This window comes from Bradyrhizobium sp. Tv2a-2 (assembly GCF_000472425.1).
Lineage (GTDB): Bacteria > Pseudomonadota > Alphaproteobacteria > Rhizobiales > Xanthobacteraceae > Bradyrhizobium.
Window position 1 is genome coordinate 1 of sequence record NZ_AXAI01000020.1, and the last position, 54,963, is coordinate 54,963.

Below are 54,963 nucleotides of genomic sequence, written 5' to 3' on the forward strand. Positions count from 1 at the left end.
TCGGCAAGGAGCGCATTGCCGCGCATGAGCATGCTCTGGTCGAATATGCGCAGGAGCGGCTGCGGGAGATCAATTCGCTGCGCCTGATCGGTACGGCGAAGGGCAAGGGACCNGTNATTTCCTTTGAGCTGAAGGGCGCCCATCCCCACGATGTCGCGACTGTCATCGACCGGCAGGGCATTGCGGTGCGCGCCGGCACCCATTGCGTGATGCCGCTTTTAGAGCGGTTCAACGTGACGGCGACCTGCCGCGCCTCCTTTGGCATGTATAATACGCGTGAAGAAGTCGACCAGCTGGCGCAGGCGCTGAACAAGGCGCGGGAATTGTTCGCATGACCGATATGACCGACACGGCCGAAGTCAGAGCCAACCCCATGGAGACGCTTTCGGCGCTGCCGCCGGAGGAGACCGAGCGGCTGACCACAGACATCGTCGCCGCGCTGAAGACGGTGTTCGACCCGGAAATCCCGGCCGATATTTACGAGCTTGGGCTGATCTACAAGGTCGAGATCAAGGACGACCGCGCGGTGGACGTGATGATGACCTTGACCACGCCGAACTGCCCGGCGGCCGGTGAGTTGCCGACCATGGTCGAAAACGCCGTCGCCAGCGTTCCCGGCGTCGGTGTGGTGAGCGTCAACGTGGTGTGGGAGCCGGTCTGGTCGCCGGAGCGCATGAGCGACGAGGCGCGGCTCGTGCTGAATATGTGGTGATTCGCAGTAACACTAATGAGCCGGCATTGATTAGCCGACGGGACTGACCACATGAATGACATGACACAGGCACCATCTCCCGCACCCAAGCCGAAGGCACGTCCGCGACCGCAGGTCATGCGACTGACCGAAGCGGCGGCGCAGCGCGTGCTGGAACTGACCCAGCGTGCCGATTCCGAGATTGTGGGCTTACGTGTCGGCGTGAAAAACGGCGGCTGCGCTGGCCAGTCCTACACGGTCGAATACGCCCACGAGATCCGCCCGACCGACGAAGTGGTCGAGGACAAGGGCGTGAAGGTCCTGGTCGATCCCAAGGCCGTCTTGTTCCTGCTCGGCACCGAGATGGACTACAAGGCCGACAAGATGCAGGCCCAGTTCGTATTCAACAACCCGAACCAGATTTCCGCCTGCGGCTGCGGCGAGTCGGTGCAGCTGAAGCCGGCTGAGGTTTGACGCAGATCGTGGCGCTTGTTCTGACCTCATCCTTGTAACTCAGGAGCCGCGCTCTGCACTCCTCGCCATGAGGGACGAGGGACACATGGACCGCGAGTTCCTGACCGACCTGTTCGCGCAATTCGGCCCCGTTACCATCCGCCGGATGTTTTCGGGCTTCGGCATTTCGGCCGATGGCACCAATTTCGCGCTCGCACTGCGTAGCGGCCTTTATTTTCGTGCCGATCAGGAGACCATCCCCACCTTCGAGGCGGAGGGCTCAAGGCCATTCCAGTATCAGACGCGCGCCAAGACTGTGACGGTGGCCTCCTACTGGGAGCTGCCGGCACGGCTGTTCGACGATTCCGAGGAACTGGCGGTGTGGGCGAAGGACGCGCTTGCCGCGGCTCAGCGCGCAGCGTCGAAGAAGCGCGCGAAGGTGCGGAAGGCAGTAAAGGAGCCGGTCAAAAAGCGCGCCGCCGGGAAGACGGCGAGTAGGGTCGGTAAGGCAAAGCGTGCTCACCGTTCGAGATGATAATTGGTCGGAGAGATGCTGGGCGCACGGCGCTCGCCCGCCTTTGGCCACCCTACGGTAGCTTCAAGCCACGTGGCTCCGGATCTCGGCCGAAAATTCCGGGTCGACCTCGCAAATCACGCGATTGCGGCCGGCGCGCTTAGCGGCGTAGAGGCAGGCATCGGCGCGCTCGATCAGCGAATCGGTGTCGTCGCCGGCTTTCAGCATGGAGACGCCGACCGAGATGGTTACGCGGCCGAGAATTTCGCCAGTCGACTTCTTCTTCAACTCCTTGGCCATGACCGCGCGGCGGATGTGGTCGGCGACCGTCAGCGCCTGGCGCAGCGCGGTATTGGGCAGCACCACGGCAAACTCCTCGCCGCCGTAGCGCGCGGTGATGTCCTGGCCCTTGATGGTCTGCTTCAGTGACAAGCCGACCAGCCGCAGCACCTGATCGCCGGTCAGGTGGCCGTAAGAGTCGTTGAACGACTTGAAGTGGTCGATGTCGAACATCAGGAGCGAAAGCGGCTGATTGTTCGCCAGTGCGTTCTTGACCTCGATCTCGATCATGCGATCGAAATATTTGCGGTTGCCGAGTCCGGTGAGCGGATCGGTCAGGCTCTCGGCGCGGATCGCCTCGAGGCTCTGCTGCAGGTTGCTGATCTCGGTCTTTGACAGCGCAAGCCGTGTTTCGAGCGCCTTGTTGGTGCCACGCATCTCGCGCGTCGACCTGACAAGCGTCTCAACGATCTCCCTGACCTGCGTGGCGGTGTGAGCCGTGGCGAGCCTCTGCGAGGCGCCGTTCAGGCTTGCATCATAGGTTTGTGCCGCCCCGAGCGCCTCGGAGATCAGCGTCATCACATCGTCGATCTCGCCGATCACGCGCGAACCGACCTTGTCGATACGGTCGGTGGTTTTGATATGGGAGAGGTAGGTGTCGTAGATCTGCTCGAGATCGGCCTCGGTCAGCTTGCCGTTGCGGGCCAGCGTCTCGTTGATGATCTTGTTGAGCGGGGCATTATAGCCGGTCGCGTAGACGTACCAGATTTCATAGTTGCGGGGGATGGCGGTCTGGCGAAGGGATCTGATCTGCCCAAGAGCGACTTCGGCAAACGCCATCGTGCGTTCGTGTTCGTCAAGCACCTTGACCACGATACTATCCCCATAGCGGGGCAGCGCCCGCTCGCGCGGCAATCAATCAAATTATTGCAGCCACGTTAGTGGACGATTGTGAATGACCCGTAAACATACGCTCCACTTCTGATCAGGATTGGCGAGCTGCGGTCTTTTTTCGCGGAATGCGCGAGAACACGCTGAGGAAGAGTCCCCCCAGTCAACCATCCGTTCGTGATTACTGCGCGACCTAAAGCGCGATGAGATTTGGTTGAATCGTCATCGCGCTTTAGGTCTTTGATTGAGCATGATCTTTCCGGAAAACCGCTACACACTTTTCCGGATCATGCTCTAGACCCGGGCGCGCACCGGCCGCAGCAGGAATGCCGGAAGGTGGGAATGATCCGCGGGCTCCGCGTCGGCCTCGCGTTGCGGCCGCCGCGTTTCGCTGTGCTGCACCTGAGGTGGGCGCTGCGATTGCGAAGGCGTCGCGTGGTGGCGTCCACTGCCTTGGCGCGGTTCGCGCTCGCGGCTTGCCTTGCGTCCGCGGCGGGAAGATTCGCGCGACCTCGGCTCGTGCGCCTCCGCGCTCTCGCCGGTGGCTTCGCTCGTGAAATTGCCTTCGGCGCGCGGAATGCTCTGGCCGATCAGCTTTTCGATTGCGGCAATCGACTTCTGGTCCATCGGCGTGACGATGGAAATCGCCGTTCCGCTGCGTCCGGCGCGGCCGGTGCGGCCGATGCGATGAACGTAATCGTCGGGGTGATGAGGCACATCGAAGTTGAAGACATGGCTGACCTCGGGAATGTCGAGGCCGCGCGCGGCGACGTCGGAGGCGACGAGCAGCGGCAGCTCGCCCTTGCGGAATTGGTCCAGCGCCGCCATGCGCGCCGGCTGGTCCATGTCGCCGTGCAGCGCGCCGACGCTGAAGCCGTGTTTCTGCAGCGATTTGTAGAGGACCGCGACCTCGCGCTTGCGGTTGCAGAAGATGATCGCGTTCTTCAGGTCCTTGGCGTCGCGGAGCAGGCGGCGCAGCATCTCGCGCTTCTCATGCGGCTCGCTGCGGGAGCTCACCTGCGCCTGCGTCACTGTGGAGGCGGTTGTTGCCGGCCGGGAAACCTCGACCTTGACCGGGTTGTGCAGGAAAGCCTCGGTGATCCGGCGGATTTCCGGCGGCATCGTCGCCGTGAAGAACAGCGTCTGCCGCGTGAACGGCACCAGCTTGCAGATGCGCTCGATGTCGGGAATGAAACCCATGTCGAGCATGCGGTCGGCTTCGTCGATCACGAGCAGCTCGACACCGGTGAGCAAGAGACCGCCGCGTTCAGTGTGATCGAGCAGGCGGCCGGGGGTTGCGATCAGGACGTCGACTCCGCGGGTCAGTTTGGAGTCCTGGTCGCCGAACGAGACGCCGCCGATCAGGAGCGCCACATTGAGCTTCTGTCCGGCGCCGTAGCGATCGAAGTTTTCCTTCACTTGTGCTGCGAGCTCGCGGGTCGGCTCCAGGATCAGGGTGCGCGGCATCCGTGCCCGGGCGCGGCCCTTTTCGAGGATGGTGAGCATCGGGAGCACGAAGGCAGCGGTCTTGCCGGTGCCGGTCTGGGCGATGCCGAGCACGTCGCGTCGGGTGAGGACGTGAGGGATCGCCTGTTCCTGAATGGGGGTGGGGCTGGTGTAGCCGGTGGCCGCGACGGCGGCTAAAACCTTGTCGGACAAACCGAGATGGGAAAAGGACATTGAGCCTCTAGTCGAAACCGCCGTTTGGAATCGAGGGGTAAAAAGGCTGTCGCGTGCTGCCCCGAAACGGCGTGCTTTCAAGAGCTGGGGGCGCTGGTTTACGCTGACCGGCGGCTGTCTAACGGAATCGCTTTTCTTGCGCACGTTGCCGCTTCGAGCCGGAACATAGGGTGAAATGGCCCAAAGTCAATGGAGCAGGTGCGGGAAGCACTGAAAAACCCTAATGTTTTCGCTTAAATCCCGGTCAATTCGATGGTTGCCATGTTTTCAAGGCCGGTCTGGACACCCCCAGTGACGGTGACTCTGCCGTTATCATGACCCCGCTCGTCCTGGACGTGCGACTCTCGGTCGTTTCCATCCTTACGTCCGCAGCGGCATGCTGAGGCTGTGGCCGAAATTTCTACCCCTACGTCCTGAGCTTCGGGTTCTCTGGCGGGAATGAATTCCTGCCTGCGCACAGCTTTATATGAAGCTATATGAAGCTCCCGCCGACCACCCAGTTCATGTCGGTGGAGCTGACTTATCGCGATGGCAGCGTCTCCGAGGTCAAAGGTTTTCGGACAACGAATCGCAGCAACAACTGATCGTCTCGACACCGCAGTGTTCGACCGCCATTTCAGCCCGCGATCGAGTAGCCGCCGTCGACGGGAATGGCTGTGCCTGTGACGAAATCAGACGCAGGCGAGGCCAGAAACACCGCAATTCCTGCGAAGTCGGAGATATCACCCCAGCGTGCCGCGGGCGTGCGCGCCAGCACTCGTTCGTGCAGGCCGTTGACCTCGACCCGGGCACGCCTGGTGAGATCGGTATCGATCCAGCCCGGCAGGATCGCATTGACCTGGATGTTGTCGGCGGCCCAGGCGCAGGCGCACGCGCGGGTGAACTGAACGATGCCGCCCTTGCTCGCCGCATAGGCCGGAGCGAAGCTCGCTCCGAAGATCGACATCATCGAGCCGATATTGATGACCTTGCCGCCGCCGGCGTCCTTCATGGCGGAATGAACCGCCTTGCTGCACAGGAAGGCGCTGGTGAGGTTGGTGTCGATCACGCGTTCCCATTCGTCGAGCTCGAGCACATGTGGCGGCTTACGGATGCTCATGCCGGCATTGTTGACGAGAATATCGATGCGGCCGAGCTCGCTCCTGGCCCGCGCCACCATCGCGCCGATCGCGTCCTTGTCGGTCACATCGGCGCTGACCGAGATCGCCTTGACGCCGCGGGACTTGAGATCGGCAATCGCCTGTTCGGACTTCGCCGCATTGCGCCCGACGATGGCAACTGCGGCTCCTGCCTCGCCCAGGCCTTGCGCCATGCCAAGCCCGATGCCGCCATTGCCGCCGGTTACGATGGCGACCTTGCCGCCGAGATCGAATGGTCTTGCTGTCATTGTTGTGTCCACTCCAAAAGAATCGTCAGCGCTTGGCCTGCCAGATGAAGATCAGGCCGAGCGCCGCCATGCACGCGCCATAGCCGACCCACTGGATCTGGTTGATCATGAAGCTCGTCTGCGGCCATTTGATCGTGCCGGTGCCCTGGCCGATCCAGAGCAGGCCTACCGCAAGCGAGAGTAGCCCGACAATGAGAAGCGCCGTGCGCATATATTTGTTTCCCCCGAAGCCGTCGTTTTCATTTTTACGGCCATCCGAGGGGTGATGGCGAGCACACAGCCTCGACGCGCCTTGCTTGAGGCAACCGTAGCTTTGGTTTGAGGATCTTGCAAAGCCTGACGGCGAACCGTCGCACCCTAAACGTCCAGCAAATCTTCATCGGCGAATTCGGCCTTTTCGGAGATGAAGGCGAATCGCGCTTCGGCCTTGGTGCCCATCAATCGCTCGACGGAATCGGCGGTGCCGTCGCGGTCGTCGGCCAGCAGCACCACCCGCAGCAGCGTGCGCTTCTTCGGATCCATGGTGGTTTCCTTGAGCTGCGCCGGCATCATCTCGCCGAGGCCTTTGAATCGGCCAATCTCGACCTTGGCGTTGGCGTTGAAATCGCTCTTGAGCAGCCTCTCCTTGTCGGCATCGTCTCGCGCATAGACCGTCTTGCTGCCATGGGTCAGTTTGTAGAGCGGGGGCACCGCGAGATAGAGATGGCCCTCGTCGATCAGCCGCGGCATCTGCCGGTAGAAGAAGGTAATCAGGAGCGAGGCGATATGCGCGCCGTCGACGTCGGCGTCGGTCATGACGATGATGCGTGAATAGCGCAGATCCTCCTCGCGATAATGCGCGCCGGTGCCACAGCCGAGCGCCTGCACGAGATCGGACAGCTGGGCGTTGGCCATCAGCTTGTCCTTGCCGGCGGAGGCGACGTTGAGGATCTTGCCACGCAATGGAAGGATGGCCTGGGTCTTGCGATCGCGCGCAACCTTGGCGGTGCCACCCGCCGAGTCGCCCTCGACGATGAAGATTTCCGAGCCGTCCTGAGCGGAGTCGGTGCAGTCGGCGAGCTTGCCGGGCAGGCGCAGCTTCTTGACCGCAGTCTTGCGCGCGATTTCCTTTTCCTGGCGGCGGCGGATGCGCTCTTCCGCGCGCTCGACCACGAAATCGAACAGTCTGTTGGCCTGCACCGGATTGGCCGACAGCCAGTGATCGAAGGGGTCTTTCACCGCCTGTTCGACGATGCGCTGCGCTTCGGAGGTCGCCAGCCGGTCCTTGGTCTGGCCCTGGAATTCGGGCTCGCGCACGAACACCGAGAGCATCACGGCTGCGCCCGCCATTACGTCTTCCGAGGTGACGTTGGCCGCGCGCTTGCCCTGGCCGACGCGCTCGGCATGATCCTTCAGGCCGCGCAACAGCGCGCTGCGGATGCCCGATTCGTGGGTGCCGCCATCCTGGGTCGGAATGGTGTTGCAGTAGGAGGACATGAAACCGTCGGCATCGGCAGTCCACGCCACCGCCCATTCGCAGCCGCCATGACCGCCGACGCGGCCCGACTTGCCAGAGAAAATGTCCGGATGCACCAGTGCGTCGGCGTGGATTGCGGCTGCGAGATAGTCCTTCAGGCCGCCGGGGAAGTGGAAGGTCGCCTCTGGCGGCACGTCCTCGACGCCCTTGAGCAGCTCAGGCGGGCAGCGCCAGCGAATCTCGACGCCGCCAAACAGATAGGCTTTCGAGCGCGCCATCTTGAACAGGCGCTGCGGCTTGAAGACGGCCTTGGCGCCAAAGATGTCGGTGTCCGGCTTGAAGCGGACTGTGGTGCCACGGCGGTTGTTGACCTTGCCGAGCTCCTCGAGCTTGCCCTTGGGATGGCCCCGCTCGAACGCCATGCGGTAAAGTTGTTGGCCCCGCGCGACCTCGACCTCCAGCCGTGACGACAGCGCGTTCACCACGGAGACGCCGACGCCGTGTAGGCCGCCAGAGGTCTCATAGACCTTGGAGTCGAACTTGCCACCGGCGTGCAGCGTGCAGAGAATCACCTCGAGCGCCGACTTCTTGGGAAATTTCGGATGCGGATCGACCGGAATGCCGCGACCGTTGTCGGTAACGGTCAGGAAACCGTCCGTGCCCAGCTCCACCTCGATGAAAGTGGCATGCCCTGCCAGCGCCTCGTCCATCGAGTTGTCGATGACTTCGGCGAACAGGTGGTGCAGCGCCTTTTCATCGGTGCCGCCGATATACATGCCCGGACGCCGGCGCACCGGTTCCAGGCCCTCGAGGACCTCGATGTCGCGCGCGGTGTACTCACCTTCGGCGCCGGAGGCGCGCGCTGCGGCCCTGGAGGCAGACTTTTTCTGCGCTTCGCCGGCTGCAAAAAGATCCGAGGAGGATTTCGACTTCGCAAGTGATTTCAGTGGCTTGGCCATTTGTCTTCATATAGTTCGCGCAATTTCGCGCGGGATCGAATCGGTTTGGGCTGACTATGCCATGGCTGGGCTTAAAAAGTGACGGCACGGCCCGCAAGGGGTTTGATCCCTGGTGAACAAAACTGCCTCCTTTGTAACTTGAAGTGCAGATAGTCGCTGGCTTACGTGTTTTTTAGGCGTCGGGGCGCTAAGTTCCATCTAAACGGGGCGGGAAGGGCGTTTTTGCGACATGGAAGGGTTTGCGCACGCTCTAGCCGATTTCGTGCGCGACCGTCAGGCTTGGGCGGCTCCCATCGTCCTTCTGCTGGCGTTTGGCGAATCGCTTGCCTTTATCTCACTTTTGATCCCGGCCTGGGGCGCGCTAGTGGCAATCGGCGCGCTGATCGGGGTCAGCGGTATCAACTTCTTCCCAATCTGGATCGCGGGCTCGATCGGGGCCGCGCTCGGCGACTGGCTCTCCTACTGGTTCGGCTATCGCTACAAGGAGCAGGTCGCGCAGATCTGGCCGTTGTCGCGCTATCCGGAGATCTTGCCGCGAGGAGAGGCCTTTGTGCGGCGCTGGGGCGTGCCGAGCATCTTCATCGGCCGCTTCTTCGGTCCCTTGCGTGCCTCGGTGCCGCTGGCGGCGGGGATTTTCGAGATGCCGTACTGGCAGTTTCAAATTGCCAATTTCATCTCTGCCCTGGTCTGGGCGGCGGCGCTGCTCCTGTTTGGCGATGTGATGGCGAAAATCATGGAGTGGTTGTGGCGCTTCCTTTAGCCGAAAACGGAATAGACTGAGGCCGGCAGGGGTTAGGCCAGCGGAACGAACCGCTCAAACCCGTCCTGTCGCTGGGAAGGATCAAACGCCATGTCATTCACACGTCGCCAAGCACTGACCTCGGCCGCAGCCATAGCCGCCGCGCCGCTGCTGTCGCCCGCACCCGTCCTCGCCGCCGCGCCACCTGCGGAAAAGCAGGCGCCGAGCTTCTATCGCTACAAGGTCGGCGATGTGCTCGTCACTGTCGTGTCCGACGGCAAGAACGTCTTCAAGCTGGAGGATGCCTTCATCCCCAACGCCAAGAAGGAGGATGTCAGCGCGGCGCTCGAGAAGGCCTATATGCCGCCCGGCATGATGACGATCTATTTCGCGCCGCTGGTGCTCAATATTGGCGGCAAGGTCGTGGTGATCGACACCGGCAACGGCGCATTGGCCAAACAAAACACCAAGGGCTCAAACGGCCTGTTTGCCGACAACATGGTGGCCGCAGGCTTCGACCCCAAGGCAGTCGACATGGTGGTGATCTCGCATTTCCACACCGATCACGTGAACGGGCTTCTCGCGGCCGACGGCACTCCGGCGTTTCCGAACGCTGAGGTGCTGGTGCCAGCCGTCGAGTGGAAGTTCTGGATGGACGATGGCGAGATGAGCCGCGCGCCTGCTGGCCGCATGCAGGGCCTGTTCAAGAACAACCGCAACATTTTCGACGCAGGATTGAAGCGCAAAGTCACACCCTACGAATGGGGCAAGGACATCGCGCCTGGTCTGACTGCGGTCGAGACGATCGGTCATACGCCCGGCCACACCTCTTATGTGCTGTCGTCGGGCGCGGACAAGGTCTTCATCCAATCCGACGTAACCAACAACCCCAACCCGTTCGCGACCCATCCCGAGTGGCACGCCTTTTTCGACCAGGATGGCGAGCAAGCGGAAAAGACCCGCCGGCGGGTCTACGACATGGTATCGGCGGACAAGCTCCTGCTACAGGGCTTCCACTACCCGTTTCCCGGGCTCGCGCATCTGGAGAAGGACGGCAACGGCTATCGGGTGATTCCGATGCCGTGGAATCCGTCGATCTAAGAGTTCGCGGTCTCGGCGACCGCGTCTCCTATTGAGCGCTTCGGCTGTAACACGCGCTCCCGGATCTGGCTGCGCCCGCACCGTCGTGAGGAGGTGGGCGAAGCGTTTGGGACGCGCGCACCCTGTGCGTGAAGTTAAAGTTTTTTCTATCTGGGAGAAGCGTTAGTAATGCTCTGGTGCTAGCTGAGCGACCGATGTGGCGGTCACCCTCGGAATCTCAGCCCCATGATGGCACGCGTCTATTCAGCACTGCTGTTGCTGTTGATCTCCTCGAACTTTGTCGTGGCCGATACGGTAGATGGGACTGGCGCGGATCAGCGGCCTGTCTGGATTGATCCCGGCTGGCGGCGAACGGTCAGCCGTTACGCCGTCAGTTTCGACGAGCAGGGCTTGAGCACGACCGTGTTCGATTTTGAAATTCAGGCGCTCGATGAAAAAGGCGCCCAGGCGATTTCACAGCAGACCTTCGCATACAACAGCTATTTCAATGACTTAGTGTCGAGCGACCTTGCGACCGTAAAGGCGGACGGCAGCGTGATCGCGGTCGATGATCGCGCTATCCACGACCAGCCCGCATTCGCGGATTCGTCCTCGCCTTATTTCGACGAACAGCGACAGCGGATCATCGCCTATTCGAACGTTGCTCCGGGCGACAAGGTCAGAGGGCGCCTGATCTATCGAGCCAACAAGCCCGTGTTTGCCGGCGAGTTTGCGCATTATTGGAGCCAACCCGCGGACCAACCTCCCGAGGTGATCGAGCTGATCCTCGACGGACCGGCGTCCAAGCCGCTCCATGTCGCGCTTCGAGGTGTTGAGCACACCGAGGAAAGGCTGGGCGAGCGGATCATCCATCATGTGCGCTTCCGACAGGAGGCGCCGAAGCCGCGCCAAATCGATGCCGACTTCTTCGACGACGCCAGGCGTTTCGAAGTCAGTACCTTCACCGACTACGCGGCTTTCGCGGCCATGCTGAACGCCCGTAACTCCGCTATGGCCGTGCCCGACGCGACATTGCGAAAACTCTCGGCCGAGATTGTCGGCGATGCCGCGGACACCCGCACCAAGGTCGAGCGAGTGTACAATTGGGTGGCACGCAACATTCGCTACGTCGGGATTGGGTTCGAGGACGGAGGCTGGACTTCGCAGCCAGCACCGGCGGTGCTCGCTTCTGGTTATGGCGACTGCAAGGCGCATGCGACCATCCTCAAGGCCCTGCTTGCCGCCCAAGGGATCGAAGCAAATCTCGTCGCGGTCAATGCCCTCACGCAATACACGCTGACGGAGGTCGCGACCCCAAACTTCGACCACGCCATTGTGTATGTCCCAGCGATCGATCTGTATCTCGATCCGACGGCGTCACTGTTGGGTTTCGGCTCGTTGCCGCCGAGTCTTGGCGGCAAGCCAGCACTCAACATCGACAGGGGGACTATCGCCAACATTCCGATCGCCGCGCCGACGAGGCTGACGCTGGCTGCCGACACAGACTACACGCTTGCAAGCGATGGTACGCGTCAGGCCCGTTCGGTCCTGTCTGGCGCCGGATTGGGGGCGATGATCGGTCGTGCGGTCGCCAAGGGCCTTGAATCGACCGACCGTCCGATCATTGCCAAGAGATTCATCGAGCAAGCCGGGCTGCGCGGCACGGGCGACTATGCCTTTCTAAATCCGCGTGAGCTTTCGGACAGTTACGCCATCGTTGCCAGCTTTCGGATCAGCAAGCCTGTCGAGCTCGGCGAGCCAACACGCGTCAGGATGCTGCCGCTAACCGATCCTCGGCCTTCGCTTTCGGCGTTAAGTATGGGGGGCGCTGACGGAAAGCCTTTCGCTTGCCACTCGCTGGAGTATTCGGAGACGAGCTCACTCACCGTTCCAGAGGGAACTTACTTTAGCGAAAAGCCGGCGCCCGTTGCTTACGCGGCGAGCTTCAGCGGCACGACCGCCTATGGGGCCGCGAGAGGTCGTGTCGAGGTCGATGGTGCTGCCGTGATCGATGGCCGCACGATCCGTGCGCGCGCGGTCGTTCGGCTGACCGTCGACGCCGCCGTCTGCCCCGCGGATTTCGGCGCAGCGATCGAGAAGGGCTTGGATAAGTTCACTGAATTCAAATACGGGCCGATCGGCCTGACGCCGAACGCGGCTGCCAAGGTCACGGACATCGGTGCCGAATTCTCGGAGGGTGTGAAAGCATTCGAAGCCCAGAACTACAAGCTTGCGATGGCGCGGCTCAAACCGTTCGCCGAGCGCGGAAGCGCGAAGGCTCAGTCCTATATGGGCAGCATGTATGAGACCGGCCGTGGCGTTGAGCGCAGCTACGGTGAGGCGATCCGTTGGTATCTGCTGGCAGCAGAGCAGGGCGACGCCTTCAGCCAATCACGTCTGGGCTTTCTGTACGCCAAGGGGCCGGCGCCGCGCGTGACGAGAGGCTCGCTGTTAATTGGTACGCCAAGGCGGCAGATCAAGGCAATCTCGACGGTAAGCTTTGGCTGGCGACCATGTACCGCGACGGTCGTGGGGTCGCTCAGGACTTCAAGCAGGCGGCCAATTGGTACGCAAAGGCGGCCGACCAAGGCTCGGCCTGGGCTCAAATGAACCTGGGACTGCTTTACGTGAAAGGCCAGGGTGTGCCGCTGGATTACACGAAGGCGATTTTCTGGCTTCGGAACGCCGCCGAAAACAACGACAGCAATGCTCAATACAATCTGGGCTGGGCCTACGAAAGCGGCACAGGAGTTCCCAAGGATACGCAGGAGGCCGCGAAGTGGTACCGCAAGGCGGCCGATGGCGGCAGCCGGGAGGCCCGCGTCCGTCTCGATGGGTTAACCGATGGCTCTCTCTGGTGGGGTGTATTCCGGCATTTCGGATTTGCCCATTGGTAGGCGAATTTGGCGCAAGTCGCAGAGTGCCGCTGTATCTTGACGCCGGACGCCCACGGCCTTATAGCCCCCGGCATGATCAACGCCGCGACCATCCGCATCATGCGCCGCCGCACCTTTGCGGCACGGGCGGTTGTCGGCGTTTGAGATCATCGCCTTTGCCGCCGGATACGGTCCTGCGGCAATTCCTCTTCCAAAAGCGCAAGTCCGAAATCCGGCGGCTCCAAGGTCAAACAGGAGCTGGATATGGACACGTCTTCTAACTACCTTTCCCTGACCGACATGCTTCCGCAACAGTGTGCGCGTCTAATGCGCGCACCGCGGCCGCAGGCCTTTGCTGAGGACATGAACCGGCTCGAAAGGAGCGCGCAATGACCCTTTCCGAAACCGATCATCCCGCGGGTGTCGGCGGCACCAAGGCGACCGTGTTTGTGGACGGCGGGTCCGGAACGACCGGCCTTGGCATCAACGAGCGTCTGCGGCTGCAGAAGGACGTCATGGTGAAGAGCATCGCCGAGGACAAGCGGAAAGATCCGGCCGCCAAGCGCGCGCTGATGGAAGAGGTGGATCTCGTCATCCTCTGCCTGCCCGATCATGCCGCCAAGGAAACCGTCGCGCTGATTGACAGCATGGGTAATGCCGGGCCCAAGGTGCTCGATGCGTCGACCGCATTTCGGGTCGCGCCCGACTGGGCCTATGGCTTTCCGGAACTGGAGGCCGATCAAGCCGACAGGATCAAGGTCGCACGAAAAGTCTCCAATCCGGGCTGCTATCCGACCGGCGGGATTGCGCTGCTGCGGCCGCTGGTCGATGCGGGTCTCTTGCCGGCGGATTATCCCGTCACGGTGAATGCGGTCAGCGGTTATTCGGGCGGCGGCAAGTCGATGATCGCAAGCTTCGAGGACGGCAGCGCGCCGGCCTTCGAGCTCTATGGCCTCGGCTTCGAGCACAAGCACATTCCGGAGCTGCAGCTCTATTCGAAGCTCACGCGCCGACCGATCTTCGTGCCGTCGGTCGGCAACTACCGGCAGGGCATGCTGGTGTCTGTACCGCTGCAGCTCGATACCTTGCCCGGCAAGCCCAATGGGGCCGACCTCCAGGCCGCGCTGGCCCGCCGTTACACGGGCAGCAAATATGTCTCGGTCGTGCCGCTCGGCAACGAAGCAGCCAGGGGCGGGCGGATCGAGCCAGAGGCGCTCAACGAGACCAACCAACTCGAGCTTTATGTCTTTGCCAGCGACAAGCATCACCAGGCGGTTCTGGTCGCGCGGCTGGACAATCTCGGCAAGGGGGCCTCGGGCGCGGCGGTGCAGAACATGCGCCTGATGCTGGGCCTTGGCGAGATCTAGTCGAAGGGGCCCCGTTCCTGAGGATTCCGGGCTGGTGCCTCGCAACCAGCCCGGACTGAGACGCTATACTGTCCGAAACTGAACGAGGTTGCCCAAATGGCGGACGACGCCAAGCGCATCGCTGCGTATGAATTGCCCGTTACGCCGGCCGACGTCACCGCCGCGGCTGCGACGATCCGCGGCGAGGTGCTGGTCACCGACTGCAGCGAAAGCCGCACGCTCGGCGAAATCTGCGGCTGCAGGATCTGGCTCAAATTCGAGAACCTGCAGTTCACTTCCACCTTCAAGGAGCGGGGTGCTCTGAACCGGCTGAAGGCGTTGTCTGCCGACGAGCGCCGCCGCGGCGTGATTGCGATGTCGGCCGGCAATCATGCGCAGGGTGTCGCCTATCATGCAAAGCGCCTCGGCATCCCCGCGGCCATCGTGATGCCTGTCGGCACGCCAATGGTGAAAGTCGAAAACACCCGCCGCCACGGCGCCGAGGTGGTCATGTCCGGAACAACCGTCGAAGAGGCGGGAGAGGTCGCGCGCCAACAAGGCGAGGTGCGGGGCATGACCATGATCCATCCTTACGATGACCCGCTGATCGTCGCGGGGCAGGGCACGATCGGGCTTGAAATGCTCGAGGCGGTTCCCTCCCTCGATACGCTGGTCGTTCCTATCGGCGGCGGCGGGCTAATCTCCGGAATTGCGGTTGCCGCACGGGCCATCAAGCCCGACTTGCGGATCATTGGTGTCGAGGCTGCGCTCTATCCCTCGATGTACAACGCGATCTACGGCGTCGATCTGCCGACACGCGGCGATACACTCGCCGAGGGTATTGCGGTGAAGTCGCCCGGCAAGATCGCGACCGAGATCATCCGCCAGCTGGTGGACGAGATCGTGCTTGTCAGCGAAGACCAGATCGAGCGGGCGGTCGCAATGCTGATCTCGATCGAGAAGACGGTCGCCGAGGGCGCCGGCGCCGCCGGTCTTGCCGCCGTCATGGCCAATCCCGAGCCGTTCGCGGGCCGCAATGTCGGGCTGATCCTGACCGGGGGAAATATCGACACCCGGCTGATTGCGTCCGTGCTCACCCGCGAGCTTGCCCGCGAGGGCCGGCTGACGCAGCTTTCCCTCGACATTGTCGACCGGCCCGGACAATTGGCGGCGGTTTGCACCCTGTTGGCGGACGCCGGCGCCAACATCATCGAAGTGTCACATCAACGCACGTTTTCCGAGTTGCCGGCGAAGGCGACCCTGCTCGAACTTGTCATCGAGACGCGCGACCGCGCGCATCTCGACCAGGTGCTGGCACGGCTCGGTGCAGAGGGCTTTGCAGCGCGTTGCCTCTAAAGAAGGCTAGAACGCCTTGAAAATTGCCAGCGCCAGCACTGCCTGCGCGAGAAAACCGACGGTGAAGGCAACCGTGCGGAACACCGGCAGGCCAAGGGTGTAGACGATCAGGTGCGCCACGCGGGCCCAGAAATAGACGGCGGTGGCATAGACGGTCCACTTGGTGGAATAGTCGATCTCGTTGAGGATCAACACCAGCGGCGCGAAAATCACCAGATTTTCCACCGCGTTGTCATGCGCGAACATCAGCCTTGTTGCCCATGGCGCATGCGGCTTGGCATCGCGCGTTGGGTTGTCCATCGCGCCGGAGAGGCCGCGGATCTGGCAACGATTGATGATATAGGGGACCCACAGGATCCCCGTCAGAATGACCGTGCAGGTCAGCCAGAACAACTCTGGTGTCAGCAAACCGGGCGTCATCGTCTCCCCCTCAACTCATCAGGAAAAAAATGGCTCGCCTGCTTATAACCGAGGCCGCGATTCCGCGCTATGCGCGCACCCGAACATAACTGCCTGGAGCATCCTCGATCGGCGGCAGCGCGTCGCTGCCGACGCTGCGCGGTGTGACCTCCTCCGGGTCGATGCCGGCAAGCCACTTGCGCCAATGCGGCCACCATGACCCCTTGTGTTCCTGTGCGGCCTTGAGCCAGTCCGGCAGCGAGACGTCACGTATGTTGTCGTTGGTCCAGTATTGGTACTTGTTCGACGCTGGCGGATTGACGACGCCGGCGATGTGGCCTGAACCCGAGAGCACGAATTTCACCGGGCCGCCGAAGAACTGCGAGCCGTAGAGCACGGAATCGGCAGGCGCGATGTGATCCTCGCGGGTGGCGAGATTGTAGACCGGCACCTTCACCTTTGAGAGGTCGAGCAGCGTGTTGTCGAGCACCATGGTGCCCGTCGAGAGCCGGTTCTCCAGATAGCAGTTGCGCAGATAATAGGAATGGTTGGATGCCGGCATCCGTGTCGCATCCGAATTCCAGTGCAGGAGATCAAACGGCGCGGGCGCCTGGCCCTTCAGATAGTTCGAGACCACATAGGACCAGATCAGGTCGTTCGAGCGCAGCATATTGAAGGCCATCGCCATCTTGGCGCCTTCGAGCACGCCGCTCTCCCGCATGTCGCGTTCGAGCGCGGAAATCTGGCCCTCGTCGACGAACACCAGGAGATCGCCGGCGTGGGTGAAGTCGACCTGCGCGGCGAGGAAGGTCGCCGACGCCACCCGCACGCGCCGCTGTTCGGCAAGCCAGGCCAGCGTGGTGGCGAGCATGGTGCCGCCGACGCAATAGCCGAGCGTGTGGACCTTCATCTCGCCGGTCGCCTTTTCGATGGCGTCCATCGCCGCGAGCGGGCCTTCCTTCATGTAGTTTTCCCAGGTCTTCGCTCCCAAATTCTTGTCGGGATTGACCCAGGAGATGACGAACACCGTGACGCCCTGGTCGACGCACCACTTGATAAAGGACTTCTCGGGGCGAAGATCGAGGATGTAGAACTTGTTGATCCAGGGCGGCACGATCAAAAGCGGCGTGCGCAGCACTCTTTCCGTCGTAGGCTCGTACTGGATGAGCTGGATCAGGTCGTTCTGGAAGATCACCTTGCCCGGCGTGGTTGCCATGTTGACGCCGAGTTCAAGGTTGGCGGGATCGGATTGCCGGATTTTCAGCGTGCCTTTGCCGGCCTCGACGTCCTCGGCCAGCATCTGCATGCCGCGCGCGAGATTGGTACCAGAGGACGCCAGGGTCTCGCGCAGCACCTCCGGATTGGTGAGCACGAAATTCGACGGTGCCAGCGCGTTGGTGATCTGCTGGACGTAGAACTCTGCCTTCTTGCGGGTATGCGGATCGAGCCCCTCGGCATTGTTCACGAGATCATGGGCCCATTGCGTGGTGAGCAGATAGAGCTGCATCATGAAGTTGAAGAACTGGTTCGACTTCCACTCCGGATCGGCAAAGCGCTTGTCGCGCGGCGAGGGGGAGATCGCCGGCATCGCCTCCTGTCCGGCGAGGCGGCGCGCCGCTGAGCCCCAGAGGTCGAGATAGCCCTTGGCCATCCGGGTCTGCAGATCCGAGGAGCGCTCATTGTCCGACAGCCAGTACTCCGCGACCGCAGTGAGCGTCTTGATCACCTCGCTCATCTCGGTCGGCGCGTTATCCTTGAACTCGCCGCTCTCGCGCGGTTTCAAATAGGCCGCAAGCGCCTTGCCGCCGTTCTCGAGCGCGCGGGCGAGATTCATCGCAAAGGCTTCGGCGTCGAATTTCTTCGCCGCCTCGTCGTTTACAGTCACGTCATCCATGGCAAGGACACTATCGATTCATTTCGCCGTCGTCACCGCGAGATCGCACTAAGCCTTGTTACACTTGACCTTTTTGGCATCGCAACTGTTGCAGTGCGACATCATCTTGGTTCCGTCACAATCCGGCCCCATCGTTCTCGTCTACTGTTTTGACTTTAATCGGTTCCGACGACAATGCCGTGAGTGCGGCAAGATTGTGCGCCACATTGTCGTCGCCGGGGGATTTGCGTAAGACCATGGCGCTGGATCGGCAGACGAGAGCCGTTGCATTGGGCGTGCTGACGCTGTCGACGGTTGCCTTATGCTGCTCGCTTGCCAGCTGTTCGAGCCCGATTGCAGACTTGCCCTCGCTTGGCACGTCGGATGCGTCGGCCAAGCCCAGGGAGCCTTATCTGCCGGTGCATGACCTGCCTCCGCAGCGGGATGAGGCCGCGATCCCGCCGGACCAGCGCGCCAAGATCGAATCCGATCTGATCGCCGCCAGGGACCGCCAAGCCTCTGCCTCCGCTGCACAGGGCTCGGCAGCCCAGACCACGACAACCCAGAGCACGCCGGCCCAGACGGCGGGTGCGAAGTGAACGCTGGCACTGCCTCTGGTCCGTGCTAAAAGAGGTCGATTCAACCGCAATCAGGGCGAGCCTGTCTCATCATCTTGTCCCTGAAATCACGCTAACATGTTGTTTTAGTGTGATTTTCGGGTAGAGGCACGTTCCCTTCGCGACGAAGCCAAGGGGCTTTCGCGATTCTGCCCGCACGGTTGCCGGAGCTAGGGACCCATGGAAGACTTTTACCGCATCCGCCGCCTGCCGCCTTACGTCTTTGAGCAAGTGAACCGGGCCAAGGCGGCCGCGCGGAATGCCGGCGCCGACATTATCGATCTCGGCATGGGCAATCCCGATCTGTCGGCGCCCCCCCACGTCCTTGAGAAGCTCAAGGAGACGCTGGGCAAGCCGCGGACCGACCGTTACTCCGCCTCGCGCGGCATTCCCGGCCTACGCCGGGCCCAGGCCGCCTATTACGCGCGCCGCTTCGGCGTAAAGCTCAACCCGGAGACCCAGGTGGTGGCGACGCTGGGGTCGAAGGAGGGCTTTGCCAATGTGGCGCAGGCCATCACCGCGCCCGGTGACGTCATCCTGTGTCCGAACCCGAGCTACCCGATCCACGCGTTTGGTTTCCTGATGGCAGGCGGGGTGATCCGCTCGGTGCCGTCGGAGCCAACTCCGCAATTCTTCGAAGCGGTCGAGCGCGCCATCCTCCATTCGATCCCGAAGCCGATTGCGCTTGTCGTCTGCTACCCCTCCAACCCGACTGCCTATGTCGCGAGCCTCGACTTCTATCGCGACCTCGTGGCATTCGCGAAGCGTCACGAGATCTTCATCCTTTCCGACCTCGCTTATGCCGAGGTCTATTTCGACGACGCCAACCCGCCGCCCTCGGTGCTGCAGGTTCCCGGAGCCATCGATGTGACCGTCGAGTTCACCTCGATGTCAAAAACCTTTTCGATGGCCGGCTGGCGCATGGGCTTTGCGGTCGGCAATGAGCGCATCATCGCCGCGCTGGCGCGCGTCAAATCCTATCTCGATTACGGCGCGTTCACCCCCGTCCAGGTCGCGGCGACCGCGGCGTTGAACGGTCCGGAGGATTGCATCCGAGAGATGCGCGAAACGTATAAGAAGCGCCGCGATGCGCTGGTGGAATCCTTCGGCCGCGCCGGCTGGGGTGTTCCGCCGCCCGACGCCTCGATGTTTGCCTGGGCACCGCTGCCCAAGGGATTCGAGGCGCTTGGCAGCATGCAGTTCGCGACGCTGATGGTGGAGAAATCCGGCGTTGTGGTCTCGCCTGGCGTCGCCTTCGGCGAGCACGGCGAAGGCTACGTGCGCATTGCCATGGTGGAAAACGAGCAGCGTATCCGGCAGGCCGCCCGCGGCGTGCGCCGCTTCCTTGAAAGCGGCATCGAAACGTTGCACAACGTGGTCCCGCTCGCCACCCGGCGCTAATCTTTCTCCGGCAGGTCTGTTTCGTCATGGTCGCCCCCCTGAAAGTGGGTATTGCGGGCCTCGGCACCGTGGGTGCTGAGGTCGTCCGCCTTATCGAAGGCCAGAGCGCTGCGTTGTCCGCGCGCTGTGGCCGTCCGATCCGTGTCGTTGCGGTCACTGCGCGTTCGAAAGCCAAGAAGCGCGGGCTTGACCTGCGCGGTGTCGCCTGGGCGAGGGATCCGCAGGCGCTTGCGGAAAATGCCGAGGTCGATTGCCTGGTCGAACTGATCGGCGGTGCCGGCGATCCCGCATTGTCGGCGATCGAGACCGCGTTGAAGTCGGGCAAATCGGTCGTGACCGCCAACAAGGCGCTGATCGCCAAGCATGGCCTGCGGCTTGCGAAGGCGGCGGAGGCGCATGGCGCCGCGCTGAATTTCGAGGCGGCGGTGGGTGCAGCAATCCCGGTCATTAAAACGCTGCGCGAAGGGCTCGCGGGCACCTCGATCGATCGCGTCTACGGCATTCTCAACGGCACCTGCAATTACATCCTGACGCGGATGGAGCAGGAGGGCCTGTCATTCGCCGAGTGCCTGGCCGACGCACAGCGGCTCGGCTATGCCGAGGCCAACCCGTCCTTCGACGTCGACGGTCACGACACCGCGCAGAAGCTTGCGATCCTGGCGAGCCTCGCCTTCGGCACCAAGGTCGCGGAAAGCGCGATCTATGTCGAAGGCATTTCCTCGATCGCGCCGGAAGATCTGCGCGCGGCTGCCGATCTCGGCTATCGCGTCAAGCTGCTCGGCGTTGCGGTGCGCACCGCCAAGGGCATTGAGCAGCGCGTGCATCCGACCATGGTGCCGAAATCCTCATCGATCGCGCAGGTGATGGGGGTAACGAATGCAGTCACCATCGACGGCCATGGCATCCCGCCGATCACGCTGGTCGGTCCGGGCGCGGGCGGCAGCGCCACGGCCTCCGCCGTGATTGCGGATATCGCCGATGTTGCGCGCGGCGTGCGGGCAAGCCCGTTCGGACGGCCTGCGGAGCAGCTCAAGGCTACCGAGAAAGCGCCGATGGAGCGGCATGAAGGCGGCTATTACATTCGCCTGATGGCGCGCGATCTCCCGGGCACCGCGGCCTCGATCGCGACCCGGCTGGCGGAGCAAAAGATATCCATCGAATCCATCGTGCAGCGTCACCCCAATGGGGAAGCTGCAAAGGCCGCCGGGAAATCCTCTCAGGTGCCTGTGATCCTGATTACTTATGCCACGCATGAAGACGCGGTCTACCGCGCACTGAAGGCAGTGCAGCGCGACAAGGTGATCAGCGGCCGGCCGCAGGTGATCAGGATTGAAAAGAATTGACGACAAATCGAGCCGTTTGTGCGTTGATTGATTGACCACGGGCCCCAAAAGCCCACCGAGACCGTTTGAGGAGTGCGCCGATGTCGACCCATATTTCCGTTCCACCGCAGTTGCTGCTCGAGCGCATTCTGACGCTCGAACTGGTGCGGGTGACGGAGCGTGCGGCTGTCTCGTCAGCACGGCTGCGCGGCCATGGCCAGGAGAAGGCGGCCGACCAGGCCGCGGTCGACGCGATGCGGCGCGAGCTAAACAAGCTTCCGATCGAAGGCACGATCGTGATCGGCGAGGGCGAGCGCGACGAGGCGCCGATGCTGTTCATCGGCGAAAAGGTTGGACTCAATGCGGGCCCCAAGGTCGATATCGCGGTCGATCCGCTGGAGGGCACCACGCTGTGCGCCAAGAACATGCCGGGCGCGATCGCCACCATGGCGATGGCCGATGGCGGCACGCTGCTGCACGCGCCTGACGTCTATATGCAGAAGCTCGCGATTGGCCCGGGCTATGCAAAAGGCGTGGTCGAGCTCGATGCGACGCCCGCCGAAAATGTCCGGCGGCTCGCGAAGGCGAAGGGCGTCGAAGCTTCCGCCATCACCGTGCTGGTGCTCGATCGTCCGCGCCACGCCGACATCATCCAGGGTGTGCGCTCGACGGGTGCCGCGGTGCGGCTCATCACCGACGGCGATGTCGCCGGCGTCATCCATTGCGCCGATCCTGATAACACTGGCGTCGACATGTATCTCGGCACCGGCGGTGCCCCGGAAGGCGTGCTGGCCGCGGTGGCGTTACGCTGCATCGGCGGACAGATGCAGTGCCGTCTCATCCTCGACAGCGAAGAGAAGCGCGAGCGCGCCCACAAGATGGGCATCACCGATCCCAAGATGATTTACGGCATCGAGGACATGGCACGCGGCGACTGCTTGTTTGCAGCGACCGGCGTCACCACCGGATCGCTTCTGTCGGGCGTCAAGTTCCGCAAGGACGGTGTGATCGAGACCGAGACCGTAGTGATGCGTTCGGTGACCGGCACGGTGCGCTATATCAAGGCCGAGCACCGGCAGCTCGAGAAGTTCCACCTGGATTAAGACCCACGCACCGTCGTTCCGGGGCGATGCGAAGCATCGAACCCGGAATCCAGACGTTGTGGCGCGAGATTCCGGGTTCATCGCTGCGCGATGCCCCGGAATGACAAAAACAAAAATGGAGGCGCGCATGTCTGATCTTTCTGCCGTCAAGGCGCTGGTGTTCGACGTGTTCGGCACGGTGGTCGACTGGCGCACCAGCCTGATCAACGACTTCACCAAATGGGGCGAGACGCGCGGCTTCAAGGCAGACTGGACGGCGCTGGTCGATGGCTGGCGCGCAGTCTACACCGCCTCGATGGACGAGGTGCGCAAGCATCCTGAGCGCGGCTATGTCATTCTCGACGTCCTGCACCGCCGCTCGCTCGAGACACTGGTGAAAGACCTCGGCATCTCAGGCCTCGGCGACCCCGACCTGCATCATCTCACGATGGGCTGGCATCGCCTGCATCCCTGGCCCGACAGCGTCAGCGGGCTGACGCGGTTGAAGACAAAGTTCATCATCGCGCCGCTCTCGAACGGCAATGTCGCGCTGCTCACCAACATGGCGAAGTTTGCGGGCCTGCCCTGGGACCTGATCATGTCGGCGGAATTGTTCGAGCATTACAAGCCCGATCCTGAGACCTATCTCGGCGCGGCCAAACTGCTTTGCCTGCAGCCGGGCGAGGTGATGATGGTGGCGGCTCACAATTACGATCTGAAGAACGCGCAGAAGCACGGGCTGAAGACCGCCTTCGTGGCGCGTCCGACCGAATACGGCCCGCTGCAGAAGGTCGATTTCGAGGCCACCGGGGCCTGGGACATCGTCGCCAGGGATTTCGGCGGCATCGCCGACCGGCTCGGGTGCTAAAGGGCGGTGAGCCGCGCGATCATACCGGAAATGTCGGTATGATGGAGAGCTGACACGCGTTTAATTTCCAGGACTTAGCGTGCATTTTGCCGCAGGTGCTGCACCTTGTTTCAGCAGTTCACTGCTTTTTTTGGCGATTCGGATACCACCGGTGTGCGCCCGATGCGCGTTCTGGTTCCGCGATCAGTCGTGGAAAGTCGCGCCGCTGTCTCTTTGTCCGGCGCGGCCTTCGTGCTTACCTGCAAGCCGCATCATGACACTTCCCGCAACCGCATTACCCATCGAGCAGCCGGCGGCCTTTCTTGGCGTGAGCCAGTCGCTGACGGGAAAGCTGTGGCGAGATCGGCTGGATGCGCGCGGCGCGGCGCGGGCGCTCGCTATCACGCAGCGTCATCAGTTGCCGGAGCTTCTGGCGCGTGTGCTTGCAGGCCGCGACGTCGATATCGACGCCGTGCCGGACTTTCTCGATCCGACCATCCGAAAACTGATGCCGGATCCGTTCACTGTGACGCAGATGGAAATCGCGGCCAAGCGCATTGCGGACGCAGCCCAGCGCGGCGAGAAAGTTGCTATCTTCGGCGACTATGACGTCGACGGGGCGACGTCGGCCGCGCTACTCGCCTGGCATCTGCGCCATTGCAGTCTCGATCCCCTGATCCACATTCCCGACCGCCTGTTCGAGGGCTACGGCCCCAATACCGAAGCCGTGCGGGTGCTGGCGGCTAAGGGCGCGACGCTTCTCATCACGGTCGATTGCGGCACGACCAGCATCGAACCCCTGGCGGAGGCCACGAAGCTCGGCATGTCCGTGGTTGTCATCGACCATCATCAAGTCGGCACCGAATTGCCAGAGGTCGATGCCCTGGTAAATCCGAACCGGGCAGACGATCTGTCGGGCCTTGGTCATCTGGCAGCCGTAGGGCTGGTGCTCGTCACGCTCGTTGCGGTCAACCGCGAGCTGCGCAATCGCGGCTTCTGGACCGCCGAGATGCCGGAACCGGATCTGTTGAGCATGCTGCACCATGTGGCGCTCGGCACGGTCGCTGATGTGGCGCCGCTGATCGGGCTCAATCGCGCGCTGGTGGCCAAAGGGCTTATCGCGATGCGACGGCGCGACCATGTCGGCCATACCGCGCTGATGGATGTCGCGCGCCTGAACGGCCCGCCGGAGGCCTGGCATCTCGGCTTTCTGCTGGGGCCGCGCATCAATGCCGGCGGTCGCATCGGCCGCGCCGATCTCGGCGTGCGGCTTCTGCTGGAGGGCGATGTGTCGGAAGCCGCGCGCATTGCAGCCGAACTCGACCGACTCAACAGCGAGCGGCGCGTGATCGAGCAGGCGGCTGAAGCCCAGGCCGAGGCGGAAGCACTGGCCTCGCTCGGGCTCGAAGACAAGGGCGCGGTGATAGTCACAGCGTCGGAAGGCTGGCATCCCGGCGTGGTCGGGCTCGTTGCCGCGCGGTTGAAGGAAAAGTTTTCGCGGCCCGCTTTTGCGATCGCGCTTGAGCCCGGCGGCATCGGCACCGGCTCGGGCCGCTCGATCGCCGGCGTCGACCTCGGCAAGGCGGTGCGTCAGGCGGTGGTCGATGGCATTTTGATCAAGGGGGGCGGCCACGCGATGGCCGCGGGCGTCACTTTGCGCAAGGAGAAGCTCGCGGAGTTCCGCGCCTATCTGGAAAACACGCTGGGTCACGACGTGAGGCAGGCGCGCCATGTCAATGAACTGTTCGTCGACGGCGCGGTCACCGCGCGCAGCATAACGCCGGAGCTTGCACGGACGCTCGATCGCGCCGGGCCCTTCGGCAGCGGCAATCCGGAGCCGGTGCTGGCGTTGCCCTCGCACCAGTTGATCTATGCCGATGAGGTGGGGCAGGCGCATTTGCGGCTGCGCTTCAAGTCCGGCGACGGCGCGATCGTCAACGGCATGGCATTCCGCTCGGTGGGACAGAAGCTTGGCAATGCGCTAAAGCAAAATCGCGGCCAACAGCTGCATGTCGCGGGTGCGCTCAGTGTTGATCGCTATCAGGGCGTCGAGCGCGTACAGTTGCGCGTGCTCGACGTTGCGCTGCCCGACCAGGGCCCAGCGTTGATCAGGTAAGCCAATAAAAAGCAAATGAGTGTGGACATGGCAGGACAGGTTGCAGGCAAGGTTGCGTTGGTCACGGGAGGCGCGTCGGGCATTGGCCAGGCGGTCGCCGAGTTGCTGGCGGAGGAGGGGGCCTCCGTGGTCGTGACCGACATGGACGAGCTGAGGGGCCCCGATGTTGTGGCCGGCATCAAGAGGGCTGGCCGCGAGGCGGTGTTCCTGTCTCAGGACGTGACAAGCGAACCGCGCTGGGCCGAAGTCGTCGGTGAGATTGAAGAACGCTTCGGCAGGCTGGATGTGCTGGTATCGAACGCGGGCATTGGCATCGGCGCGGCGTCCATTATCGAGATGTCGCTGGCCGATTGGCGCCGGCAGACGGCGGTCAATCTCGATGGTGTGTTCCTATCAGTGAAATACGGCCTGCCTCTGATGCGCAAAACCGGCGGCGGCTCCATCATCATGATGTCGTCTCTGGCGGGCCTGCGCGGTGCGGCCACGCTCGCCGGTTATTCCGCGACCAAGGGCGGCGTGCGCCTGTTCGCCAAGTCGATCGCGATGGAATGTGCGTCGGTGGGTGATGGCATCCGCGTGAACTCGGTGCATCCCGGGATCATCGATACCCCCATCTGGCACAAGATTCCAGCGGGTGGCACCGCGAGCGGCCAGAACGCGCCGATCGACTTCGAGGCAATGGCAAAGCTCGCGGCGCCATTGGGGCGGCCGGGGCGCGCGCGCGAAGTTGCGCAGGGCGTGCTGTTTCTGGCGTCGGATGCCTCAAGCTATCTGACGGGCAGCGAACTCGTCATTGATGGCGGAATGTTTGCCGGCAGTGCGCCGCGGAAGTCGTAGCTCCGCCTATCCACCTTGCCGAAGGCGGGCCAGTACCTCCAATCCGCCATAGCCGTCGGCCGGCTGAATGCCGGCCTTGAGCTGGAAATCGCGGACGGCCTGCATGGTGTCGTTGCCGACGCGGCCATCGGTGCCGCCGGTGTCAAAGCCTGCCCTGGTCAGCCGCGTCTGCATCTCCTGCACCTCGGCGAGCGTCAGGGCGCGCTCCGAGCCGGGGAAGGGTTGGATGAAAGGACCGCCGCCAAGAATGCGATCGCCGAGATGGCAGATCGCGAGCGCATAGTTCATCGACGGATTGTAGCTCCGCACGGAATAGAAATTCGGGCCGAGCAGGAAGGCGGGCCCACCATCGACCGGGATCCACATTTGTGCGGACGCATCCGGCTGCCGGAACGCCTCGCCGTTGGCGCGCGTGACGCCGGCGCTGGCCCAGGCTGCGTAGCTGCGGTTGCCACGCATCGTGCGGCCGGTTGCCTTGACCTCGTAGCCCCAATGCTCGCCCCGTCGATAATGACCGCGGTCGACCAGGAATTTTGCAGTCGAGCCGAGCGCATCGTCGGGCTTTCCGAACGGCGAGATCTTGCCGTCCCCGTCATAGTCGATGCCGACATTGAGCCAGACTTCCGGCATCCATTGCGTATGTCCCATGGCGCCGGCCCACGACCCCCGCATCTCCGCCGGTGTGCTCCAGCCCTTGTCGACGATGCGCAGAGCGTTGACGAGTTCGCTCTGCCAATAGGCCTTGCGGCGGGGCGCATTCCACGCGAGGGCGGCGAGCGAGGGAAAGATCGGCCGCATGTGGTTCTTTTGAACCAGCGGATCGCCGTAGGCTGATTCCACGCCCCACAGCGCCAGCAGTGTGCCGCGCTCGACCCCGAAATCCCGCTCGATGCGTGCAAACAGAGCAGTGTTTTTCTTCAGCGCTTCCTTGCCATGGATGATACGCCAGTCGGAGACGCGGCGGTTGATGTATTGCCAGGTCTCCTCGTTGAACTCCGGCTGATTATCGAATTCCTTGAACACGCTCATGTCCGGCTCGACACGGGCCATGCAAAGGTCCCATGTGGCCGGCGTAATGCCCTTCGACAGCGCATGCTGGCGAAATTTGTCCCGCCATTGCTCGAAGCCGGCTGGAGCGGCGAGCGCGGAGGGCGAAGCGGCGACCGCACCGAACGAGAGGCCGGCGCGCAACAGCATGCGGCGGGTCGGCTGGTTCCAGGAATCACGCTGGTTCATGGGTCCAATCTAGCGCCGCGCGGGGCGCCGCAAAACCGGCTCCGGCGCGGGGAACTTCAGCTGTCCTGCTGCAGGCTGACAGCAATTCTCGCAAGCCATTGCCGGATCACGCGCTCGTCCTTGGGTGTCAAGCTCTCCACAAGTCGACGCTCCAGCACCATCGCGCGCTTGCGGCATTGCTCCAGCAGTGTCAGGCCGCGCGGCGTCAGGGTCCATTGCAGCCGTCGCCCATGCACCGGATCCGGCGTCTTCATGATAGCGCCGTCGCGCTCCAGGTTGCCGATGATGACGCCGACGGTCTGCGGCGTCAGCAGCGCCACGCGGGCAAGCTCGGCTCCGGAGAGTCCTGGATAGGCCTTCAGCATGGTGAGTGCCACGAATTGCGGCACGGTGACACCGAGTTCGCCCAGCGCACGCTCCAGCGTCAGGCGCGAGGCGGCCTGGGCCTGGCGCAGCAGATAGCCAAGATAGCCGCTCTCGCCGCGCTTGCCCTCGCCAGGCGGCGGCGGGCTGACGCTTGCGAGCGCGGGCTCCGGCTGGGGCGGGGCAACGCGGGCCCCACGCCGTCCCGTCTTGTCCGTGCCGGTCGTTCGCGCCGGCCTTGGCCGCTTTGCGGCCTTTTCCGCCGGCTGCGGAGCCATGGTCATTTCCACCTTGCGCATGGTATCAGAGCTCTTATATATTATCAGTGCTCTGATAATATAACACGAGGATGCAAAATGTCCCACCCTCGCGGCGAGTATGAAGATCTCAAGAAGATCGCGCCCGACGTTTATGAGGCGGTATCTGCTCTGGGGCAGTTGGCAGTCCGCGCCGGGTTAGACAAGCAGCTGCTCGAACTGATCAAGCTGCGCGCCTCGCAGATCAACGGCTGCGCCTTCTGCTTGCAATTTCACGTGCTGCAGGGCGAGCGGCTCGGCCTTTCCGCCGACAAGATCAACCTGGTCGCGGTCTGGCGCGAGGCGCCGATCTTCTCGGACCGCGAGCGCGCGGCGCTGGCCTGGACCGAGGCCCTGACCCTGCTGGCCAACGGGGTGAGCGACGAGGTCTATGCGGAGGCGCGTAGGGAATTCTCGGAAAAAGAGCTGATGTACCTGACCTCGGCCATTGCCTCGATCAACACCTGGAATAGATTTGGCGCTGCCTACCGCTGGACCCCTCCGGCCCGCCAGCCCGTGCGAGCAGCATCCTGAGACAAGAACGACGGTAATTCGGGAGGAGAACAAACATGACGGCGATCGCTGCAAGTCTCTCGCTGACAACAATCCGATCCCCGGCGCGGTCGGTCTGGCTGGCCGTGATAGCAGGCCTCGCCTGCGCCCTGGCCATTGGAAAGGCGCTGCCCGTGACCATGAACGCGGCTTTGGACCTGGCGGCGCCGCTTTGCGCCACTGCGGCCGAGGGATCGCCGCTCGACAAGGTCGAGGTCATTGCGTCCTATCCACTGCCCAATGTGGCGGGCAAGCGTGTGACCATCGTTCGCGTGACTTACGGTCCCGGCGGGTTTTCGCGCCCCCACCGGCATGCCGGTTCAGTGACAGCCTATGTCACGAAGGGCCAGATTCGCTCCCAGCTTGGCGGCGGTCCGCTCGAGACCTTCGCGGTCGGCCAAACCTTCTTCGAGCCGCCTGGTTCGACGCACATGGTCTCGGCCAATGCGAGCAACGTGGAGCCTGCGGAATTGATCGCGGTGTTCGTGGCCGACGAGGGGGCACAGCTCACGACCTTTCTCGATTGACCAGGTTCGTGCCGCTCTTGTTGCACCTTTTGCGCTCATCTTGTGGCGCCCGCCCACGCACGAAAATTTCAACCTGAAGGGTGAGCGGAAGTGCATCGCCCCGCTCACCAGACTTCCCGCACATCGCTACCCTGTGCCTTACTCTTGCAGCCTGGCTTTGACAAAACTCAGTCGATCGTTGCCGAAGAACATTTCGTCGCCGACGAAGAAGGTCGGCACCCCAAAGACACCCCGCGCTGCGGCGCGTTCGTTATTGGTGGCGAGCTTTTCTCCTACGTCATCAGAATTGGCCACGTCCCACAATTCCGGAGGGAGAGCATGACTCTTGGCAAATTTCGACCGTCCCTCCTCACTGGTTAAATCATCCGAGTTCCCTCCCCAAACTACGGTGAATAGTGCGCTGCTTACCTTCTCGAAAGCACCGAGCTGCTGGCCTGCGATCCCGGCACGCGAAAGCAGGTCGCTCCTGACTTGTCCTTGCATGAGCGCGTCAAACAGCTTCACATTTGGAGAGAAGGGTACCCCGTATTGCTTCGCCCAACGCACACCGTCGACAACGGAATATCTCACCTTCGGCGAATCCAGCGAGGAAGGCTGATTGTCTACCTTCTTCATGACCCAAACGATATCGATGGGCTGGTAGTGGACTTGAGCCCCGAGTTTCGTGATCTGCGTGCTCGCGAGATACGAATAGGGACTACGGTAATCGAGAACAAATTCGATCGGCATGATCTTCCACCGTGATGATTGATCACAGCAATTTTGTTGAACTATTTTGCATCATGATTGCAGATCGATAATCCGCATTACGGATGCAATACAAAGGCCGCGGATTGATGGTCATTGCTCGAGACGCGTGTCGCCATGCAGCAATGCGGTGTGGCTGCGGTCGCCGGGCTCAATCCGGACTTTGTCCGCCGCGCGAGCTGATATCGGCTAATATCCACCTGCTCTCCATCAAAAGAGGTCTCGATGATCGACCGCTATTCGGATCATGCCGCCAACGAACGCACCTTTCTTGCCTGGGTTCGCACCGGGATTGCCATTGTCGCCTTCGGTTTCGTGGTCGAGAAATTCAATCTGTTCGTCCGCACTCTGGCGGAAGCCAATGCAGGGGAGGCGGCCAAGCAGCTGCATCTGGACCGGCTTACGCGCGGTTTCAGTCATTACGACGGGCTTGCGCTGATTGTGGTCGGCATGGCGATCATGTTGATATCGCTGCTGCGCTTCGTACGCACGACCAGACTGATCGATGACCAGCAATCCCATTCCGCCGGGAGCGTCAGGGCTGAACTGGTCTTGTCGGTGGTGCTGACGCTAATCGTCGCCAGCCTGATGGCTTATTTTGCGATCGAGTGAGAGACGCAAGGCGCTGGCGCAAGACCCGGCTGGTCAGTTCTCACTGCCGCCTTCCTGCATGTCGGGCTTGATCACATCCTCCGGCAGCGCATGCGCAACCGGCGAAGCCGCGATCTGCGGCCCGATCTCGCGGCCGCGGCCGTGGATCAGCCGCTCATAGGCCGCGATCAGGGTGACGTAGGGATTGACCCAGATCCAGCCGTCGCGCGTGAACACCTGCACGTCGAAATGCAGGTGGCGGCTGGTGCCATTAGGATGGTCCAGATAGTTCGAAACCACACCGATTTGCTCGCCCTCCGCGACCTCGCGCCCGTTCAACAGGCGATCGGCGTCCATCGTGGATGGGTTCATGTGCATGTAGCGGAAGCGGATGTGCTCGGTGGTTGTATTGATCTGCAGCGTCGCGGCCTGCTGCCGCAGGGAACGCAGCACGACGCCGTCGCGCACGGCAAAGATCGGCCGCTGCCTGGGATCGCAGACGCTTGCCGGCGTGTCGGCGGGGCAGGGCGCGGGGCGGATGTCCTGTCCCTGGTGGCCGTGGCCGGTGGCGCATTGGCCGACATTAAAGCTGCGCGCCTCGCAAAAACTGTCACGCCAGGGATAGCCGCCGCTCGGCGAGTCGGACTTGTCGGCCGGGCGGTGCTTGCCGAAGGATTGCGAATGCAGGAAGGCGGGAGCGTTAAGCGGAAAGCGGATTTGGGAGTAGGCGTTGAAATCGGTGCGGCCGCTCTGGCGGTGAAAGCCGCTGCCCTCGAGAAGGTCGCCAACGGGCCGGTAGGTGAAGTCGGCCGATCGCTCGCTCGGCCGCTCGGTGACGAGGGAGGCGGTATCCTGGCGCGGGCGCAACGGCCGGCCCCCTGCGACATGGAGCGCCTTCAGAAACCGCTCGGCGATAGGGTAGGCCTCGCGGCAGGCCAGCCGCCGCGGGCGGGGTGCGGAGTCCAGACACTGGATCGAGACGACGTAAGGCACGCCGAAACGGGTGAAGGCATAGCGGACATAGCCTTCGCGGATGAAACGGCGCAGATCTGGATATTGCGCGGCTAGGCTCTTGACTGGCTCGCCCTTGCCGCCGGCGGGGTCGGCGATGTCATAGATCAGGAGCGAACCGCTGATCTGGACCTCGACCGGCTTGGCAAAGATGCGCGACGGCAGGCCGTCGCCTGCGCCGGGCTCGAGCGAGAACACCGCGTCGTAGCCCGCGGGGCCGGCGTCAAAGAAATCCACGCTGCGGAAGTCGGCCTGGTAGCGCGACACCGGGATGGCTTTTTCGCTCCCGTTCTGCCGCGTCTGCAGGAAGGCCGTTGTGTCGAACGGCAGCAGCACCGGCACGGCGCTTCGGGCAATCCCGGTGAAGATCGGGGTAGTGGCGGCATTCAGCGCGACCCACGCCGGCACGACCCGCGAATCAAAGCCGCTGACGCGGTGCTGGGGCGCGAAGCTGAAATCGGCGGCAAGCGAGGGCGCGGCGGCAAGCTCGACGCGGAACTGGTTCTGCGCCGCGCGCCAGTCGGCATGCACGACGGACGTCTCGGGGGTCCGGAACTCCTCGGCGGAAACAGTGAGCCGGCCGGCGAGGAGTAAAGCGAAAGCTGCCAGCAGGAGGTTGACGAACCGGACAGCCTTTCCACTCACCCCTGCGTCCCCCGGCGCAAACCCGCTGTGATATTAATCCTTTGCACGCTCGGCGTAAGAGCCGTCTTCGGTCATCACCACAATCCGCGTGCCGACGCCGATGTGAGGGGGCACCTGGGTGCGGACGCCATTCGACAGCATGGCGGGCTTGTAGGACGAGGAGGCGGTCTGGCCCTTTGTGACCGGCTCGGTATCCACGACCTCCAGAGTCACCCGCTGCGGCAATTGCATCGCGACCGGGCTGACGTCGTGCATCAGAAGCTTGACGGTCATGCTTTCCTGCAAATAGGGCGCGGAGGTGCCCACAATGTCCTTCGATACCTGGACCTGGTCATAGGTCTCGGGGTTCATGAAGTGGTAGCCTTCGCCATCTTCATAGAGGAAGGTAAAATTGCGCTCCTCGACGGTCGCCTTTTCGACCTGGTCGGTGGTCTTGTAGCGCTCCGAGACCTTCACCCCGTCGCTGATTCGGCGCATTTCGATCTGGCTGACGGGGGTTCCCTTGCCGGGATGGATGTTCTCGGCGCTCAAAACGACGTAGAGCTTGCCGTCTTGCTCGATCACGTTGCCCTTGCGAATAGAACTGGCGATGACTCTCAAAGCTGATCTTCCTGATATTTGGGCCCGAAATGGTGCTAAGCGCCGGTCTCGGGGGGCGTTTGATGCGGTTTCGGGCCGCAACATACTGATTTTGTCGCCGGATGCCAGCATTTTGCCGCCGCATAGGCTGAACCCGTGATGGCCGGAGAAGGCCCGATTTCGCCCTGGTGGTCGGCCTCCCGACACGCCGATACCAGGCCGTTTCTGAAGCACCGGGCCGCGATCACGCGGGCTTTGCGGGCCTGGTTCGAGTCCCAGGACTTTACCGAGGTCGAGACCGGGATTTTACAGGTTTCCCCTGGAAATGAGACCCATCTGCACGCGCCGCACACACAATTGGTCCGCCCCAATGGCGAGCAGGCAATACGCTATTTGCGCACCTCGCCGGAATTTGCCTGCAAGAAGCTGCTTGCCGCCGGCGAAACGAAGATATTTGAGTTCGCGCGGGTGTTCCGCGACCGCGAGCGCGGCGACGTGCATCTGCCCGAATTCACCATGCTGGAATGGTACCGAGCCAACGCTCCCTATGAGGAAATCATGGCGGATTGCGTGAGCGTCATTGCGCATGCCGCGCAGGCGACCGGCTTCGGCACCTTCTCGTTCCGCGGCAAGGGCTGCGATCCCTTTGCCGAGCCGGAACTGCTGACGGTCGGGGCGGCGTTTGCGCGCCATGCGGGCGTCGATCTGCTGGCGACGATCGAAGGCGGCGAGGGCAATCGCGGGCTGCTGGCCAAAGCGGCCGAGGGCAAGGTGCGGCTTGCCGATGATGACAGCTGGTCCGATATCTTCAGCAAGATCCTGGTCGAACATGTCGAGCCGCAACTCGGATTCGGGCGTTTGACGGTGTTGTTCGAATATCCGGCGCCGGAAGCGGCGCTGGCGCGGGTGAAGCGGGCCGACCCGCGGGTCGCCGAGCGCTTCGAGGTCTATGCCTGCGGCGTCGAACTCGCCAACGGTTTTGGCGAGTTGACCGATGCGGAAGAGCAGCGCCGACGGTTCGCGCTTGCGATGGACGAGAAGCAACGCCGCTATGGCGAGCGCTATCCGCTGGATGAGGATTTCCTGGCGGCGGTTGCGAGCATGCCGGAGGCCTGCGGTGTTGCACTCGGCTTCGACCGGTTGGTGATGCTGGCAAGCGGTGCGCTGCGCATCGACCAGGTGACATGGACGCCCGCGACGTTGGACCGATGAGCAGGATGAATTTAGCAACGACACTCCGTGATCCGACCGAGCTGGCGGCACAAGGTCTGGTGCCAGCCGCCGATCTCGCCGATCTCGAAAAGGTTGCGGCGCGCTATGCGATTGCGATCACGCCGGATCTTGCCGCGCTGATCGACCCGAATGATGCGGCCGACCCGATCGCGCGGCAGTTCGTGCCGAGCAAGGAAGAATTGCTCCTCGATCAAGGCGAGCGTGCCGATCCGATCGGCGATCATGCTTTTTCACCGGTCGCCGGCATCGTGCACCGCTATCCCGACCGGGTGTTGCTCAAGCTCGTCCATGTCTGTGCGGTCTATTGCCGCTTCTGCTTCCGCCGCGAGATGGTCGGGCCGGGCAAGGACAGCGCCTTGTCTGAGGCCGCCTATTCGAGTGCGCTGGATTATATCCGCACACACAAGCAAATCTGGGAAGTGATCCTGACCGGCGGCGATCCCTTGATGCTGTCGCCGCGAAGGCTCAAGCAGGTAATGCATGACCTAGCCGCGATCGATCATGTCAGGATCATCCGCATTCACACCCGCGTGCCGGTCGCCGACCCCTCGCGGATCAGCGATGACATGCTGCAGGCGCTGAGAGTTGAAAGCGCGACGGTGTGGGTCGCGCTGCACGCCAATCACGCGCGGGAATTGACTGAACACGCGCGTCAGGCTGTTGCGCGCCTGGTCGACGCCGGCATTCCCATGGTGAGCCAGTCGGTGCTGCTTCGCGGCGTCAACGACAGCATTGTTGTGCTGGAAGAGTTGATGCGCGCCTTCGTTGAATGCCGCATCAAGCCATATTACCTGCATCATGGCGACCTTGCGCCGGGGACGGCGCATTTGCGCACAACGCTCGCCCGCGGGCAGGCTTTGATGGGCGCTTTGCGCGGGCGGGTGTCCGGTCTGTGCCAACCGCAATATGTCCTTGATATCCCCGGCGGCGCCGGCAAATCGCCGGTCGGCCCGAACTATCTGCAGGCCGAAAATTCTTTTGTGGGTGAAGGTGATGCGGCTTCAGAAACGCGCTATCGTGTCACGGACTATTGCGGTGAGGTGCATCTCTATCCACCTCAGCGCTGAGGGATATGACGTGCTCTGACAGGAGGAGCGACATGAAGAGGAGCAACATGAACAGGACGACTGGCCTACTCGCGCTCCTGGTTCTCTTCGGCGGAGCCGAGGCGATGGCCCAGAGTATGAACAAGGGCTCGTCGTCGACGGGCCAGACCATCAATGGCGGTATACCAGAGGCACCGATCGGCCATCGTCAGCCACGGCCGGGCGACGTGCCGGATGAGAAGAACTTGTCTGATCCGAACAGCGCCCAGAACAAGGAAGACGCGGCGCTCGACAAGAAGATCAAGAGCATCTGCCGCGGCTGCTGATCCGATCCTGCGCGCCCGACTCGCGTTTCGGGTCGGTCGTCCCGCCGTCGGTCAGAGCGTAACGACGATCTTCCCGAACTGCTGGTTGGACTCCGGAACCTCCACGATTTCCTCGAACGGGAAGCTTCTGGCGATCACGGGCCGCAGTGCACCGGAGTTTAATCCGTCAAGGATGGACGCTTTTGCGCTCTCGATTGATGCGCTGGCGGCCGCGCTCCCGAAGCTCATGACGTGAGCCCGCAAAGCGCGGCCCGCGCGAGCGCCTCACTTACGCCGAGTGTTCGCGGGTGACTGCGCGCGCAGGACGACGGCGCGCCACGACGGCGTTGGCCAGCTGCTCCAGCGCCGGCACGGTCGTCTCCCAATCGATGCAGCCGTCCGTGATGCTCTGTCCGTAGGTTAGCGGTGTACCCGGCCGCACGTCCTGACGGCCAGCGACGAGGTTGCTCTCGATCATGACGCCCATGATGCGGTGCTCACCGTCCGCAACCTGGCCGGCGACGTTGGCCAGCACCTGTGGCTGGTTCTCGGGCTTCTTGTTGCTGTTGGCGTGGCTGGCATCGATCATCAGGCGCGGCGCGACGCCGGCCTGATGAAGCTCGATCGCGGCCGCCTCGACGCAGGCTGCGTCGTAGTTCGGTACGCGGCCCCCGCGCAGGATGACGTGGCAGTCGATATTGCCAGTGGTTGTCGCAATCGCCGAGCGGCCGCCTTTCGTCACCGCCAGGAAATGGTGAGGATGCGAGGCCGCCTTCACCGCATCGGCTGCGATGCGCACACTGCCATCGGTGCCGTTCTTGAAACCGACCGGGCAGGAGAGGCCGGAGGCGAGCTCGCGGTGGATCTGGCTCTCGGTGGTGCGCGCGCCGATCGCCGCCCATGACACGAGATCTGCAATGTATTGCGGCGTGGTCATATCGAGGAATTCGGCGCCCGCGGGCAGGCCGAGATTGTTCACTGCCGACAGCACGGAGCGCGCCAGGCGCAGGCCCTTGTTGATGTTGAAGCTGCCGTCGAGGTCGGGATCGTTGATCAGCCCCTTCCAGCCGATAGTGGTCCGCGGTTTTTCGAAATAGACGCGCATGACGATTTCGAGGCGGTCGGCAAGACGCTCGCGCAAGGTGGTGAGCCGCTCGGCGTAGTCAATCGCGGCGGCCGGATCGTGGATCGAGCAGGGGCCGACAATGACCAGCAGGCGGTCGTCGGTGCCGTTCAGGATGGCGTGGATAGCGTTGCGCGCGGCCATCACCACGCGGGTTGCGGTAAGGGTACGCGGAATTTCCCCCATCACCTCTTCCGGGGTGGTCAGTTCCTTGATTTCCCTGATCCGAAGATCGTCGGTTGTACTCAGCACGGCGGGCTCCTCTAAGGCATTTGCTTTGGGACCTGCCGGCCAATAAAAAAGCCGCCAGGTCTGGCGGCTGTTTGGACTTTTGGCTGCAATTCGTCAGATTGAGCGCGATCCTCCCACCGCCAGCGAGCTGTCGTAGCTAAAGTACCAAAAATAGCTGGTGGCGAAGTTGATCATGGCCGCCTCATAGCGCAGCCGTTTCCTCTTGTCACCCCTTAAAATTCGCGGCGGCGTCAACCCTGCCGGGCCGCCAGCGCCATGCCGATCAGGGAGGCACCGCCGAATACCAGGTTGATGCCGACCAGAAGGCCGATCGCCCATTCGGCCGATCCGGGCAGGCCGGCGATGATCATGAATGAAATCAGGATGTCGAAGATGCCGGCGATCATGAGCCACAGCCAGCGCTCCGACAATTCGCGCCGATGCTCCAGCGCATACATGATCGTGGCGACACCTTCGGCGACGAAATAGGCACCGACGACGAAGGTGAGGGTCAAGACACCCTGCGCCGGCTTGGCGAGCAGGATGGCGCCGGCAACCACTGCGAGGACGGCCGATATCAACGACCACCAGAAGCCCGGCATCGCCCGCGCCCAGAAGGTCAACACCAAGCCTGCGATGCCGCTGATCAGGAACATCCAGCCGACGAAGATCGTAACCGCAAGACTTGCGAGCGGAGGCACGATCATGGCGGCAAGCCCGAGGATCACGAGCAGGATGCCTTCGAACAGGAAAGCCTTCCAGTGCTCGCGCACCGCGGCCTGCATGCGCGATTGCAACTTCTTGATCTCGTTGCTGGGATCCTGGGGAAGGGTCATCTGATGTCTCCCAAAACCGGCCAAGGAAACTCGACAAAGAAACTCGACAAGGAAACTCGACACGGCCGCATCGCACCTGACGTTCTTAGGCTTTCGTTTTCCCAGTCTACCCGAGCCCCGCGGGCGAGCCTATCCCGTCGTCCGCAGCCGGTTGCGGCTGAATAGATAGATCGCAGTTGTGACGACCAATAGCGCGGTGCCGAGCAGGAGCGCCGTAAAGCCGACGGGGATCAAGAGGATCGCCACATTGCGATCGGGGTTGTGCAGCCAGTGATGGATCGAGGTCAAAACGAAGACCAGGCCGATAAACCCGGCGCCACCGCCAAGCACCAGCAGTGCCCACATCCGCCGCAACTGGCTCAGGCGTTCACGTGCAAGCTCGGTGCGAGGGGCGTGATGACGGGCGACCCGCCGCACCAGGCGCGCGGCAAAGCCGATCGAGGAAAACCCGATCAGGACGCTGGCCGCACCGAGCCAAAGCCGTAGTGTTGGATCAAGACCGGCATATTTCTGCAGCATCAGAAGCGGGAAATCGAAGCCCGCATGCAAAGCGACGGGGCCGATCAGCACAAGCGCCAGGCTCGAGATGCGCGCCCAATCGCGATGGTGCCGGTGGGCGCCGAGCGCGGTGCCGGAGCGCGCGATGGCGAGATAGGCGCCGGCGATGATGCCGAGCGCGCCATGGAAGGGCACGGTGAGCACGCTGCGCAAGGCCGCCAGCGAGCGCCACATATCGGCGTGCTGCACGAGATAGGCGAGGTTTTCATAGGCGGCAAACCCGAGCCCCGCCGCCGCGCCATACACCACCGTGTCCATCGGATCGTCGAACGTCCGCCGCCGCGACGACACGGCGATGATCACGAGAATTTTGACGGCTTCCTCCGGCAAGGCGACGCCGAACAGCGAATGCACGGCCTGCGCCACCCAGATGTTGTCGGGGGCGACGAACAGATTGGCGAAGGGGGCGCGCACCACGCCGAGGAACGAGATGCTGGCGGCGCCGAGTAGAAAGGCACCCCATACCCTGACAGGCGAGCCGGGTCGCTCTCCTGCGGCGATGACAAGCCACAGGATCAGAAGCGCCGGCCCTACCGCGGCGGCTCCGATGACGGTGGGGAGTGAGGTGAGCAGGTTCATGTCCGATGGCAGATGGGCTCTTGTGCTGGGTTCGCCAAGGAGTGTGATTGCGACCTTCTATCGTCACAATAGCCGTTCGCAACGCGCAGACTCCGCTTTTTTATTGAGAATAGATTGTTCGAAAGACCGGAGCTTTCGCTTATGCGCGAGCAGCCGCGGCAGCTGTTTTGCATCTGCGCACGGTCGCGTTACCAGATGAAACGTGAGGCGCGATCCGCGATTGCCTTGCAATCCTCGGCTTTGGCAAGGGCTGCCGATGCGAGCGTGCAAACGCGATCACGCCAACAAGAAATCTCGTCATCGGCTGCTTTCCGGCGACCTTCGCGCGGCAAGGCCAGGAATTCGACCGACAATTATTATTTGCAAGTCAAATCAACGGCTTTTCTGGATTATTTGAAGCTGGAATTCACGACTTCACCGGTGCTGCTCATAAGTGTATTTACGACGCCGCATGTGAAGTCTTAGCATTCAACTTGAGCCTCTCGCGAAAGCTTGCGCTCGAGGCGGATTGCAGAGCCAATCTGAATTTTATGTTCTCAAGTTGTTGTAACGGATGACATATCGGGCGTGATCTCAGCAAGACGTGAGCGGGGTTGGGAACAGCGAGGCATTGGGGATGGTTTTATTCAGCACGGCACATAGCCGGATGGAACCGGTCCCGGGCGCCGATCCGGCGTATCATCATGGGCCGGTGAGCGCGTTGGTGTTTGCCGCCTTGGACCATGGGATGCCGGCTTGATAGCTGGGAGCACCTCCGCCGCGCCCTTGGCGCTGCCTGTTACCCTTGACGCCGTGATCTGGCGCCGGCCAGGATTGGAAAGTTAAGGAAATGCCTGCCCTTGACGCCGCCGTGATTTTTTTGGCCCTGACGGCCTTTTTTGCGGCCTTTGTGAATGGAGCTATCGGCTACGGCTTCTCCTCGCTCACCGTGCCGCTTGCCCTGGTCGTCTACACCAATCGCATTCTCAATCCGGCCATCGTCCTGGTTGAGGTCTTCGTCAATTTCTACGTCCTCTCTATCAACCTGAAGGGCGTGCCGTCGGTCTGGAAACGGGTATTTCCTATCCTGCTCGGGCTTTTGCCGGGCATTGCGATCGGCGGCTATGCACTGGCCTCACTGCAGCCGGGTTGGGTTAAGTTCGCTACCTACACGGTCATTCTGCCCCTGATCCTGCTGCAAGCCGCGGGTTGGCGGCGCCCGATCAAGGCTAGCTGGCTCATCGGCCTCCCGTTCGGCTCGATGCTGGGCGTCCTCTATTCGGTGACGACCATATCGGGCCCGCCTTTGGCGATGCTGTTCAACAATCAGGGCCTGGTCAAAAACGAGTTTCGCGCCGGCCTCGCCCTGGTTCGCGTGGCCGAATCGACTGTGACTGCGATCGTTTATTACAAGCTCGGCCTGTTCATCTCGGAAAGCGCCAGCCTGCTTTATGTCTTGATTCCGAGCGTCGTGCTTGGCATCCCGCTGGGGTCTTTTGTCATCCGGCGGCTGGACGCGGAGAGTTTCCGCCGCATCTGCATGAGTTTCGACGCCTGGGTCGTCGGCTTCGGCCTGTCGCGGGTGCTGATCGAGTTGAACCTGATGAAGAGCCCGTGGGCCTATGGCGTGATGGCAGCCACGATGCTGATCGATCTTTGCCTGCTCTACACGTTCTTTACGGCACACAAGGCGAGCGCCAAGCCGTCATAAACCAATGGCTGCAACCAAAGGCTGCGCGCCGACCGCAAGACCTAAAGCGCTGAGATCTGGTTGAATCGTCATCGCGCTTCAGGTCTTTGATTGAGCATGATCTTTTCGGAAAACCGCTACACACTTTTCCGGATCATGCTTTAGTTGGCGGCGGCGCCGGTCTTGGTCTTTGATTTCGCGGTCTTGGCGGCCGGTGTCGATGTCACCGTCTTCGGGGTATCCGAACGCACGGCGCCCCAGGGATCGCTCGGGCCCTTGTCGGGGATATTGCCGAGGGATTTCTGATAGGCGCGCTGGGCGTCCTTTTCGGCCTGGATCTCGGTTTGTGACTTCTCCTTGTCGGCTTCGCCATACCGCTGAACATGGTTGTCCTGGGCGAAGGCCGTGGTGGCCAACAGCGAGATCATCGCAGCAAGAATAATGCGCATTGGGGGCTCCCTCGATCCAGACCAAATCAGCGTAAAGGTGGTTTGTGTCTAAAACAAAAGCAGCCGCCACGCCAAGCGTCGAAATTGGGAGCGAAGCAGGGTGCGCGCGGGTGGGGCTTGACCGGCCATCCTGTCGCATACAACGCTGCGTGACCGGCGGGAACCGCGCGGCCGAGCTGGTCGTTGCGTGAGCTGGTCGTTGTAAAATCATGGCCGGGAGAGATCATGAAATGACAAAGCTCTCCATTTCGCTCGCTGCGCTTTGCGTGTGGCTTTCCCTTGGTGCCGCTTCTGGCGCCGGCATGGGAATGCACCATTCGAGCAGCTCAGGCGGCGGCGCCTTCGGCAGCAGCGCGGCTGCGCCCGGCACCAATTCGCTCGGCACTGCGCTATCCTCGTCGGGACGAGGCAACGGGCGTATGAAAGGCCCGCCGCTCGGCACCGGCAGTCCCGCTGTCGATCGTGAGGACAAACAGGTCGCCAGGATCGTGCATTCTTCCATCTGCCGGGGCTGCTGAGTCCTCGGCAATGTCCGCGTACGCTACTGCGTGAGCAGCCGCCGGCAGGCGTCGACAAAGACCTGCGCGCCGGTGACGATGTCCTCGTCCGCAGTGTTCTCTGTCCAGTGGTGGCTGATGCCGCCGATCGAGGGCACGAACAGCATACCCGCCGGCATGATCGTGGCCAGCACCTGGGCATCGTGACCCGCACCGCTCGGCATCCGCAGCGATTTGCCGCCGGCAAAATTTGAGCTGGCCGCTTCGATCGCCTGCTGGAATTTGCTCTCCATCATTGCGGGCGTGCCGCGGCGAATGCATTCCACCGTAACGCGGCAGCGCGCCTGCGCGTTGACCTCTTCCGCCATGGTCTGAAGCTCAGCTTCCAGCCGCGCCACCACGGCGACGTCGGCGTCGCGTACCTGAAACAGCATGTCCGCGGTACCAGGAATGATGCTGGGCGCGCCGGGGTCGAGTGTGATGCGGCCGGTGGTCCATACCGTGCGCGGCCCGCAGATATGCGGGAAGCGCTCATCGATTGCGACACAGAATTTTGCCAGCGCGAGCCCCGCGTCCCTGCGGTCCGTCATCCGCGTGGTGCCGGCGTGATTCTGCTCGCCGGTGAAGGTGATGCGGTATTGAAAGATACCGACGATCGAGGTGACGATGCCGATCTTGAGGCCTTCGCTTTCCAGGGTCCGGCCCTGCTCGATATGGGCCTCAAGATAGCCGACGTGCCGGCCGCGCTCGGCCGCTTGCCGCGGAATCCCGGCAAGGCCCGCTGCGCTCAATGCCTCGCGCATGGCGCGGCCGCTGCTGCGATCGCTGGCCGCGTCGATGTCGGCTTCGGTGACGCCGCCGACATAGGAGCGGCTGCCAAGGAAGTGGCCGAAATGGCCTTCCTCGTCGCACCAGGCAGCGACCTCGACTGCGCCTGTGACATCAGGATCGTTGTTGAGCACGCGCGCGGCTTCGAGCGCATAGATGACGCCAAGCGGCCCGTCGAGCCAGCCGGCATAATTCTGGCTCTCCAGATGCGAGCCCGCGAGCAGCTTCGGGCCCGTCTTCGTGCTTGTCGTCAGCACATTGCCGATGCCGTCGATCGCTCCCGTCAGCCCCGCCTCGGGCAGCTTGGCAAGCAGCCATTGCAGCGACTCTAGATGCGGCGCGGAGAAGGTGGGCTTATGCACACCGCTCCTGTAAGCGCCGATTGCGCGCAGCGCATTGAGATCGGCGAGGACGCCGGTGCCAGCGGCGGACGAAGGGGTGTCGGGCATGAAGCCATGGTCTCCGGTGCTGTCGGTAACATCGCCTTCTGTCAGCCTGGACGGCGGATGGCGAGCCTTATTTGTAAGCAGCGTGCAGCATCGTTCTGCGATGCTGATTCCGCGCCTGGAGCGGGCGGCCGGTGATGCCGTCGCGTTTGGCTGCATTGCGAATCCGGAGTGGAGGGGAACAGCCAACCTCATGGGCTACTTGGCATGTGTCGGCCATAGCTCCTGTTGATGGCAGGGCAATTGGAAGTGGTTCGACAGGGCCGCCGGCAATTGCTTGGTGCCGGCGGCCCACCGGTCCTGACTGGTTCAAAGCGTTGTGTAATCTCAAGTTCGGGCGGAAGCGTTAATTGGTCAGTCGCAATTCCCGCTCTTGATCCCGACAATCCAAACCCTTCGTGAGATCTGGCACTGCCAGTATTCGTTCGATCGCCGATCATCAATGACGAGCAATGTCGGCGCGGAACCCGGTTTGACTGTTCGATGTTGCCCGACACATTGGGAAAGGCCGGGTGGACAGCGATTTCTATTTTGCGGCGCAATTGCAGCAGATCAGTATCTGTATGACGGTGAGCCGCCTTGGTTCTCGTCGTGCTGCGCGGAAGCAATCAATACGTAAGTACCAGCGCGAGCGTGGCCTTGCGCGGTTGCCCAGACTGGTGCAGCCTCATTGCTATTGAAGTTCGGCGTCAAGTTTTTGAACCGCCTCCGCGAAAAACGCGAAGGGTATTTTAGTGGGGTTTGTGTTGTCTTGCGAGGTTTTTTGCATGTCAGTCGCGCTGGAGCTAATTGTCGATGGGTATGTTCGCTTGAATGATCGCGGAGCGATCGTAGGCCTGAAGGCGCACCGTGAGAACTTGTTGGCGCTCTTGAGAGCACAATTGGGCGGTTGCTTCGACGTCAGCCGATCCATCGCTCAGATGGAAGAGGAGCTTGCGCAGATCGAAGCCGGATTGGAGCGGCTGGATGAAGCCACTGCGTCCGCACCGGGCAACGACATGCAGGCATCCATTTTCAACTGACCTCTTTTGATCGAGCGGCACAATGCGCAAAGATGCCACCGATGAGATGAAATGCGAGGCCTGCAACGGCACGGGCTTTCCGCGTATCAAGCAGCCATCGCAGCCGGGCCGGCGGATATACCCCGCGCCGTGCAAGCGGTGCGGCGGCAAGGGGTGCGTGTCCGCAGGCAAGCAAGCAAGTAAGCAAGTAAGCAAGTAAGCAAGTAAGCAAGTAAGCAAGTAGTAAGAGATAACCCGCTCGTTGGGGCAAAGAGCGGGTTCGCTCTCAGCTTGGCAGAAGCTACGCTACTGCGAACAGCGTGCGGTGATGATGCCTTGGCAAGCTTACATGGACCTGACGCGACGCTCAGTCGTCAAACCATTCACGAGACCCGCGGCAAGATCCTCTTCTGCGCATGATCAGACACAACCGGATATCGGCAGGCCCGCGATCAATATCGAACGGATCAATCGCCCATTCGCTCAATTTTGATTGAGCAATTGCTGCGGCATGTTGGTGCAGCGAACCAAGCAAGCCGTGCTATGACGAGGCGCGTCGATCCAAACCAATGAGACATGCCATGGCGACCGTGAAGCTGCTTGCCGACGATGAACTGTCACCCGAGGCGCGTGTCATCTTCGATGACATTCGCAGGACGCGGCAATCCGATTTCGTCAACAACTTCTGGCGCGCGCTCGCGCATGACCCGAAGACACTTGGCCGGACCTGGGACAGTCTCAAACAGGTCATGGCGCCGGGCGCGCTTGAGCCGAAGGTCAAGGAAATGCTCTACGTCGCAGTTTCGATTGCTCATGGCTGCAGCTACTGCATTCATTCCCACACCGCCAGCGCTCGTGCGAAGGGCATGACCGATCAGGAATATGCTGAGCTGATCGCCATCGTCGGCATGGCCGCGGAGACGAACCGGCTCGTCACGGCCCTGGGCGTCGCCGTCGACGACGCGTTCCTCGTGGATCCGCCAAAGAGCGGCCCGCAGGACTTTTAACGGGTTTGCTCTGATCCTGCGCGGATCACGTCCTCGTCGCGCTCGGTCGTCTTCGCGCGCGGAGCGGCTTTCGGCTCGCCCGCCTTACCACCTTGTGCGCCACCCTGGCGATGAGTGCCTAACACTCGCCGAAAGCGCTCAGCAGCCCAATCGCTGCGGGAATCAAGGCCACGCAAGTCCATAAGGCGGGCGCGCTGGAGTCCAGGCCGGCAATAAAGATCCAAATGCCAAAGCCGATAATTCCCACTGAGATCAAATAGGCGAGCATTTTTTCCATTGGCCATCCAGCGCAGGCAGTGGCCGAGGGCAACTACGGTGACGACTCCGCCACCTCTATCGGTCGCGGTGTTGCTCGCGACCTTGGGGGAAGGATCCCACAAAAGCGCTTCGGCTGCATTGAACTTGGAGTGAGTTGCCACCGGCTCCCGGTAATCAGCCTCGGCAAATCTCTCGCGCGAAGTGCATGGGCGCCCCGACCTGTCCGGCGCCGGCCGCTCATCGATTGGATGTACCTTTCCAGCTGGATCGGCTTTAAAGCTGGCTCTTTCACTTCTTCGCCCTCAGCCTAACCCCGACCAGGCGCGGCGCACCTCAGCCTGATCAATTTCGTCCAGGTAAGCCTGTAAATCCGCGCGGGCTCGCTCAATCAAACAGACGGCCCGCATCGGCGCACGGCCTTGTTTGGCGATTTCTATGAAGGAGTCCAAATCGTCACAAAGTTCGCGCGTGGCTTCGACCAAACTGGCGCTCATTTCAATTCTTCCTCCGAAGGCGATCTCGACCAGGCGGTGCCAAGCCTGGTGTGGCCCAAACCCATCAGCCGAGAGTAAACCCCTTCGTCTGCTCGTGAATCACTTTGACTGTGCACCTCGCCCGCCATTTAACGTGAACTGGGCCAGGGAACTAACCATGCTTTCGGCTATAGCAGGCGCTCTCATCGTTCTCAGCATTGGCATTCTTGTGGCCCATGCCATGGACGGCTTTCGCTCGAGGCGATGAATCTCGGCGGCTATCGCACGCTCACGTAAGCGCCCCATGCAGCGGCCAAGCCCGCCGCGACGAGAAGATAGAGCGGCTTGTCGCACAGCGTAGCCCCGTATTGATACGGCTCAGCGCCGGAACTCCCGAGTTGAAGCAGCCCCGCAGAAGAGAACAGGCCGGCTGCTATCGCTAAAGCACCTCCGACATAATGCATACCATGCGCTCCGGTTGCTCGATCCATACGAGACAAGCGCGCCGATTCGCGCAACTTACAAGCACCGGTCCAGAGGTGGATTTTTTCCATCGAGCACGGGGTGGGTCTCAAGGACATCCGGCGGCCGCGCTGGCCGAGTTCCGGGAACTGCGGCAATCGCTCGTCAAAGCAGCCACAGCGCCGACGGCACTGACTGACACTACCCCTTGCACGAAACCCGGCGGTTTGAGATGGCGGAGGCGCGGGACATCTAAGGAACGACGGTCACTGCGGTTGCCGCCGCCGAAGCCGACGGGCTAGCACAAGTTCGTATTGAGCCGGCTCGTCGCCGCGCCACCATCGTGCCGCATACAAAGGCGCCATCGAACCATGAAGCGCAACCGGCGCCGGTCAGTCGTACATACCGGAGAGAGCATAGAAGAACCGCACTACAGTCCGCCGGTTCGAGCCGGTGGGCTTTGACCTAACGTGATAGCCGTTGAATCAAGTAATTGTCGGCCGCGCTGACTATGTTCGATCATTGCTTTCTCGGCCCCATTTTCGTCGGCGCAACAAGCAATGCATTTCCGGTCGGCAAACACGAGCCACTGGTGAAGCGCAACTTCCCTGATGACGTACTCGGTCATTTCGAGCGTCCTGGCAGCGAGTTGACTGTATGTTACACCAACAGCGTTGCTTGTCTGTTAACCCCAATCCGATGACATCTGCGATCCCTGGGCAGCGGCACGCGAACCAGCGACCTTTACTGTTCCAAAGTTTGCCTCCGTTCGATCCAAATCTTCGGTTAGTGCGGGCCCCAGTGGAGGATTGCCATCGTGCGTCATCTCGTCGTTGGGCCGGCACTAATCCTCCTCCTGGCGTGCAGTAGCGTTTCTGCTGGTGAAGCGCCGCCATCGACCGAATCCGATAGCACACCAAAGGTGCAGAACCGGCCGTCACCTACCCAAGGGCACGCCAAAAAGAATAAGCAGATCTCAAGCACTCGGTCCCGGTCGGCACTGTCATCATTGCCACTCTCGTCGGCAGAGGCTTATGCGGCCGAACATTCCGCCGATCTGCCGGTTTCATCGGCGGCGAAACAGGCGTCACCTACTACCGGTTCATGGACAGGCTTCTACGTTGGGGCTGGCATTGGTGCCGGTCGGCAATGAAACACCGACGCTCAGCAAAATAGGTGCGCATGTCGTCGACAAGGCGGCGCGCTAACGGGCAGTTCTGTCAGCTTGTCGGGCATGTCCCCGACATAGGTAATCAGTGCCTCATTGCGAGGCTTGAGAAGAAGCATAAATACGCTATGCCCTCGGATTGTAAGGCCCCCAGCCTCCTGAGTCCGATGGGCGGGCGGCCCCGCTACGCATGGCGGGGCCGTGCAACTCGCAACCGCGGGCTACGAGCGGTTCTGCTCCCGCTCCGAGTTTGCTGTCAGCGCCCGCTGGATATGTTCGGCTTCCTCCTTTGTCAGACTAGCTGCCGGATTGGTCCCGACCAGTGCCGGGCCCTTGCGTTCCCGATCGTAAACCATCCAGCCCTTACAGCCCTGGCGCACGAGAAATCTTGGCGCAGAAGGCGCCTCGTTGCTCATCCGGCCTGCCTCTATTTGTCCAATCGGAGAAGAACACCTTAAGCTGAAGCAAATTCCCGCCAACTTGAGCGGCGCTGTGACCTGTCTGCTCGATCGCAGGCCAGGAGGGCGCGGAGGGAAGCCGCTGTCGCCGAGGTGACGATCCCGGAAGCTACCAGCGCTTCAGCCTCGCGCAAATTTTGGACGCGGGTCGTCGAGCACCAACCATGAAGCGCCGGCGCTGGCACGGGAAGCGCAATCGCCAAAGGTTAGCCGCACATGCCAGACGGCTGAGGCGGCTCACATCAGGAAGCCCGCCGGTCCCATGCGGAGGGCTTCTTTTTCGGCCGCAGCATCACCTCGGCGGGTGCAAATCGCCCTGAAGCCAGCGGCCAAGGGCTTTGGAATGCAACGGATCTTCGTATGCGGCCAAGCTAGCAAGCACGCGACCACAAACGGCGCATTGAAACGTATGCAGGTCCACGCCTGGGCGCTCTGGCTCGATACTGACCAGCATCATCCGCGCTTTGCACGTCGGACATGCGGGGCGTTCAAATGCAGCCGGCGGAATGGCGGACGACAGGGATTGAGGTTCGCGCATGATGCCTCCCTTGGAATAGGCGGGAGCACAACGCTCTCTTGCAACAAGTATGCGCCGCAGAAATCTCAAACGCGAGTTAATTCCCGTAGGGTGCCGATCATACCAAGAAGCGGTAACGGGAGCAGTTCGGCCGCCGTTGTGAAATCATTGAAGCGAGTGAAACGGAAACAGCCCCGCCGCCGCAGGGCCGCCTCTCTCCGCCGAGCACAGGGACGGATGGTCTGAAAGCCCTAAGAGGCGCAAACCCAGCTCGATGAGTGGGAAAAGCCGACCAGCATCACTGTCCTAGTTCGCTTTGCGGACGGCACCAGCCGTGGAATCTGGATCAGGGTGAACAAGGAGGCGGCTTCGCCCGTCGCCGAAGGCGCTGGAATGGAACAAAAATATCAGTTCCGAGTTATGGAAAACTCGGGAGGGATCCCATGGAACAGATAACGCACTGCCCCAAATGCGGAAAGCGACGGGTCCCGGTTGTCACCTTGTCCGGCCGGACCGACCTCCAATGCATAAGCTGTGACGACCCCGCTGTGAAATGGGCTGAGAGTCCGCGTATGGCCCCCGAGAAGCCTATCGTTGCGAAGGAGCTGACGCCGCGCGCGGCCGAGAAGCAACCACGCTCGCGCTCGGAACGCGGACCGGCGGCTCGGTAGATTCAGAAGAGGGCTTTCGTGCGTGGGATGGGCTTCGGTCCCGCGCTCAATCCCGAACGTCAGGGTCGAATCTTCTGTCGCGAACGAGATCGATCGCCTGGGGCAAACACGGCGCAAGTCTCGCCCAATGGGTGATCGCCGGCTGCCAATCGGTCAGCCGCGGTCGCAAAAAGCCGGATATCACCCGAAAGGCGTCGCCGGTCCAATATCCGATCGCAACCTCACTTTTGCCGATCAGCTTGAGGCTTGGCGGCTGGCCGGCTGCCGACAGGATCAACAGCAGGCGCTCGTTTGCTGGTGGGATTTGAAGCGGATAGGCGTTCCATTCGATTGTCTGTAACGTTCGCTGGGTCACGGCCGAATTGCTCTCTGACGGCTGACGCGGTGCTGGCACAAGTCCGGCTACAGCAGCGGTGCGAGGCTTTGTCCCGCGTCCTCTCGCACAGGAAGCAACCCGCTAGTGCCGGCCTGCGCAGGGTCGAAGGCATCCACATCATCAAGTCGGCGCTGCAACTTTCCTGATGGCGAGGCAGATCAAGTCCGCTGTTCAAGCTCGCGCTTCTGGTTGGGAATTGCGCGCCACCTTCTATTCCCGTCCATCCCCGTTTTGGGGACAATCATTGGACAGGCGGATCTGTCCCACTAAGCTATTGATTTTATTGGCGCTCCCTAGCGGAATCGAACCGCTCTCTCCACCGTGAAAGGGTGGCGTCCTAACCGATAGACGAAGGGAGCAAAACGCGTGAGCCGCGACCTCGGTTTCGCAGCGTTCGCGCAAAGCTTTGGCAAAACACCGGCAAATCGTTGCTTTGAGACCAAGATCCGCCGGGCCGAACGACCAGCGGGCTCCACCGCGCTGGCCATCGGATGCGCGAACGTATAGTGGCGTTTGGGCGGAGGGGCAAGCCGCCCGGAAGTAGCGTAGCGTCGCTGCCCACAGCGACGATTTTCTCTTGAGATATCAACGGTTTTTTAGAGTTCTTGGGATACGGCATGTCGCTTCGGGAGCACGGCGAAGATGGGACCCTCCAAAAAACGGGAAGCCCGCAAGCGGTTGGGGCAACAAGCCTGGATCACGCTCGATGGCGGATTCGCCGCGCGGCAATGCGTGGTCGATGACATCTCCAGTGCTGGCGCGCGGATCACGCTAGGGGAGGCGATCGCGCTGCCTGCGACGCTCAAGCTCGCCTTTTCGCGCGATGCCCGGACCGGCCACACCTGCCAGGTGGTCTGGCGCCGGGGCAAATCCGCCGGCGTGAAGTTCGTGCGGTAGATCTTCATTCCAGGGCGATGCGAAGCATCGAACCCGGAATGATCTCATCAATTTTTCACGACATCGGAGGCGCGATGAATTTCACAAAGCCCGGGCGCTCGCCGACCAGCGCGAACCAACGCTCCAGATGCGGCTGTTTCGGCCGCGCGATGCCTTCGACGCCGAACCAGCGTCGCGCGTAGGCGCCAAGCGCGATGTCGGCGATGGAAAAATTGTCGCCCTCGATAAAGCGCCGTGTGGACAGATGATGATCGGCGATGCGCCATACCTCGGCTTCTGCGTCGGCATCCTTCTGGATCGCAGCCATGTCGCGCTGCTCCGGTGGGGTGCGCACGAGTGCCCAGAAGACCGGACGGTCGACCGGCTGCAATGTGGAGAGCGTCCAGTCGAGCCAGCGATCGATCGCGGCTCGCCGCTGCGGCTGCTTCGGATAGATCGGCAGGTCCGGCCGGTGCTCCATGCAAAGATAGCGCATGATGGAGTTGGACTCCCACAGCGCATAGTCGCCCTCGACTAGTGTCGGCACCCGTGCGTTGGGATTCATCGCGAGATAGTCCGTCTCTCGCGTGCGGCCATATTGCATGCCGGCATCGATGCGCTCAAAGGGCAGGTCCAACTCGGCGAGGCACCAAAGCACCTTCTGCACATTGACTGAATTGGCCCGACCCCAAATCGTGAGCTTGCTCATGCTGCTGCCTCGTTTCCTTCATTCGATGGCTCTTAGAGCCTGCGGCGTAAAAACGCAAAATGCAAAGAGGCTCCGTTTTTCAACGGAGCCTCTTGTGCCGTCCGGCGATCAGGAGAGCCCAGCGGCCGAACGCCGCGCCGAGAGCGCGGTGGCGACCGGAATCAGCACACCAAGCAACCGGAGCAGGGCGGGCGGCATGTTACCAGTGGCCGGTGTTGGGCATGGAGAGCCAGGGCTCGGCCGGCGCTTTCGGCTCGCCCTTCTGCAACAACTCGATGGAATGCAGGTCGGGCGAACGGACGAAAGCCATGTTGCCGTCGCGCGGCGGGCGGTTGATGATGACGCCCATTTTCATCAGCCTGTCGCAGGTGGCGTAGATGTCGTCGACCTCATAGGCGAGGTGGCCGAAATAGCGATCCTCGCCGTATTTCTCCTCGTCCCAATTGTAGGTCAATTCCACCAGGGGCGCGCCGCGGGTGGAAGGCTGCTTCTTGAGCGCCTCAAGGTCCTGGGGCGCACACAGAAACAGCAGCGTGAAGCGGCCCTTCTCATTGTCGATGCGGCGGACCTCCTTCAGCCCCAGTGCATCCTGGTAGAACTTGAGCGCGACATCGAGCTTGCGCACGCGCAGCATGGTGTGGAGAAAACGCATTTTCTTATCTCCCTGAGAACATTGTAAGATTTTTGAGCCGGGTCGGGCATGGCGGGGCACTAATTAGCAGCAAAACGCACCAGGGGGCAGGGTGTTGCGTGTCAATTGCCTGTCAGGTGTCCCACGTGTCGTCCAGGGATGGCGCAGGCCCGAATCCCGGTCTCCGCTCTCTGCAAAGACCATGTCTCAGCCTCACGGCCTCTTGTGACGAGCTAGGGCAAGGTCGACCGGGCCGGCCGCCCTTCGCCCCGGGTAAATTACGTGTGCCCGGCAAACCACATCTGACGTTCATTTTCAATCGATCGCGGGGGCGCGATTGAAGATGAATTAACGAATCAACTAGACCGGATGTGGGGCTGGGAAGCGGAGTACAGTAATGAGAGTCGCTTCCATGGAGAGTATCCTTGTGGTGGCCACGCTGGTCTCGGCCATCACCGTTGTGCTGTGGGGGATCAAGATCTTTTACGGCACATAGAACAGGCAGGCGCTGCTGTTGGGCAAACCCCAGTCTATCGGGGTTCGCGACGGGGGCTCCGTTCCGCGGCGGCGGAAGCCTGCTGTTCTCTCTTCCGCTGCCCTCCGGTGCCGCGGGCTTGTGCCCACCCTTGGAGGGGACCTCTGCGGGCTGGTATCGCGAACGGTTTCGCTTCGCGCAGTTCATCTTCGAGGCGCTCAGGCGTTGAAAATATTGCCGAAAAAATTTCTGCGGTCGCCGCATCGACAACGGCTTGCGAAAATCATTGACGTCGAATCGAACGCAGCCCAAAGATCGCGTCGACGACATCACCCACGGTTCTGAGTTTGTTGTTCGGCCCGCCGCTTCGATCCTCGGCGCGGCCGCAGGACATATTTTGCTTAAGGCTCCCATGCATTTCGGTGTCTATTTGATGATCGCAGCGCTCGTTCTGATGGGCGTGGAGGTTGGCTATGCGCTCTATCAACTCGCGAGTCTTATGCTTTAGATGCTCACCTCGTCTCCGGCACGGCCTCGCACCCACACGCGATGCCTAATGGCGCGTTACGGAACCGGCGATAACGCTATTCAATTAGGTTAAGATCCAAATCGCGTTGCGGTTGTGAGCGGTTGGCGTAAGGGAGCGTCATGGTCCCTTCGTTCCACACCGCCGACCGGCAGACTTACCGACGCGTGGTTATCATCGGCGTGCTGTTTTGCGCCGCCTTCGTGACGATCAGTTTTTCGCTGCGGCCTCAGAACGAGGAGACGCGGGTGCTGGTGAAGGCCGACCGGCTCATTCGTACCGCAAGCGATCAGCAGCCGGCCAACTGAGGCCGCCGTCTTGGCGACTATGTGCGGCTGCGGTCGCTCGACGTTGGCGCGGACCGGTTGTACGCTCAACCCTCAGGGGAGGGCGCGACGGTGCGGAATGGGCTTTACTCCATTCACATTCATATGCTCGACGGCGTACAGGGTCGCGATAGTGGCGTCATCATATTGCGCGACGGCAAATTGATTTCGGGCGGTCCCTATTTCTGGTCGACCGGGACCTACACCAGCGGCAACGGAACCTGGAAGGGGCAACTCGTCACCAATCAGCACACCTCGTTTGAGGATCCCTATGTGCGCCCACTGTTCGGCGGCCAGGAAGTCGCGAGTGGCTTTTCGGGGACCTTTGCCGGCGACGAGGCGGAGGTGTTCGGGACAACACTGGTCGGCGCGCGCAGCCTCAGCTTCCACGCGACCTTGAAGCGGCTAGCGGATATTTAACGGACTAACGCCGGGCGGCTTCATCGTCCTTGCGAGGCCCTTTGTGCCATATCGCAAGCCCGATAAAGCCGGCAAAGCCGACGAGGTCGAGCAGGATTTCCAGCCAAGGTGGCACGATTGCATTCCGACAACAGCCAAAAGTAATGCGACAACGGTATTTACCGCTCGCGCAAAATAGGTAACAACGCACAGTCTCGTGTTGTTCCCTCCCTCGCATGCGTTTCTGTCAAGCAATCCCGCCAAGGTTCCCGCAGCCGGCGGCGACCGATGGACGCAGTTCCTGCCGCAACCATCGCCCAAAGTTTGCGTTGGTGACCCAAGGCCTTAGCGAGAGAGGAGCAAGACATGACACGGACACTGGCAGTTTTGGCGACCGCCGCCACGTTGGGCGCGACGACCTTGGCTGCGCCTGCACAGGCGCATTGGCGCGGCGGCGTGGGGCCGGGGCTGGCATTCGGGCTCGCCGCAGGTGCGATCACCGCGGGCGCGATAGCCGCAACCAGCCCTTACTACTACGGACCGGGTTACTCTTACGGCGGGGGGCCGGCCTACTATGCCCCGGGGCCCTACGCCTATTACGGCGGGCCTTACTATTACCGGCACCGCTACTATCGCCACTGGTGAGGCAACAAAGCCCGGAAGCATCGCTTCCGGGCTTCTCTGTTTCTACAAGGATCTCGTCATTGCCAGCCAGGCGTAATGACGGGCCCAGTCACGGCCAGAACGACGGCCGTCCGGTCTTGCGGGCGTTCTCCATAGTGGTCTCGTAATATTCCTCGCGCTCGCGTTCAAATTTTTCCTGCGTGGCGCGGAAGGTTGCAACGCGCGCGGCGATTTCTTCGCGTGCCCGGTTCAGTCGTGCCTGACGATGGCGTTCTTGGCTGGCGCGGTCCTTTTGTTCGGTCATTCCAAACCCTTGTTGTTGGAGTCTTGTTGGAGTCGCATTGGACCCGGTCGTTCTGATCGGCTGTTCGACTAACGTGAGTCGCACCTACTGTACATTCGCATGTCGATTGGGGCGCGAATTGGGAGACAGCTGCGCGAGATTGTGATTGTGATCTTCGTGCGCGCTTGCACGACAGGTCGCATGTCGCGCGTGCTTGGTGGTGGATAAGGCGTGCTCTGTCCCTTGTCCGAAACACGACTTGGCGTTACGCAAAAATTGAGCGAGGTCGCGACGCGATCCGAAGTATTCGATCGATCGGCGGCGCGAAATTTTTGTTGCGTGCCTTTGCGTTGCCGAAGTTCGTGCAAGGGTGTGCGTGAGGCGTGACGACGAGCTTCGACGAACGTAAATCAAAGAGGGCAGTGAAATGGCAAAGATCGATCTTGACGCGTTGAACATCGATGAGCTCGCAAGCCTGCGCGATCGCGCAATCGAAAAGCTTGCCGAAAAGGTTGCGGCGCGCCAGGCGGAACTGGAAGCGGAGCTGGAACGTCTGTCGGCCTATGGCGGAAAGGCCGCCAAGAAGACGCAGACCGCGCCGCCCGCTCCCCGCGCGAAGAAGAACGAGCGGGCCGGTGAGACGGAGCAGGCCAAGCCTCAGGGCGAGGGTACCGTCGCCGAGGCGGCCTGAGCGCTTGAGTGGAGGGTGGGCAAAGGCGCCCCGCGCCGTGCCCACCAACCAGCATGCCGGTCAGTGGGTACGCAACGCCTTGCCGGCCCGACACGGCTTGCAAGACGACATCCGCCGGGCCGTGCTATAGCGATCATGGAAATCTGGATGCGTCGTCCATGATCGCCAAGGACATTCAGAGCGGAGTGGAGCGCCTCGGCGAGATGATCGCTGCGGCGTCCATCATCGTTCCTTTCACCGGCGCCGGCATTTCGACCGAGTGCGGCATTCCCGACTTCCGCTCGCCGGGCGGATTGTGGACGCGCAACCGGCCGATACCGTTCGACGAGTTCGTCGCAAGCCAGGAGGCGCGCGACGAATCCTGGCGGCGGCGCTTTGCGATGGAGGCGACGTTTGCAGCGGCCAAGCCCGGACGCGGCCACCGCGCGCTCGCGTCTCTCTATCGTGCCGGCAAGATCCCGGCGGTGATCACCCAGAACATCGA

59 protein-coding genes, 1 tRNA gene and 2 pseudogenes (1 of these 62 only partly in view) are annotated in these 54,963 nt (G+C 62.1%); 35 read left to right on the plus strand and 27 right to left on the minus strand.

Going from position 1 to position 54,963, the window contains the following annotated elements; genetic code table 11:
- The 4 genes from A3AI_RS43790 to A3AI_RS0131995 all read left to right on the plus strand — a co-directional run.
- Window positions 1-335 (plus strand): aminotransferase class V-fold PLP-dependent enzyme (locus A3AI_RS43790; RefSeq protein ID WP_036050260.1); only part of this gene is annotated, 335 nt, incomplete at its 5' end.
- Between the two features lie 5 nt (window positions 336-340).
- Window positions 341-712 (plus strand): SUF system Fe-S cluster assembly protein, encoded by a 372-nt coding sequence (locus A3AI_RS0131985; RefSeq protein WP_024519477.1) that lies wholly within the window; start codon window positions 341-343, stop codon window positions 710-712.
- Window positions 713-763: 51 nt separating this feature from the next.
- Window positions 764-1,165: a HesB/IscA family protein gene (locus A3AI_RS0131990; RefSeq protein ID WP_198030256.1), complete on the plus strand. Its 402-nt coding sequence runs from the start codon at window positions 764-766 to the stop codon at window positions 1,163-1,165.
- 85 nt (window positions 1,166-1,250) lie between these two features.
- A complete protein-coding gene (locus A3AI_RS0131995; protein WP_024519479.1) occupies window positions 1,251-1,679 on the plus strand; it encodes a TfoX/Sxy family protein in 429 nt (142 codons plus the stop codon).
- A gap of 63 nt (window positions 1,680-1,742) precedes the next feature.
- On the opposite strand, the gene A3AI_RS0132000 is transcribed toward A3AI_RS0131995, so the two are convergent.
- The 5 genes from A3AI_RS0132000 to parE all read right to left on the minus strand — a co-directional run bounded on the left by A3AI_RS0132000 (window position 1,743) and on the right by parE (window position 8,310).
- A complete protein-coding gene (locus A3AI_RS0132000; RefSeq protein WP_024519480.1) occupies window positions 1,743-2,810 on the minus strand; it encodes a GGDEF domain-containing protein in 1,068 nt (355 codons plus the stop codon).
- A gap of 312 nt (window positions 2,811-3,122) precedes the next feature.
- Window positions 3,123-4,508, minus strand: coding sequence for a DEAD/DEAH box helicase (locus A3AI_RS0132005; protein WP_024519481.1), 1,386 nt, complete (start codon window positions 4,506-4,508; stop codon window positions 3,123-3,125).
- A 616-nt stretch (window positions 4,509-5,124) separates the two neighbouring features.
- Complete coding sequence (locus A3AI_RS0132015) at window positions 5,125-5,895, minus strand: SDR family NAD(P)-dependent oxidoreductase (protein ID WP_024519482.1); 771 nt, start codon at window positions 5,893-5,895, stop codon at window positions 5,125-5,127.
- Between the two features lie 25 nt (window positions 5,896-5,920).
- Complete coding sequence (locus A3AI_RS0132020; RefSeq protein WP_024519483.1) at window positions 5,921-6,106, minus strand: hypothetical protein; 186 nt, start codon at window positions 6,104-6,106, stop codon at window positions 5,921-5,923.
- A 146-nt stretch (window positions 6,107-6,252) separates the two neighbouring features.
- Window positions 6,253-8,310, minus strand: a complete 2,058-nt coding sequence (gene parE / locus A3AI_RS0132025; RefSeq protein ID WP_024519484.1) for a DNA topoisomerase IV subunit B — start codon at window positions 8,308-8,310, stop codon at window positions 6,253-6,255.
- 229 nt (window positions 8,311-8,539) lie between these two features.
- On the opposite strand from parE, the gene A3AI_RS0132030 reads away from it, so the two are divergent.
- From A3AI_RS0132030 to A3AI_RS0132060, 6 genes and pseudogenes are all read left to right on the plus strand, one after another.
- The gene (locus A3AI_RS0132030) at window positions 8,540-9,070 is read left to right on the plus strand and encodes a DedA family protein (protein WP_024519485.1); all 531 of its coding nucleotides are present in this window, start codon (window positions 8,540-8,542) and stop codon (window positions 9,068-9,070) included.
- A gap of 90 nt (window positions 9,071-9,160) precedes the next feature.
- Window positions 9,161-10,150, plus strand: coding sequence for an MBL fold metallo-hydrolase (locus tag A3AI_RS0132035; protein WP_024519486.1), 990 nt, complete (start codon window positions 9,161-9,163; stop codon window positions 10,148-10,150).
- Window positions 10,151-10,378: 228 nt separating this feature from the next.
- Window positions 10,379-12,421 (plus strand): annotated as a pseudogene (locus A3AI_RS50045) (DUF3857 domain-containing transglutaminase family protein); the annotation flags it as partial.
- A 56-nt stretch (window positions 12,422-12,477) separates the two neighbouring features.
- A complete protein-coding gene (locus A3AI_RS50345) occupies window positions 12,478-13,026 on the plus strand; it encodes a tetratricopeptide repeat protein (RefSeq protein WP_502685781.1) in 549 nt (182 codons plus the stop codon).
- 368 nt (window positions 13,027-13,394) lie between these two features.
- On the plus strand, window positions 13,395-14,372 hold the full coding sequence (gene argC, locus A3AI_RS0132055; protein WP_024519489.1) for an N-acetyl-gamma-glutamyl-phosphate reductase: 978 nt from the start codon (window positions 13,395-13,397) through the stop codon (window positions 14,370-14,372).
- Window positions 14,373-14,468: 96 nt separating this feature from the next.
- Entirely contained in the window at window positions 14,469-15,707 is a 1,239-nt protein-coding gene (locus A3AI_RS0132060) for a threonine ammonia-lyase (RefSeq protein WP_024519490.1), read from the plus strand.
- Between the two features lie 6 nt (window positions 15,708-15,713).
- On the opposite strand, the gene A3AI_RS0132065 is transcribed toward A3AI_RS0132060, so the two are convergent.
- The 3 genes from A3AI_RS0132065 to A3AI_RS48910 form a co-directional block, all read right to left on the minus strand.
- Window positions 15,714-16,112, minus strand: coding sequence for an MAPEG family protein (locus tag A3AI_RS0132065; RefSeq protein ID WP_024519491.1), 399 nt, complete (start codon window positions 16,110-16,112; stop codon window positions 15,714-15,716).
- An 82-nt stretch (window positions 16,113-16,194) separates the two neighbouring features.
- Window positions 16,195-18,000: a PHA/PHB synthase family protein gene (locus tag A3AI_RS0132070; protein ID WP_024519492.1), complete on the minus strand. Its 1,806-nt coding sequence runs from the start codon at window positions 17,998-18,000 to the stop codon at window positions 16,195-16,197.
- A 115-nt stretch (window positions 18,001-18,115) separates the two neighbouring features.
- Window positions 18,116-18,376, minus strand: coding sequence for a hypothetical protein (locus A3AI_RS48910; protein WP_198030264.1), 261 nt, complete (start codon window positions 18,374-18,376; stop codon window positions 18,116-18,118).
- On the opposite strand from A3AI_RS48910, the gene A3AI_RS0132075 reads away from it, so the two are divergent.
- The 7 genes from A3AI_RS0132075 (at window position 18,276) to A3AI_RS0132105 (ending at window position 26,201) form a co-directional block, all read left to right on the plus strand.
- Window positions 18,276-18,578 carry a hypothetical protein gene (locus A3AI_RS0132075; protein ID WP_245287000.1) on the plus strand — a complete coding sequence of 101 codons (303 nt, stop codon included), beginning with the start codon at window positions 18,276-18,278 and terminating at the stop codon, window positions 18,576-18,578. The two genes, A3AI_RS48910 and A3AI_RS0132075, sit on opposite strands and share 101 nt — an antisense overlap.
- Window positions 18,579-18,776: 198 nt before the next feature.
- Window positions 18,777-19,997, plus strand: coding sequence for an LL-diaminopimelate aminotransferase (locus tag A3AI_RS0132080; RefSeq protein WP_024519494.1), 1,221 nt, complete (start codon window positions 18,777-18,779; stop codon window positions 19,995-19,997).
- A gap of 26 nt (window positions 19,998-20,023) precedes the next feature.
- Entirely contained in the window at window positions 20,024-21,340 is a 1,317-nt protein-coding gene (locus tag A3AI_RS0132085) for a homoserine dehydrogenase (protein WP_024519495.1), read from the plus strand.
- 80 nt (window positions 21,341-21,420) lie between these two features.
- Window positions 21,421-22,422 (plus strand): class II fructose-bisphosphatase, encoded by a 1,002-nt coding sequence (glpX, locus tag A3AI_RS0132090; RefSeq protein WP_024519496.1) that lies wholly within the window; start codon window positions 21,421-21,423, stop codon window positions 22,420-22,422.
- A 127-nt stretch (window positions 22,423-22,549) separates the two neighbouring features.
- Window positions 22,550-23,269, plus strand: a complete 720-nt coding sequence (locus A3AI_RS0132095) for a haloacid dehalogenase type II (RefSeq protein ID WP_024519497.1) — start codon at window positions 22,550-22,552, stop codon at window positions 23,267-23,269.
- A 253-nt stretch (window positions 23,270-23,522) separates the two neighbouring features.
- Entirely contained in the window at window positions 23,523-25,364 is a 1,842-nt protein-coding gene (gene recJ / locus A3AI_RS0132100; protein ID WP_024519498.1) for a single-stranded-DNA-specific exonuclease RecJ, read from the plus strand.
- Window positions 25,365-25,391: 27 nt separating this feature from the next.
- Window positions 25,392-26,201, plus strand: a complete 810-nt coding sequence (locus A3AI_RS0132105; RefSeq protein WP_024519499.1) for a glucose 1-dehydrogenase — start codon at window positions 25,392-25,394, stop codon at window positions 26,199-26,201.
- Between the two features lie 6 nt (window positions 26,202-26,207).
- On the opposite strand, the gene A3AI_RS0132110 is transcribed toward A3AI_RS0132105, so the two are convergent.
- The gene (locus tag A3AI_RS0132110; RefSeq protein WP_024519500.1) at window positions 26,208-27,437 is read right to left on the minus strand and encodes a lytic murein transglycosylase; all 1,230 of its coding nucleotides are present in this window, start codon (window positions 27,435-27,437) and stop codon (window positions 26,208-26,210) included.
- A 56-nt stretch (window positions 27,438-27,493) separates the two neighbouring features.
- The gene (locus tag A3AI_RS43795; protein WP_051382558.1) at window positions 27,494-28,078 is read right to left on the minus strand and encodes a MarR family winged helix-turn-helix transcriptional regulator; all 585 of its coding nucleotides are present in this window, start codon (window positions 28,076-28,078) and stop codon (window positions 27,494-27,496) included.
- 78 nt (window positions 28,079-28,156) lie between these two features.
- Here A3AI_RS43795 and A3AI_RS0132120 point away from each other — a divergent pair, with 78 nt between their 5' ends.
- Window positions 28,157-28,630, plus strand: a complete 474-nt coding sequence (locus A3AI_RS0132120) for a carboxymuconolactone decarboxylase family protein (protein ID WP_024519502.1) — start codon at window positions 28,157-28,159, stop codon at window positions 28,628-28,630.
- Window positions 28,631-28,665: 35 nt separating this feature from the next.
- The gene (locus tag A3AI_RS0132125) at window positions 28,666-29,175 is read left to right on the plus strand and encodes a cupin domain-containing protein (RefSeq protein ID WP_024519503.1); all 510 of its coding nucleotides are present in this window, start codon (window positions 28,666-28,668) and stop codon (window positions 29,173-29,175) included.
- 138 nt (window positions 29,176-29,313) lie between these two features.
- Here A3AI_RS0132125 and A3AI_RS0132130 read toward each other — a convergent pair whose 3' ends face one another.
- Window positions 29,314-29,904, minus strand: a complete 591-nt coding sequence (locus tag A3AI_RS0132130; protein WP_024519504.1) for a 2-hydroxychromene-2-carboxylate isomerase — start codon at window positions 29,902-29,904, stop codon at window positions 29,314-29,316.
- A gap of 243 nt (window positions 29,905-30,147) precedes the next feature.
- On the opposite strand from A3AI_RS0132130, the gene A3AI_RS0132135 reads away from it, so the two are divergent.
- Window positions 30,148-30,534, plus strand: coding sequence for a YidH family protein (locus A3AI_RS0132135; protein ID WP_024519505.1), 387 nt, complete (start codon window positions 30,148-30,150; stop codon window positions 30,532-30,534).
- A gap of 33 nt (window positions 30,535-30,567) precedes the next feature.
- Here the strand turns inward: A3AI_RS0132135 and A3AI_RS0132140 are convergent, their stop codons facing one another.
- Window positions 30,568-32,169, minus strand: coding sequence for a M23 family metallopeptidase (locus A3AI_RS0132140; RefSeq protein WP_024519506.1), 1,602 nt, complete (start codon window positions 32,167-32,169; stop codon window positions 30,568-30,570).
- A gap of 33 nt (window positions 32,170-32,202) precedes the next feature.
- Window positions 32,203-32,769 (minus strand): elongation factor P, encoded by a 567-nt coding sequence (efp, locus tag A3AI_RS0132145; protein ID WP_024519507.1) that lies wholly within the window; start codon window positions 32,767-32,769, stop codon window positions 32,203-32,205.
- A gap of 138 nt (window positions 32,770-32,907) precedes the next feature.
- Between efp and epmA the strand changes: the two genes are divergently transcribed.
- From epmA to A3AI_RS0132160, 3 genes are read left to right on the plus strand one after another with little or no spacing between them, the layout of a single operon-like run.
- Entirely contained in the window at window positions 32,908-33,960 is a 1,053-nt protein-coding gene (epmA, locus tag A3AI_RS0132150) for an EF-P lysine aminoacylase EpmA (RefSeq protein ID WP_024519508.1), read from the plus strand.
- A complete protein-coding gene (locus tag A3AI_RS0132155) occupies window positions 33,957-35,048 on the plus strand; it encodes a lysine-2,3-aminomutase-like protein (RefSeq protein WP_024519509.1) in 1,092 nt (363 codons plus the stop codon). Before epmA ends, A3AI_RS0132155 begins: the two co-directional genes overlap by 4 nt.
- A gap of 47 nt (window positions 35,049-35,095) precedes the next feature.
- Complete coding sequence (locus A3AI_RS0132160; RefSeq protein ID WP_024519510.1) at window positions 35,096-35,353, plus strand: hypothetical protein; 258 nt, start codon at window positions 35,096-35,098, stop codon at window positions 35,351-35,353.
- A 51-nt stretch (window positions 35,354-35,404) separates the two neighbouring features.
- On the opposite strand, the pseudogene A3AI_RS48150 reads toward A3AI_RS0132160, so the two are convergent.
- From A3AI_RS48150 to A3AI_RS0132180, 4 genes and pseudogenes are all read right to left on the minus strand, one after another.
- A pseudogene (locus A3AI_RS48150) lies at window positions 35,405-35,548 on the minus strand (NADPH:quinone reductase); the annotation flags it as partial.
- A gap of 73 nt (window positions 35,549-35,621) precedes the next feature.
- Window positions 35,622-36,707, minus strand: coding sequence for a 3-deoxy-7-phosphoheptulonate synthase (locus tag A3AI_RS0132170; RefSeq protein WP_024519511.1), 1,086 nt, complete (start codon window positions 36,705-36,707; stop codon window positions 35,622-35,624).
- Between the two features lie 230 nt (window positions 36,708-36,937).
- On the minus strand, window positions 36,938-37,522 hold the full coding sequence (locus tag A3AI_RS0132175) for an HdeD family acid-resistance protein (protein WP_024519512.1): 585 nt from the start codon (window positions 37,520-37,522) through the stop codon (window positions 36,938-36,940).
- A 129-nt stretch (window positions 37,523-37,651) separates the two neighbouring features.
- A complete protein-coding gene (locus A3AI_RS0132180) occupies window positions 37,652-38,659 on the minus strand; it encodes a PrsW family glutamic-type intramembrane protease (protein ID WP_024519513.1) in 1,008 nt (335 codons plus the stop codon).
- Window positions 38,660-38,800: 141 nt separating this feature from the next.
- On the opposite strand from A3AI_RS0132180, the gene A3AI_RS0132185 reads away from it, so the two are divergent.
- Together A3AI_RS0132185 and A3AI_RS0132190 are read left to right on the plus strand one after the other, a co-directional pair.
- Window positions 38,801-39,124 carry a hypothetical protein gene (locus A3AI_RS0132185; RefSeq protein WP_024519514.1) on the plus strand — a complete coding sequence of 108 codons (324 nt, stop codon included), beginning with the start codon at window positions 38,801-38,803 and terminating at the stop codon, window positions 39,122-39,124.
- Window positions 39,125-39,488: 364 nt separating this feature from the next.
- Window positions 39,489-40,349 (plus strand): sulfite exporter TauE/SafE family protein, encoded by an 861-nt coding sequence (locus A3AI_RS0132190; RefSeq protein ID WP_036050267.1) that lies wholly within the window; start codon window positions 39,489-39,491, stop codon window positions 40,347-40,349.
- 140 nt (window positions 40,350-40,489) lie between these two features.
- On the opposite strand, the gene A3AI_RS0132195 is transcribed toward A3AI_RS0132190, so the two are convergent.
- Window positions 40,490-40,777, minus strand: coding sequence for a hypothetical protein (locus A3AI_RS0132195; protein ID WP_024519516.1), 288 nt, complete (start codon window positions 40,775-40,777; stop codon window positions 40,490-40,492).
- Between the two features lie 230 nt (window positions 40,778-41,007).
- Between A3AI_RS0132195 and A3AI_RS0132200 the strand changes: the two genes are divergently transcribed.
- Complete coding sequence (locus A3AI_RS0132200) at window positions 41,008-41,295, plus strand: hypothetical protein (RefSeq protein WP_024519517.1); 288 nt, start codon at window positions 41,008-41,010, stop codon at window positions 41,293-41,295.
- Window positions 41,296-41,318: 23 nt separating this feature from the next.
- Here the strand turns inward: A3AI_RS0132200 and A3AI_RS0132205 are convergent, their stop codons facing one another.
- Window positions 41,319-42,551 carry a Zn-dependent hydrolase gene (locus A3AI_RS0132205; protein WP_024519518.1) on the minus strand — a complete coding sequence of 411 codons (1,233 nt, stop codon included), beginning with the start codon at window positions 42,549-42,551 and terminating at the stop codon, window positions 41,319-41,321.
- A 764-nt stretch (window positions 42,552-43,315) separates the two neighbouring features.
- Here A3AI_RS0132205 and A3AI_RS0132210 point away from each other — a divergent pair.
- Both A3AI_RS0132210 and A3AI_RS0132220 read left to right on the plus strand, forming a co-directional pair.
- Entirely contained in the window at window positions 43,316-43,570 is a 255-nt protein-coding gene (locus A3AI_RS0132210) for a hypothetical protein (protein ID WP_024519519.1), read from the plus strand.
- Window positions 43,571-44,130: 560 nt separating this feature from the next.
- Complete coding sequence (locus A3AI_RS0132220; RefSeq protein ID WP_024519520.1) at window positions 44,131-44,556, plus strand: carboxymuconolactone decarboxylase family protein; 426 nt, start codon at window positions 44,131-44,133, stop codon at window positions 44,554-44,556.
- Window positions 44,557-44,674: 118 nt separating this feature from the next.
- On the opposite strand, the gene A3AI_RS48915 is transcribed toward A3AI_RS0132220, so the two are convergent.
- The 5 genes from A3AI_RS48915 to A3AI_RS0132255 all read right to left on the minus strand — a co-directional run bounded on the left by A3AI_RS48915 (window position 44,675) and on the right by A3AI_RS0132255 (window position 49,298).
- Window positions 44,675-44,833, minus strand: a complete 159-nt coding sequence (locus A3AI_RS48915; RefSeq protein ID WP_198030257.1) for a hypothetical protein — start codon at window positions 44,831-44,833, stop codon at window positions 44,675-44,677.
- Window positions 44,834-45,116: 283 nt separating this feature from the next.
- Window positions 45,117-45,308 (minus strand): hypothetical protein, encoded by a 192-nt coding sequence (locus A3AI_RS0132230; RefSeq protein WP_024519521.1) that lies wholly within the window; start codon window positions 45,306-45,308, stop codon window positions 45,117-45,119.
- Window positions 45,309-46,179: 871 nt separating this feature from the next.
- Entirely contained in the window at window positions 46,180-46,377 is a 198-nt protein-coding gene (locus A3AI_RS48155) for a hypothetical protein (RefSeq protein WP_156928033.1), read from the minus strand.
- 2,232 nt (window positions 46,378-48,609) lie between these two features.
- A complete protein-coding gene (locus tag A3AI_RS0132245; RefSeq protein ID WP_024519524.1) occupies window positions 48,610-48,918 on the minus strand; it encodes a hypothetical protein in 309 nt (102 codons plus the stop codon).
- A 305-nt stretch (window positions 48,919-49,223) separates the two neighbouring features.
- Window positions 49,224-49,298 (minus strand) — tRNA-Glu (locus A3AI_RS0132255).
- Window positions 49,299-49,581: 283 nt separating this feature from the next.
- Between A3AI_RS0132255 and A3AI_RS0132260 the strand changes: the two genes are divergently transcribed.
- Window positions 49,582-49,836: a PilZ domain-containing protein gene (locus A3AI_RS0132260; RefSeq protein WP_024519525.1), complete on the plus strand. Its 255-nt coding sequence runs from the start codon at window positions 49,582-49,584 to the stop codon at window positions 49,834-49,836.
- A gap of 55 nt (window positions 49,837-49,891) precedes the next feature.
- Here A3AI_RS0132260 and A3AI_RS0132265 read toward each other — a convergent pair whose 3' ends face one another.
- Both A3AI_RS0132265 and A3AI_RS0132270 read right to left on the minus strand, forming a co-directional pair.
- The gene (locus tag A3AI_RS0132265) at window positions 49,892-50,524 is read right to left on the minus strand and encodes a glutathione S-transferase family protein (RefSeq protein ID WP_024519526.1); all 633 of its coding nucleotides are present in this window, start codon (window positions 50,522-50,524) and stop codon (window positions 49,892-49,894) included.
- A gap of 199 nt (window positions 50,525-50,723) precedes the next feature.
- Complete coding sequence (locus tag A3AI_RS0132270; RefSeq protein ID WP_024519527.1) at window positions 50,724-51,176, minus strand: VOC family protein; 453 nt, start codon at window positions 51,174-51,176, stop codon at window positions 50,724-50,726.
- Between the two features lie 728 nt (window positions 51,177-51,904).
- Between A3AI_RS0132270 and A3AI_RS0132280 the strand changes: the two genes are divergently transcribed.
- The 4 genes from A3AI_RS0132280 (at window position 51,905) to A3AI_RS43800 (ending at window position 53,526) form a co-directional block, all read left to right on the plus strand.
- Window positions 51,905-52,138 (plus strand): hypothetical protein, encoded by a 234-nt coding sequence (locus tag A3AI_RS0132280; RefSeq protein ID WP_156928034.1) that lies wholly within the window; start codon window positions 51,905-51,907, stop codon window positions 52,136-52,138.
- Between the two features lie 140 nt (window positions 52,139-52,278).
- A complete protein-coding gene (locus tag A3AI_RS0132285) occupies window positions 52,279-52,464 on the plus strand; it encodes a hypothetical protein (protein ID WP_024519529.1) in 186 nt (61 codons plus the stop codon).
- A gap of 90 nt (window positions 52,465-52,554) precedes the next feature.
- Window positions 52,555-52,902: a GrlR family regulatory protein gene (locus A3AI_RS0132290; RefSeq protein ID WP_024519530.1), complete on the plus strand. Its 348-nt coding sequence runs from the start codon at window positions 52,555-52,557 to the stop codon at window positions 52,900-52,902.
- 345 nt (window positions 52,903-53,247) lie between these two features.
- The gene (locus tag A3AI_RS43800) at window positions 53,248-53,526 is read left to right on the plus strand and encodes a hypothetical protein (protein ID WP_036050271.1); all 279 of its coding nucleotides are present in this window, start codon (window positions 53,248-53,250) and stop codon (window positions 53,524-53,526) included.
- A gap of 88 nt (window positions 53,527-53,614) precedes the next feature.
- Here the strand turns inward: A3AI_RS43800 and A3AI_RS0132295 are convergent, their stop codons facing one another.
- Entirely contained in the window at window positions 53,615-53,809 is a 195-nt protein-coding gene (locus A3AI_RS0132295) for a hypothetical protein (RefSeq protein ID WP_024519531.1), read from the minus strand.
- Between the two features lie 406 nt (window positions 53,810-54,215).
- Between A3AI_RS0132295 and A3AI_RS0132300 the strand changes: the two genes are divergently transcribed.
- Entirely contained in the window at window positions 54,216-54,479 is a 264-nt protein-coding gene (locus A3AI_RS0132300; protein ID WP_024519532.1) for a hypothetical protein, read from the plus strand.
- A 158-nt stretch (window positions 54,480-54,637) separates the two neighbouring features.
- Window positions 54,638-54,963, plus strand: the 5' portion of a protein-coding gene (locus A3AI_RS0132305) for an SIR2 family NAD-dependent protein deacylase (RefSeq protein WP_024519533.1). The gene runs 433 nt beyond the window's last position; only the first 326 of its 759 coding nucleotides appear in the window; it begins with the start codon at window positions 54,638-54,640; the stop codon falls past the right edge of the window.

Excerpts from the sequence above, each read along its gene's own strand:
- A3AI_RS0131985 (WP_024519477.1), top strand. The coding sequence starts at position 341 with ATGACCGACACGGCCGAAGTCAGAGCCAACCCCATGGAGACGCTTTCG.
- A3AI_RS0131990 (WP_198030256.1), top strand. The coding sequence starts at position 764 with ATGAATGACATGACACAGGCACCATCTCCCGCACCCAAGCCGAAGGCA.
- A3AI_RS0131995 (WP_024519479.1), top strand. The coding sequence starts at position 1,251 with ATGGACCGCGAGTTCCTGACCGACCTGTTCGCGCAATTCGGCCCCGTT.
- A3AI_RS0132005 (WP_024519481.1), bottom strand. The coding sequence starts at position 4,508 with ATGTCCTTTTCCCATCTCGGTTTGTCCGACAAGGTTTTAGCCGCCGTC.
- A3AI_RS0132015 (WP_024519482.1), bottom strand. The coding sequence starts at position 5,895 with ATGACAGCAAGACCATTCGATCTCGGCGGCAAGGTCGCCATCGTAACC.
- A3AI_RS0132020 (WP_024519483.1), bottom strand. The coding sequence starts at position 6,106 with ATGCGCACGGCGCTTCTCATTGTCGGGCTACTCTCGCTTGCGGTAGGC.
- parE (WP_024519484.1), bottom strand. The coding sequence starts at position 8,310 with ATGGCCAAGCCACTGAAATCACTTGCGAAGTCGAAATCCTCCTCGGAT.
- A3AI_RS0132030 (WP_024519485.1), top strand. The coding sequence starts at position 8,540 with ATGGAAGGGTTTGCGCACGCTCTAGCCGATTTCGTGCGCGACCGTCAG.
- A3AI_RS0132035 (WP_024519486.1), top strand. The coding sequence starts at position 9,161 with ATGTCATTCACACGTCGCCAAGCACTGACCTCGGCCGCAGCCATAGCC.
- argC (WP_024519489.1), top strand. The coding sequence starts at position 13,395 with ATGACCCTTTCCGAAACCGATCATCCCGCGGGTGTCGGCGGCACCAAG.
- A3AI_RS0132060 (WP_024519490.1), top strand. The coding sequence starts at position 14,469 with ATGGCGGACGACGCCAAGCGCATCGCTGCGTATGAATTGCCCGTTACG.
- A3AI_RS0132070 (WP_024519492.1), bottom strand. The coding sequence starts at position 18,000 with ATGGATGACGTGACTGTAAACGACGAGGCGGCGAAGAAATTCGACGCC.
- A3AI_RS0132080 (WP_024519494.1), top strand. The coding sequence starts at position 18,777 with ATGGAAGACTTTTACCGCATCCGCCGCCTGCCGCCTTACGTCTTTGAG.
- A3AI_RS0132085 (WP_024519495.1), top strand. The coding sequence starts at position 20,024 with ATGGTCGCCCCCCTGAAAGTGGGTATTGCGGGCCTCGGCACCGTGGGT.
- glpX (WP_024519496.1), top strand. The coding sequence starts at position 21,421 with ATGTCGACCCATATTTCCGTTCCACCGCAGTTGCTGCTCGAGCGCATT.
- A3AI_RS0132095 (WP_024519497.1), top strand. The coding sequence starts at position 22,550 with ATGTCTGATCTTTCTGCCGTCAAGGCGCTGGTGTTCGACGTGTTCGGC.
- recJ (WP_024519498.1), top strand. The coding sequence starts at position 23,523 with ATGACACTTCCCGCAACCGCATTACCCATCGAGCAGCCGGCGGCCTTT.
- A3AI_RS0132105 (WP_024519499.1), top strand. The coding sequence starts at position 25,392 with ATGGCAGGACAGGTTGCAGGCAAGGTTGCGTTGGTCACGGGAGGCGCG.
- A3AI_RS0132110 (WP_024519500.1), bottom strand. The coding sequence starts at position 27,437 with ATGAACCAGCGTGATTCCTGGAACCAGCCGACCCGCCGCATGCTGTTG.
- A3AI_RS43795 (WP_051382558.1), bottom strand. The coding sequence starts at position 28,078 with ATGGCTCCGCAGCCGGCGGAAAAGGCCGCAAAGCGGCCAAGGCCGGCG.
- A3AI_RS0132120 (WP_024519502.1), top strand. The coding sequence starts at position 28,157 with ATGTCCCACCCTCGCGGCGAGTATGAAGATCTCAAGAAGATCGCGCCC.
- A3AI_RS0132125 (WP_024519503.1), top strand. The coding sequence starts at position 28,666 with ATGACGGCGATCGCTGCAAGTCTCTCGCTGACAACAATCCGATCCCCG.
- A3AI_RS0132130 (WP_024519504.1), bottom strand. The coding sequence starts at position 29,904 with ATGCCGATCGAATTTGTTCTCGATTACCGTAGTCCCTATTCGTATCTC.
- A3AI_RS0132135 (WP_024519505.1), top strand. The coding sequence starts at position 30,148 with ATGATCGACCGCTATTCGGATCATGCCGCCAACGAACGCACCTTTCTT.
- epmA (WP_024519508.1), top strand. The coding sequence starts at position 32,908 with ATGGCCGGAGAAGGCCCGATTTCGCCCTGGTGGTCGGCCTCCCGACAC.
- A3AI_RS0132155 (WP_024519509.1), top strand. The coding sequence starts at position 33,957 with ATGAGCAGGATGAATTTAGCAACGACACTCCGTGATCCGACCGAGCTG.
- A3AI_RS0132160 (WP_024519510.1), top strand. The coding sequence starts at position 35,096 with ATGAACAGGACGACTGGCCTACTCGCGCTCCTGGTTCTCTTCGGCGGA.
- A3AI_RS0132175 (WP_024519512.1), bottom strand. The coding sequence starts at position 37,522 with ATGACCCTTCCCCAGGATCCCAGCAACGAGATCAAGAAGTTGCAATCG.
- A3AI_RS0132180 (WP_024519513.1), bottom strand. The coding sequence starts at position 38,659 with ATGAACCTGCTCACCTCACTCCCCACCGTCATCGGAGCCGCCGCGGTA.
- A3AI_RS0132185 (WP_024519514.1), top strand. The coding sequence starts at position 38,801 with ATGCGCGAGCAGCCGCGGCAGCTGTTTTGCATCTGCGCACGGTCGCGT.
- A3AI_RS0132190 (WP_036050267.1), top strand. The coding sequence starts at position 39,489 with ATGCCTGCCCTTGACGCCGCCGTGATTTTTTTGGCCCTGACGGCCTTT.
- A3AI_RS0132195 (WP_024519516.1), bottom strand. The coding sequence starts at position 40,777 with ATGCGCATTATTCTTGCTGCGATGATCTCGCTGTTGGCCACCACGGCC.
- A3AI_RS0132200 (WP_024519517.1), top strand. The coding sequence starts at position 41,008 with ATGACAAAGCTCTCCATTTCGCTCGCTGCGCTTTGCGTGTGGCTTTCC.
- A3AI_RS0132205 (WP_024519518.1), bottom strand. The coding sequence starts at position 42,551 with ATGCCCGACACCCCTTCGTCCGCCGCTGGCACCGGCGTCCTCGCCGAT.
- A3AI_RS0132210 (WP_024519519.1), top strand. The coding sequence starts at position 43,316 with ATGTCAGTCGCGCTGGAGCTAATTGTCGATGGGTATGTTCGCTTGAAT.
- A3AI_RS0132220 (WP_024519520.1), top strand. The coding sequence starts at position 44,131 with ATGGCGACCGTGAAGCTGCTTGCCGACGATGAACTGTCACCCGAGGCG.
- A3AI_RS48915 (WP_198030257.1), bottom strand. The coding sequence starts at position 44,833 with ATGGAAAAAATGCTCGCCTATTTGATCTCAGTGGGAATTATCGGCTTT.
- A3AI_RS0132230 (WP_024519521.1), bottom strand. The coding sequence starts at position 45,308 with ATGAGCGCCAGTTTGGTCGAAGCCACGCGCGAACTTTGTGACGATTTG.
- A3AI_RS48155 (WP_156928033.1), bottom strand. The coding sequence starts at position 46,377 with ATGACCGAGTACGTCATCAGGGAAGTTGCGCTTCACCAGTGGCTCGTG.
- A3AI_RS0132260 (WP_024519525.1), top strand. The coding sequence starts at position 49,582 with ATGGGACCCTCCAAAAAACGGGAAGCCCGCAAGCGGTTGGGGCAACAA.
- A3AI_RS0132265 (WP_024519526.1), bottom strand. The coding sequence starts at position 50,524 with ATGAGCAAGCTCACGATTTGGGGTCGGGCCAATTCAGTCAATGTGCAG.
- A3AI_RS0132270 (WP_024519527.1), bottom strand. The coding sequence starts at position 51,176 with ATGCGTTTTCTCCACACCATGCTGCGCGTGCGCAAGCTCGATGTCGCG.
- A3AI_RS0132285 (WP_024519529.1), top strand. The coding sequence starts at position 52,279 with ATGGTCCCTTCGTTCCACACCGCCGACCGGCAGACTTACCGACGCGTG.
- A3AI_RS43800 (WP_036050271.1), top strand. The coding sequence starts at position 53,248 with ATGACACGGACACTGGCAGTTTTGGCGACCGCCGCCACGTTGGGCGCG.
- A3AI_RS0132295 (WP_024519531.1), bottom strand. The coding sequence starts at position 53,809 with ATGACCGAACAAAAGGACCGCGCCAGCCAAGAACGCCATCGTCAGGCA.
- A3AI_RS0132300 (WP_024519532.1), top strand. The coding sequence starts at position 54,216 with ATGGCAAAGATCGATCTTGACGCGTTGAACATCGATGAGCTCGCAAGC.